Below are 45652 nucleotides of genomic sequence, written 5' to 3'. Positions count from 1 at the left end.
CCCGGTCGCTCCGCCCCTGGTGGCCGGTTTAAATTACTGTGTACATCCCCACCACACTCCCGGCTAAACGCCACCGACCGCACTGTCACCGGGGCCCGCTCCACGAGAGCGTGGGGAGCACGACCAGGAACGACCACCGGGTGGAAAGGCAGACCATGCATGACGAAACGCTGCTCGTCGAGGACCTGATGCTGATGCTCCTCGACGACGAGACGGGCGCCGTGGCCGGAGCCGGCACCCTTCACTACCCGCTGGGCGGCGCGCTCCTCGCCGAACTCGCGCTCCGCGGCAGGGTCGAGACCGACGCGGGCCGGGCGGGGCTGAACGGTCCCAAGGTTCTCGCGGTGGGGGACGGTCCGCTCCCGGACCCCCTGCTCGGGTCCGCGTACGAGAAGGTCGCCGAGCGTCCGCGGGGCGTCGAGACGATCCTCCTCGACATCGGCGGCGGCCTCTGGAAACCGATGACCGACCGGCTGGTCGAGCGCGGTTTCATCCGTCGCGAGAGCAGGCGGAGGCTGGGCGTGTTCCGCACGACCAGGCTGCCGGTCGACGACGCGCGGCACGAGGCCGAACTCCGGCAGCGGATATGCGCCGTACTGGAGGACGGCGAGAGCCCCGACGCCCGTACGGCGGCGGTGATCGCGCTGCTCTCCGCGAGCGGGACCCTGCCGAGCCTCCACCCGGCCCCGAAGTGGTCGACCAAGGTGTACGAGCGCGCGAAGGAGCTGGAGAAAGCCAGTTGGGTGGCGACGGCCGTGGGCACCGCGGTGACGCGGACCACCACGGCGAACACCGTGGCGAGCAGCGTGGTCACCGCCTCCGTGATCACCTGACGCACCCCTCTCGCCGGCCCCGGCCGGCCGGGAACCGTCAGGGGGCGCCCGCAGCCCGGTCGGCGGGGGCCGGCGGGTCATTCCTCCAGGGCCGAGGCGATGCGGTCGAGGTCGGCGAGGAGCGCCGCGACGCGCTGGGGCGGGATCGCCCGGACCATGCGCTGTTCGACGGCGTAGACGGCGGCCTGAACCGCGGCCAGGCGTGCGCGGCCTTCCTCGGTGAGGCGGGCGGGACGGGCACGGCCGTGGTCGGCGGTCGCGGGGCGGGTGATCAGTCCCGCGTCCTGCAGGCCCCGCAGAACGACGTTTCCGGACTGCCGGGTGACGAAGGTCGCGCGGGCGAGGTCCGCGTTGGACATGCCGGGACGCAGGGCCAGGAGTTCGAGAGTGGAGTACTGCGGCACGGTCAGCCCGTGCTCACGCAGGACCCTGTCCATGGCTCCGCGCAGGGCGGCCTGGGCGCGTTTGAGCAGGTATCCCACGTGCTGGGTGACGTCCTGCGCGGGGTGGGGCGGCTCGGGCGACGGGTTCTTCGGCATGTCAGCATTTTGACATAAGCAACCCTCAGTCATAACCTTCCCCATGTCAAAGTACTGACATCAAGGATCGAGGGAAAGCCATGTCTGTCACCGTCGACGGCCCCGACTTCATCGCCCTGCAGGTGCGCGACCTGAACGCCGCAGCGGCCTTCTGCGAACAGCACCTGGGACTGCGCCGGGCGGCGGTCTCACCGCCCCACGCGGTCGTGTTCGACACGAAGCCGACCCCCTTCGCCCTCCGCGAACCCCTCCCGGGCGTCGACCTCGCCGACACCACACGGCCCGGCCTGGGCGTGGCGCTCTGGTTCGAGACCTCCGACGCCCACCAGCTCCACGACCAGCTCACCGCCGCCGGGATCACCATCCTCAGCCCGATGCGGGACAGCCCCTTCGGGCCGGTGTTCTCCTTCGAGGGCCCCGAAGGGTACGCGCTCACCGCGCACGGAGGCCGTCGGCCGCAGTGAGTTGTCAGTGCTCCCTGGCAGGATCACCGGCATGACTCAGACACGGACACCGTTGCTCCTCACCGACATCGAACAAGCCGTACGCGGCAGTTGGAGCGCCGAGACGTGCACTCCCGAGTTCCGGTCGCGCTGGACCGAGGAGAACCCGGCCCGGGACCAGTGCGGGGTGACCGCCATGGTCCTCAACGACCTGCTGGGAGGCGAGCTGATCCGGGGGGAGGTCCACGTCGACGGCAAGCGTGTGGACTACCACTGGTGGAACCGCCTCGGCATGGGCTTCGAGATCGACCTCACGCGCGAGCAGTTCGGCCCCGAGGAGATCGTCACCGGCGGCGATGTCGTCGCCCGTCCGCCCCAGGCCGAGTGGCGCAGGCTCCACGAGGAGTACGAGCTGCTCCGCGACCGCGTGCTGGAGAAGCTCAACCGGCGCCAGGCGACGGGATCTTCGGCGTCATGACTTCCGGCCCACTCCGGCGTAGAGCGGGACGGGGTCCTGGCCGTTCGGGGTGACCGGCCCACCGGTCTCCGGGCGCCAGTCGGTGGCCGGGACGATGCCGGGTTCGACCAGGGTCAGTCCGTCGAAGAACCGCACGACCTCCGCGTGGGACCGGACCTGGGCGGGCGTTCCGCCGTTGCGGTAGATACCGACGATCTCGGCCCAGGTGGCCGGGTCGAAGTCGCCGGTCACATGAGAGAGGACGAGACAGCTTCCGGGCGGCAGCTCGTCGACGAGTTTCGCGACGATACCGGTGGGGTTGTACTCGTCGGAGACGAAGTGCAGGAGCGCGACGAGCGACAGGGCGACGGGCTTGCCGAAGTCCAGCGTGGCCTTGGCCTGTTCGATGATCTTCTCGGCGTCCCGGACGTCCGCGAGGATGAACTCCGTACTGCCTTGGGGGGTGCTGCGCAGGAGGGCCTCGCCGTGGCGGAGCACGATGGGGTCGCTGTCGACGTAGACGATGCGGGCGTCGGGGGCCGTCCGCTGGACGATCTGGTGGAGGTTGGGTTCACTGGGGATGCCGGTGCCTATGTCGAGGAACTGCCGGATCCCCTGGTCGGTCAGCCACCGGGCGGCGCGGTGCATGAAGGCCCGGTTGATCTGTGCGCCTTCCTTGATGGCGGGAAAGCGGGCGATGACCTGTTCCGCGGCGGTCCGGTCGACTTCGTAGTTGTCCTTTCCGCCCAGGTAGTAGTCGTACATCCGGGCCGAGTGCGGCTTGCCGGTATCGATCTTGGTCTTGTCCGTGGTCATCTGTCTCTCCGCTGACTGCCGTGACGGTTGAGGCGAGATGCAGTGTGCCATGGCGCACGGGCAAGAAAGAACGCGCTTTCCGGCGTGGTGACTTGCACCGTCCCTGCCGTCAAGTGGGTTGGTTACACAGCGGAGTTGGCCGGTGGCGGGACCCTGCTCCCCTGTGCCGTGACGGTACTTCCCCGCATTCCCGGAGCGGGGACGGCGCACCGGAACGCGCGGTCCGCGGGCGCGCCGCACCGCCCTCTCAGATCCCCGGGTCGCAGCACCCGTCCCGCCTCATCAGGCGTCCCGCAGCGAGCCATTCGCCGTCGCCGCCTGCGGGGGCGCGGCGCGCCGGCGTCTCGTACGCGGCCACCAGGTCCTCGGTCGCGTACGGCACGCCGCCTCTGAGCACCGCGACCGTCCGCACCAGCGTGTCGAAATCCGCGAACGGGTCACCGTCCACCACTGTCAGATCGGCGATCCTGCCCCGCTCCACCGTGCCGAGATCCCGGTCGAGGCCGAAGAGCCGGGCGGGCAGCACGGTCGCGGTGCGCAGTGCCGCCGCCGGTGACAGCCCGCCCCGGTGCAGCGCCCGAAGGCCCAGGTGCAGGGAGAGACCGACCGGGACGAGCGGCGCGTCCGTACCGAGCGCGACCAGACCGCCCGCGGCCAGCACCCGGCGGTAGACGTCGGTCTCCGCGCGCAGGGTCGCCAGCTGAGCCGCGGTCGGCGGCGCGCTCGCCGACTGCCGTACGGCCGCGACGTCCCACGGGGGCATCACGGCGGTGACGCGGGGGTCGTCGGCGAGCCCGGGATCCGCACCGAGCAGCGGTACGGCGGTGAACGGGGTGGCGATGAGGCCGAAGCCGATCCCCCGCGTGCCGTAGATCTCCACCACGTCCTCGTGGGCGCGGCCGGACGCGGTCACCGCGTGTCCGGACTCCCCTCGCTGGGTGGCCTGCAGATGGGTCGTCAGATCCTGCCCCAACTGGACGCCGGGCGAGAGCAGATGGCTGCCCGTACGCACACCGAGCCGCTCGTGCGCGAACCGTGCGGCTTCCTCCATCACCCAACCAGGCGCCCGCACATAGGTCTTGACGAAGTCCCAGTCGAGCGCGGCACCTCGCTCCAGGGAGCGCCGCAGCCCTTCGCCGGTGCGGTGGGCGCGCCCCATGCTGTAGGCGACCCGGGCGCCGTCGAGGAGTTCGCCGGTGGTCAGCAGCCGGGGTCCGGCGAGCTGTCCGGCGGCCACCGCCTCGCGGATACGGGCCTGTTCGTAGGCGAACCCGCCGAGGGACACGGCGGTGGTGATCCCGTACGTCAGCTGGCCGACGGTCTGGCGCCCGCCGTAGGTGCTCTGCCACGGGTGGGTGTGGGTGTCCCACAGGCCGGGGACGACCGTACGCGCCGAGGCGTCGATCCGCCGCAGAGCGCCGGGGCGCGCGGCGCGGTGCGGTTCGACCGCCGCGATCCGGCCCGCGCGTACGACGATGTCGACGTCGTCCCGTACCGCGTCACCGGTGCCGTCCCACAGCCGCCCGGCGTGCACCACGGTGTCGGCGGGGGTGGGCGTGCGCCGGTCCAGCGGTACCCGGACCGTGCGGGCGCCCGTGCCGTCGGTGCCGATGAGCCTCAGCCTCGATCCCGACAGGTACAGCAGCGTGCCCGAGTCGCCGGACCAGGAGGGGTGGTCGGCCGGTTCGTCGGTCAGGGTGCGGAGCTCTCCCCTCGGGGTGCCGTCGGGCGCCACGGGCAGCAGGCACAGCGCCGACTCCACGATCACCGCCATCCAGCGGCCGTCGGGCGACCAGACGGGCCCGGAGTCGTACCGGTCGGCGACGGAGACATGGGGCGCGACGGCGTGCAGCCGGTCGGCGCCGGTCGTGGCGTCCACGACCCTGATGAGGTTGTACCCCTCCCTGAAGCGCAGGTTGAGGCGGTTGCGGTCGCAGAGGGCGAGGTAGCGCCCGTCGGGTGACCAGCTCGGCCGGCCGGGCAGTCCGCCGCCGCCGAGCGGATCCACGAGGACACGTTCCGTACCGGTCGTCAGGTCGCGCACCACGAGCCGGCCGGCCATGTCGAGACAGGCGAGTCTCCCGCCGTCCGGTGAGAGCGCCGGATGCACCCGGCCGCCCGTCGCGAGCGTGCTCTCCTCGCCGGTGGCCAGATCTCGCCGGTACACGCCGAGGAGTCCGTCGCGGTCGTCGGCGTACAGCAGCGAGCGCCCGTCGCGTGCCCACGCCGGTCCGAGTGGATAGCGGGTGGCGGACGGCCGGTTCAGCCGCTCGGGCGGCCGGGCGCCCGAGGTGTCCGCCAGCCAGAGGGTGTTGAGGGCGCCGAAGGCCACCCGTCTCCCGTCGGGTGAGAGCGCCGGCAGGTGGATGCCCCGCACCGGGCGCACCCGCGCCTCCCCCAGGTCGTACTCCTTGACGCGGTAGTGCGGCCGGTCCACGGGGAGTACGCCCGCGAAGGGGATGGTCTCCGGCTTCGCCGGCTCTCCGGGGCGTACGAGGGTGAAGTGGCCGTCCACGGTGAGCAGCAGCTCTCCCCGGGCCGTCCAGCGCGGGGGTACGGCCGCGATGTCCCCGGCGACCGGCACGGGCCGGCCGTCGACGACGAGCGTGCAGGAGCCGCCCGGCGCCGCCGTGGTCCGCAGATAGGCGAGGCGGCGGCCGTCCGGAGCCAGGGCCGGCGTCATGACCTGCGCCGCCTCGGTCTCGGTGTGCTCCGTCACGACCGGGCCCGCGCCCCCGGCGGGGACGGCGGCGACGGTACGGGCCTCCAGGCCGGTCCCGGTGGAGGTGGTGACGGCCCGCGCCCGAACGAAAAGGATCCGCTTCCCGTCCGGCGACCAGGTGGGGTCGAAGTCCTCCCAGGCGCCGTCCTGAAGGGGGCCGTCCTGTCCGGCGAGCCCGGTGACCCGGATGATGTGGCCGGTCCGCAGGTCGAGGACGTGGATACGGTACGGGCTGCCCGCCACCGGGTCCCCGGCGCGCTCCGAGGCGTAGGCGATCCGGGTGCCGTCCGGCGACCAGGCCGGTCCCCGGTCGTCCCAGGGCCCTTCGGTCCGCTGCCGTACGTCCGATCCGTCGGGCCGCATGGTCCACAGGTGGTAGCCGCCGCCCTGATAGGCGCAGAACGCGAGGAGCGTGCCGTCCGGGGAGTGCACGGGCCGGTTGGGTTCGAGGCCCGCCGGGGTGAGCGGCACGGCCTTGCCGCCGGTGCGCGGCAGCGACCACAGGACGTTCTGGATCTCGGCGACGATCCGGTCCCCGGCGGGTGAGAGGGTCGCCGAGCCGTTGGTGGCCGCCGTGAACGACAGCGAGAGCCCGGCGCGCGGCCGTGCCGCCGCCGGGGCGGCCTCAGCGGTGCCGGCCCCGACGGCGGCGGCCGCTCCGGCGGCGCCCGCGGCGGCCAGCAGCCGGCGGCGGGAGAGCGGGAGGGCGGCGGAGATGCTGCGTTCGCGGTCCGGATCCATGACCCAGCACGCTCGCGCACCTCACGGCCCAGGGGCAACACCGCCATTCACGCCAAACGGGTGCGGCCCGAGGCAACGGGTACGGCCCGAGGCTACGACCTGATGGCGGAGCCGCACTCCGCGTCGCCGGCCTCCCGCATGCGCGCGTCCATCGACGTGCTCCGGTCGTACGGGTCGACCTCCGGGCCGTCCGGATCCGAGGCCGCGCGTTCGCCGCCGAACTCGGGGGTGAAGTAGCCGGTGAAGGTGGAGCAGCCGCCGTTGGTGGTGTCCACCTTGTAGGAGACGAGGGAGAACGTCCCCGGCTCGATGACCACCTTCTCCGGATCGTCCCAGCTCATCACGATCTCGCGGCGCGCGATGGTGCGTACGACCTCGTCGCTTCCCGCGGCGGCGCGTACGACCGGGTAGACGTAGGTGACATCGGTCGTCACCTCGACCGCGCCCGCGTCACCCTCCCGGTAGGTGATCCGGCCTTGTGTCTTGACCACGTCACCGACGAGCCGCACCTCCGACTCCGCGAAGCGGCTGAACAGCAGCAGCGGGTCGTCGTCCTCGCTGGGCGTGCCGAACGCGGCCGTCAGATAGTCCTGGACATCCCGCTGACGCGGATTGATCAACGCGATCGCCTCGCGGGGCCGTTCCCCGCGCAGCACGCCGGGGTCCAGGCTGGACGCGGCGAGGAAGTCCCGGCTCCGGTCGAGGGCCCGCGCGACCTCCTCCTTGTTCATCCAGCCGGTCGCCCGCGCCGTGGGCAGGCTGATCCCGGCCGTCCCGTCGTCCCACCGCTCGGCGGGCGACCCCTTGAAGGGTTCCTCCACGGTGGGGCGCAGGGCGCCCGCCTCCCCGCTTCCGCCGTCTCCGCCGTTTCCGCCGCCGAACCAGCCGGTCACCCGCCCCGGGTCCAGCGCGACGAGCAGCAGGGCGACGGCGGCCAGCAGTCCGACCACGTACCAGACCTTCCTGCCGCGTCGTCGCGGGGCCGGCCGGTACGTCCGCCAGCCCTCCGGCCGGCCGGGCTCCTCCTGGAGCCTCCGCGCCACCATCCGGGCGCGTGCCGACGGCTCCTCGGGGGCGCCCTGGGTCCCGGCCTCGGCCTCCCGCAGGAAGCGCTCCCACTCCTCGTCCGGTATGGACGTCCCGTCCTTGCCCATGCTGCGCTCCCGCCCCCTCGCCCGCGCCCGGTCGGCGGTCGACATCCGTACATCATCACACAGCTCAACGGCGTCATCACGAGCTCCGACCGCCACCTGACCGGCCGCGGACACCCTTTCGAACTCCCCCTGAAAAGCGGAGGGTTGGGGTGACGCGGTTCAGGCGGACACCGAGCCCCTCGCCCGGTCGGCCCCGTCGGCCCCGTCGGCCCCGTCGGCCAGGAGCTTCGCGGCCAGCGTCGCCCCGTCGGTACGAATCGTGCCGGCCACGGCCCTCGCCCGCGCGCGGGTCCCGGGGGCCAGCGCCGAACCGAGCGCGGCCGACAGGGAGTCGACCGTCGGTGTCGGGCCGTCATGTGCCGTACCGATGCCCAACTCGGCCACGCGGGCGGCCCAGTACGGCTGGTCGACCATCTGCGGGACCACCACCTGGGGCGTCCCCGCCAGGGCCGCCGCCGTCGTGGTACCCGCGCCTCCGTGGTGCACGACGGCGGCCACCCTGCCGAACAGGGTCCGCAGATCGACCTCGCCGACGGCGAAACAGTCGCTCCGGTCGCCGGTCACGGCCAGCCCCGCCCAGCCGCGGAAGACCAGTACGCGGCGGCCCTGGGCGCGGACCGCCTCGACGGCCACCCGGGCGATGTCCTCCGGGGCGCGCATGCTGCCGAAGCCCACGTACACCGGAGGCGCGCCGGCGTTCAGGAACGTCTCCAACTCGGCCGGCAGAGGGCGCTCGTCCGGCAGGATCCACGCGCCCGTCTGCACCACGCCGAGATCCGCCGGCTCCCGCCATGGGGCCAGGACCGGATCGGCCGCCAGCCAGGGGCGGCCGGTGAAGACATGGTCGCGGATCCTGTCCACGGGCGGCAGCCCGACGGCCGCCCGGTGCGTGTTGAGCGGCACGCCGAACAGTTCGTCGATGCCCTGGGCGTCCAGGTCCCACAACTCCCGGCTGCCGGCCGTCTCCGGTGGCAGCGGCCAGCCCGGCCGCGGGTGCGGCGGGTGGTGCGGCGACGGCAGGGTGGTCGGCTGGTAGCTCACGTACACGTAGCGGATGCCCAGTTTCTCGGTCACCGACCGCGCGGCCACCTGCGCCAGGCCGGCCGCCACCAGCACGTCGCATCCCTCCGCCGCCGCGGCGACCGTGTCGAACTGCGCGGCGACCAGATCGAGTCGGCGCCGGTACAGGTCGTCCGCCGACGGTGGCGCCGCCCCGTGCATCGTCGGGCGCACCGGTGGACCGATCGGCACCAGCGGCACGCCGGCGCGGTCCAGCAGCTCCGCGAACTCCTCGTCCGGTGGCGCGCACATCCGCACCTCCGCGCCGAGTGCCCGCAGCCGCACCGCGAGTGCCACCAAGGGCTGGACGTCCCCGCGCGACCCGTACGTCGACAACAGCACACGCATTTCGCGACTCCCTGTCCGTGCGTTCCGACGGTACCGGAGGGCACGCGCCTTCCGCCCCGGCGCGTGCCCTCCGGCCTCGGTGGGTGATTCTGCGGCGCCGCCCCGGTCTTGCCGCAAGTCCCCCGGTACGGGGTAGGTTGCGGGCGGCGAGGAGCGGCGGATCTCCGTCCCCTCCGCAGGCTCCGGCGGTGTCCCGGCAGCGTTCCGAAACCGTCGGCCGAGCACTTAAACATCGCGCGGGCAAGATCATCGCATCGAGTTAACACCGACGGCTTTTCTGGGCCAACTGGGCGCACCGGCCGTTACTGTTCCCAGGGATCTGGACGGGTTCCCGGTCATTTGCCCCTCTTTTTCCTCTTTCCCGGTGACGCGTCCGTACGCCTGCCACCGCCCCTACGAAGGAGAGCTCGCCCGATGAGTGTTGATACCAGCCCGGAAGCGCCGCTGGAGTCGCCTCGGCAGTCCAGCCTCAGCACGGCGGCTGCCCGCAACCTCGCCACCACGACCAAGTCCGCCCCGCAGATGCAGGAGATCACCTCCCGCTGGCTGCTGCGGACGCTCCCCTGGGTGGAGACCAAGGGCGGCACCTACCGGGTGAACCGCCGGCTGAGCTACACCGTGGGCGACGGGCGCGTGGAGTTCGTTCAGGACGGCGCGGGGGTCCGGGTGATCCCCCGGGAACTCGGCGAACTGGCCCTGCTGCGCGGCTTCGAGGACGTGGAGGTGCTGACCGCGCTCGCCGACCGGTGCGTCCAGCGCGACTTCCGTGCCGGTGAGACGCTGGTCGAGCGCGGTACGCCCGCCGAGCAGATCCATCTGATCGCCCACGGCCGCATCAACCAGACCACCGTCGGCAAGTACGGTGACGAGGTCGCCGTGGCCGTACTCGCCGACGGCGACCGGTTCGGCGAGAACTCCCTGCTGGACGGGGACGCCCGGTGGGACTACACCGCCACGGCGGAGACCGCGGGCACCCTGCTCACCCTGTCGCGCGCCGACTTCGCCGCCCTGCTGTCCTCGGCGCCGAGCCTCCAGGCGCACATCCAGCAGTTCAGCTCACTCCCCCAGCAGCGGCAGAACCGTCACGGCGAGGCCGAGATCGCCATGTCGGCCGGCCACACCGGCGAGCCCGAGCTGCCCGGCGCGTTCGTCGACTACGAACTGAGGCCGCGGGAGTACGAACTCTCCGTCGCGCAGACCATTCTGCGGGTCCACACCAGGGTCGCCGACCTCTACAACGGCCCGATGAACCAGACCGAGGAACAGCTCAGGCTCACCATCGAGGCGCTGCGCGAGCGCCAGGAGCACGAGCTGATCAACAACCGGGAGTTCGGCCTGCTCCACAACGCCGACTTCAAGCAGCGCATCCAGACCCACTCCGGCCCGCCCACCCCGGACGACCTCGACGAACTGCTCTGCCGGCGCCGCGGCTCCAAGTTCTTCCTCGCCCACCCCAGGACGATCGCGGCGATCGGACGTGAGTTCAACCGCCGCGGGCTCTACCCGACCCACGTCGACCTCGGCGGGCAGCAGGTCCCGGCCTGGCGCGGGGTACCGATCCTGCCCTGCGGCAAGATCCCCATCACCAAGGAGAAGACCAGCTCGATCCTCGTCATGCGCACCGGCGAGGACAACCAGGGCGTCATCGGTCTGCGCCAGACCGGTCTGCCGGAGGAGTACGAGCCGGGGCTGTCGGTGCGCTTCATGGGCATCGACGAGAAGTCGATCATCTCCTACCTCGTCAGCACCTACTACTCCGCCGCCATCCTCGTGCCGGACGCGCTCGGTGTGCTGGAGAACGTCCAGATCGCCCACCGCCACGACTGAGTCCGGTCCCGGCACACCCTGCCCCGGGGGCGGACACCCGCCGGTCGCGCCCCGGGGGCCGCCCCGCCACGCGGCTCCGCAGGACCGGCCCCCGGGCCACCGAGCATGCCCGCACTCCGGGACATCCCCGGGGCCCGGGACACCCACCCACACCCACCATGGAGCCATGGATGCCCGACCCTGAGCTCTCCCCTCCGCAGTCGAGCCTGCCCACGGCCGCCGCGCACGTCGGGGCGTACGTCCTCGCCGACGCCGCCGCCCGTGCCCGTGACATCGAGGCGGTCTTCGGCCCGCCGCCCCCGCTGCCCGCCCCTTCCCCGCCGGCTCCGCCCCCCGTGGACCTCTCCGCCGCCGCCGCCGTCGCCGCCGCCTCCGCCTCCGGCACCGAGGTACGGAGACCGGCCGCCGGTCTGGAACGGATCCTGCGTGGCCCCAGCGGCCTGGGCACGGCGAGCCTCCATCCGGCCCGGCGGGAGGAACCGTCCCCACCACCGGAGTCCCCACCACCGGATTCGGCGGTGGAAGGCACCCCGGTGCCGGGCCTCTACCACCACTCGGTGCGGGAGCCCGACCCCGTACGGGTGGAAGAGGTCAGCGGCAGGATCAAGGCCTGGGCACTGGACGAGGTCGACCTGTACCCGGACGACTGGGAGGACCAGTTCGACGGATTCTCCGTGGGGCGCTACATGGTCGCCTGCCATCCGGACGCTCCCACCGTCGACCACCTGATGCTCGCCACGCGCCTGATGGTCGCCGAGAACGCGGTGGACGACTGCTACTGCGAGGACCACGGGGGCTCGCCGGTCGGCCTGGGCGAACGCCTGCTGCTGGCGCACACCGCCCTCGACCCCCTCCACACCACGGAGGAGTACCACTCACGGTGGGCGGAGTCGCTCCGATCGGACGCGCCCCGGCGCGCGTACCGCTCCGCCATGGAGTACTTCGTCCAGACGTCCACCGCCTCCCAGGCGGACCGGTTCCGGCACGACATGGCCCGTCTGCACATGGGGTATCTCGCCGAGGCGGCCTGGGCCCAGGCGGACCACATCCCGGAGGTGTGGGAGTACCTGGCGATGCGCCAGTTCAACAACTTCCGCCCCTGCCCCACCATCACCGACACGGTCGGCGGTTACGAACTGCCGGCGGATCTGCACGCCCAGCCCGCCATGCAGCGGGTCATCGCGCTCGCCTCGAACGCCACCACCATCGTGAACGACCTGTACTCGTACACGAAGGAACTCGCCTCCCCCGGCCGGCACCTGAACCTGCCCGTGGTGATCGCCGAACGCGAGAACGTCTCCGAACGCGAGGCCTACCTGAAGGCGGTCGAGGTCCACAACGACCTCATGCGCGACTTCGAGGCCGAGGCCGCGGCCCTGGCCGCCGCCTGCCCCGTCCCGAGCGCGCAGCGTTTTCTGCGCGGCGTCGCTGTCTGGGTCGACGGCAACCACTACTGGCACCAGACCAACACCTACCGCTACAGCCTGCCCGACTTCTGGTAAGAAGAATGGATTCACCTGTGACCAGCACCCAACTCAGCACCGTCGCCGCCGCCACCGGCACCTCCGTGTTCATCCCCTCCCCGGCGACGCCCTACCAGGGGGACATCGCCCGCTACTGGGACCACGAGGCCCGGCCCGTGAACCTGCGTCTCGGTGATGTCGACGGTCTCTACCACCACCACTACGGCATCGGCGACGTCGACCACGACTCCCTCGGCGACACCGAGGACAGCACCTACGAGAAGAAGCTGATCGCCGAACTCCACCGCCTGGAGTCCGCGCAGGCCGAATTCCTCCTGGACCACCTCGGCCCCGTCGAGCGCGGCGACACCCTCGTGGACGCCGGCTGCGGCCGCGGCGGCTCGATGGTCATGGCCCACCAGCGCTTCGGGTGCGCGGTCGAGGGCGTCACGCTCTCGGCCAAGCAGGCCGACTTCGCCAACCAGCGCGCCCGTGAACTCGGCGTCGAGGACCACGTCCGCGCCCGCGTCTGCAACATGCTCGGCATGCCCTTCGAGACCGGGCAGGCGGCCGCCTCGTGGAACAACGAGTCGAGCATGTACGTCGACCTGCACGACCTCTTCGGCGAGCACTCCCGCGTCCTCGCGGTCGGTGGCCGCTACGTGACGATCACCGGCTGCTGGAACCCGCGCTACGGCCAGCCCTCGAAGTGGGTGTCCCAGATCAACGCGCACTTCGAGTGCAACATCCACTCCCGCCGGGAGTACCTGCGGGCCATGGCCGACAACCGCCTCGTGCCGCAGGCCGTCGTCGACCTCACTCCCGCGACCCTGCCCTACTGGGAGCTGCGGGCCACGTCCTCGCTCGTCACCGGCATCGAGGAAGCCTTCATCAACTCCTACAAGGACGGCTCCTTCCAGTACGTCCTGATCGCGGCCGACCGCGTCTGATCTCGTACGCGTGCGGCCGGCGCCGGCCTTCACCACCTGACCGGGGTCGTGGAGGCCGGCGTCGGCATGCCTCCGGAGCCCGGCGTACCGCTACGGGCCCCCCGCGCCGCTGCTGTCCGGCTCGGCCTTCGGCAGCCACACCCGCATGGTCGACGGGCCGCGGTTCGCCCAGGAGTGGTACGGCACCAGGACGATCCCCGGGGCCCGCTCGGCGGGGGCCGCGGCTTCGCCGAGGGGGCGGTACGGCCAGGGGGCCTCGGACTGCAGCCCCGCCACGGCGAGTTCGCCGGGCACGACGACGGTGCCGTCCGGTCCGTCCTCCGGGTCGGCCGTCGGATCCACCCGTACGGCGTCGGCCTCCTGTCCGCCGGGCAGGTCGACGGACTCCGCGCAGTACACCAGCGGCCCGCGCTGGACGGCCACCGTGCCGCGCACCGCGTCGACGCGCGGGTCGGCCCCGATCCAGCGGGGCGCCACGGGCAGTTCGAGCCGTATCTCGTCACCGGCCCGGAAGGCCCGGGTGACCGCGGCCGTGCCGGGCGCGACGGGACGGCGCGCTCCGTCCACGTCGACCAGCCACGCGGTGGCGCCCGCCGCCCAGGCGGGGACGCGCAGCGAGAGCGTCCACGGGCGGTCCGCGGAGCGGGTGATCCGGACGGTCACCCGGCCGCCGTACGGGTAGTCGGTACGGACCCGCAGCGCGACGGCGTGGCCGCCGGGGAGGGTGGTGGCGATCTCGGCATCGGCGTACTGGTGCAGTTGGACACCCCGGTCGTCCGCCGTCGCCAGGTAGGCGGGCAGCAGGGCCAGCGTCCGCGCCACGTTGGTCGGGCAGCAGGACACCGCGAACCAGGGCGCCCGCAGGCTCGACTCGGCGCGTGGGCTCTGGGCGTTCGCCGGCGGCACGGTGCCCCGGGACCGCCGGTGCAGGGTGTTCGCGTAGAAGAAGGTCCGGCCGTCCTCGGAGGGGGAGGTCGCGACCACGTTGAACAGGGTCCGCTCGGCGAGGTCGGCGTAGCGCGGGTCACCGGTGGCGAGCAGCAGCCGCCAGCCGAGCATCACGGAGGCGACGCCCGCGCAGGTCTCCGCGTAGGCGCGGTCGGGCGGCAGGACGAAGTCGTCACCGAAGGACTCGTCCCGGTGGTGCGACCCCATGCCGCCGGTCAGATAGGTGCGCCGGGCGACCGTGGCCTCCCACTGCCGGGCGACCGCGGCGAGCAGGGCGTCGTCCCCGGTCTCCACGGCCACGTCGACGGCGCCGGCCGCCAGGTACAGGGCGCGCACGGCGTGCCCGCGCAGCACGGTGGCGTCGCGGACGGGCACGTCGTCCTGGAAGTAGGCGCGGCCGAACTCGATGTCGGCGAGCGTGCCGTGGCCGCGCCGGTCGACGAAGAGCGCCGCCTGGTCGAGGTAGCGCTGCTCGCCCGTGGCCCTGGCCAGTTCGACCAGGGCCGTCTCGATCTCGGGGTGTCCGCAGACGCCTTCGATGCCGCCCGGGCCGAAAGTGGCGCAGACGTGGTCGGCGGCCCGCCGGGCGGTCTTCGCCAGCTCGCCCTCGCCCCTGGCCCGCAGCTGGGCCACGCCCGCCTGGATCAGGTGCCCGTAGCAGTACAGCTCGTGGCCCCATTCGAGATCGCTGTAGCGGGGCCGCTGTCCGGGGCGGCCGAAGGCGGTGCCCAGATAGCCGTCCGGTTCCTGGGCGGCGGCGATGGTCCCGGTGAGCGCGGCGATCTCGGCGTCGAGCGCGGGGCCGTCGCCCTGCCCGGCCTGCCAGGCCATGGCTTCGAGGAGCTTGTAGACGTCGGAGTCGGCGAACTCCCGGCCGCGCCGGTCCCGGTGGATCCTGCCCTCGACGGCGGCCCGGAAGTTGCCGGTCCAGCCGACGCGTTCCATCCAGTCCCGGCAGTGGCCGAGTGTGGCGGTCGCGTTGGTCTCCCGGCGCCGGGCCCAGAAGCCCCCGGTGATCCTGACCTCGTCGAGGCCGAGCGGCCGCAGCCGGCCCCGGGTCGGCGCCACCGGCAGGACGAGCGACCGCGCCATGTTCTCCCTCACCAGTTCATGCCTTCGGTACGTCCTTTCGGTGGTCCGGTGGTTCCGGTCGTCGCGTGATGTGCGCCTGCCCTGGCGCCTCAGCCCTTGAGCGCGCCCGACATGAAGCCCCGTACGTAATGCCGTTGGAGCAGCAGGAAGAGGAGGAGGCAGGGCACGGCGAGGACCACCACGCCCGCCTCGGTGGCCCCGTAGTCGACGGCGCCCATGCTCTGCTGCCGCAGGTTCGCGACGGCCAGCGGCAGGGGCGCCCGCTCACTGTCCGAGATGAGGATCAGCGGTGCGATGAAGTCGTTCCAGGCCGCGAGGAAGGCGAAGAGCCCCACGGTGATCAGCCCGGGGCGCACCGCGGGCAGGAGGATCCGGCGCAGCGCGCCCGCCGTACCGCAGCCGTCGACGAGCGCCGACTCCTCCAGTTCGCGCGGCACCGCCTCGAAGGAGATCCGCATCATGAAGGTGGCGAAGGGCAGTTGGAACATGGCGAGCACCAGGCTCAGCCCGATCAGCGAGTTCTGCAGGTGGAGTCTGCCGAGCAGGACGTAGAGAGGGATGAGGAGGGTGGCGTACGGGACCATGAGGATGGCCAGCGTCAGCAGGAAGAGCAGGTTCCGGCCCGGGAAGTCGAAGCGGGCGAAGGCGTAGCCGCCCAGCAGCGACACCCCGAGGGTCAGGGCGACGGTCAGCGCCGAGACGACGGTGCTGTTGAGGAGGTAGCGCCACAGGCCCGCGTCGTAGTCGAGCAGGGTGCGGTAGTTGCCGAGGCCGTAGCCGGACTCCTGCGCGGTGCCCGGCTGGGCGCTGACCGACGCCCAGGCGTTCCACAGCAGAGGAAAGAGGAAGATGACGGCCAGTCCTCCGGCGACGACGTAGTACGGCGTCCGGCCGAGGGCGCGGGTGAGCACGGGGGTGTCCCTTCTCCGGGCGGTGCGTTGACGGACGGCGCTGTTCCGGACGGCGCGGGTCATGATGCGTCGGTGCGGCGCAGGCCGCGGAACTGGGCGACGTTGAGCAGGAGCAGGGCGGCCAGCACGATGATCGAGAGAGCCGCCGCGGTGCCGAGGTCCAGTCGCTGGAACGCCTCACGGTAGATCAACTGCACAACGGTGACGGTGCTGTTGTCGGGGCCGCCCTTGGTGAGGACGAAGAACTGGTCGAAGGCGAGCACTGATCCGGTCACGCACAGCAGCAGGGACAGCGCGAGGGACGGCCGGAGCAGCGGGAGGGTGATGGACCGGAAGATCTGGCCGCGGCTCGCGCCGTCCGTCCGTGCCGCCTCGTACACCTCGTGAGGGATGCGCTGGAGGCCCACGAGGAGGATCAGCATGTAGAAGCCGGCGAACTTCCAGACGACGAGGAAGACCGTCGACAGCAGGGCGGAGGTCGGTGTGCCGAGGAAGGACACCGGGTCGTCGGTGAGGCCGAGCCGCTCCGGAAGGCGGCTGAGGGGGCCGGTGGTGGGGCTGTACAGGCCCCAGAACAGCAGGGAGGCGGAGGCCAGTCCGAGGGCGCCGGGCAGGAAGTAGACCGTACGGAGGAAACCGGTGCCGGGGCGGGACTGCTGCACCAGCAGGGCGAGGAGGAGCGCCAGCCCGAGGAGGGCCACCGTGACGATCACGGTGTAGAGGAGGGTGAAGCGGACGGCGGGCCAGAAGAGGGTGCTGCCGGTGACGTCGGTGTAGTTCTCGGGGGTGTTGGCGCCCTGGTCTCCCGCGAGCAGGGGCCAGTCGCTGAGTGACATCTGCCCGACGAGGAGCAGGGGCAGCAGGAAGAAGACCCCGACGAAGAGGGCCGTGGGGGCCGCGTAGCCGAGCCCCTGGACGGTGCGCGAGCGCCATCGGGGCGCGGCGCCGGCGGCTCGGTGGGCCGGGCGCCGCGGTGGGGTCCGGGGCGCGGCTGCCACTGGGTCGGGCGGCGCCTTCACCTGCATGGTGCTCCTCTGCCGGGCGACGTGGGAGGGGGCGTGCGGGGTCCGGCGCACGGCGGGCCGGGCCCGCAGGCCAGGGGGCGAGCGGGGTGGTCAGTCCCTCAGCGAGGCGGTGATCGCCTTGTTGTCCTTCTCCACGGACGCCCCGTCGCCGAAGACGGCGTCGCGCATCAGGCTCAGCCAGGGCCCGTTGGGGTCGTTGAAGGTCTGGCCGAACTTCAGGGCGTACGGGGTGCGGCCGTCCGCCACGAGCTGGTTGATCAGCACCAGGCGCGGGTCCGCGTCGGAGTGTTTGTTGGACGCCAGATCGGTGCGCGCCACCACGTCCTTGTGCGCGGCGACCACATCGACCTGTGCCTCGTCGCCCAGCGACCAGGCGAGGAAGTTCCAGGCCTGGTCGGCCGAGCGGCTCGTGGCGGAGACGCCGATGGCGTCACCGCCGACGAAGGTGGACCGGCCCCCGTCGGGTCCGGGGATGGGCGCGACGCCGAGGTCCAGGTTCTCGGGCATCAGCCCGAGGGTGGTCGACGGCATGGGCATCACTCCGACCTTGCCCTTGGGGAAGACCCCGGTCCAGGTCGCGCCCGTCTCGTCGCGCGCGCCGGGCGCCACGACGCCGTCGCGTACCCATCCCCGGTAGGTCTCGTAGACCTTCCGCGCGGTGCCGGAGTCGAGTTTCGCCTCGGTGCCCTCCTTGTCCAGCACTTCCTCTCCGCCGGCCCAGATGGACGGCCACCAGGTGAAGACACCGCAGCCGCCGCAGTTGCCGCCGAAGAAGGTGCCGTCGACACCGCCGCCCAGTGCGTCCACGGCCCGGGCCTGCCGGTCCCATTCGGCCAGGGTGGCGGGCGGTTTCGCGGGGTCGAGCTTCGCCCGGCGGTAGAGCTCCTTGTTGTAGAAGAGCACCGACAGGTCGAGGGTGTGCGGCACGACGTACTTCCTGCCCTCGTACGTACCGGCCTTGATGTGCGACTGCGCCAGGCGGTCGGCGAAGGGCAGGGCGTCGATGCGTTCGGTGAGGTCGGCGAAGAGCCGGCTGGAGGTGTAGTTCGGGACGAACACCACGTCGGAGGCGAAGAGGTCGGGGAGGTCGCGGGACCCGGCGGCCGCACCGACCTTGGCCTGGTAGTCGTCGGTGGGGACGACGGTGAGTTCGATCTTGTTCTTGTGGTGTGCGTTGTACGCCTTCACCAGGGCCTCGCTCTGCGGCCGGGTCGCCGCGCGCGTCCACATCGTGAGTGTGGTGCCGTCGTCGACGCCCCGGGCCCGCGCCGCCGCCCCGCCTTGTCCGCCGCCCGAACCGCCGTCCCCCGCACCGCCCTCCCCCGAACCGCATGCCGCGAGCAGACCGGCGGCGGCGAGCAGGGCGACGCCACCGGTGACGAGGCTGCGTAAGCGGGCGCGTAAGAGGTCGCGCGGTCCGGCCGTACTCCCCATGACGATCCCCCTTGGGTGGCGGCCCGGCCCGTGGGCAGGCCGCCGGTCGGGACGACGGATGTGGTGGCACTGAACACGACAGAAATGAACCGAAAAGGCTTTCAGCAAGCTAGAACCCGGTGCACCGCCCGTCAATCCCCCTGCACGGAACGGCTGTCCGGCCGCCGCCGAAAGCCGCGGATACGCCCTGGACCCACCCGGGCCGAAAGCTTCTCGCGTACGGTTTCCTCCACGCGACGCGAAAACAGGAGAACTGCCATGTCACAGGCCACCGGCCCCGCTCGTTCGCACCCGGCCCGGCTCAGCGATGTCGCCCGGCTGGCAGGCGTGTCCGTCGCCACCGCGTCCAAGGCGCTCAACGGCCGCAGTCAGGTGCGCGCCGAGACGCGGCAGCGGGTGATCGAGGCGGCGGAGCGGCTGTCGTTCCGGCCCAACCAGCTGGCCCGGGGGCTGCTCGCCGGGCGGACGGGCACCGTCGGCCTGCTCACCAGCGACCTGGAGGGCCGGTTCAGCATCCCGATCCTCATGGGCGCCGAGGACGCCTTCGGGGCGGGCGAGGTCGCGGTCTTCCTCTGTGACGCCCGTGGCGACGCGATCCGGGAGCAGCACCATGTCCGCGCGCTGCTCGGGCGCCGGGTCGACGGCCTCATCGTGGTGGGCAGCAGGACCGACCCCCGTCCCTCGCTCGGCCGTGAGCTGCCCGTCCCCGTCGTCCACGCGTACGCGCCCTCGGACGATCCGGCGGACCTGTCCATCGTGCCCGACAACGTCGACGCCGGCCGGATCGCGGTGGAGCATCTGCTCGCCTGCGGCCGTACCCGGATCGCGCACATCACCGGCGACCCCGGGTACCTCGCGGCGCGGGACCGGGCCGAGGGGGCCGGAGCCGCGCTCGCCGGCGCCGGCCTCGCCCTGGTGGGCGAGGCACGGTACGGGGCCTGGTCGGAGGGGTGGGGGCGGGCGGCCACCGCGCTGCTCCTCGACCGGCACCCCGACGTGGACGCCGTGCTGTGCGGCAGCGACCAGATCGCCCGCGGCGTCATGGACGTGCTGCGCGAGCGCGGCCTGCGGGTGCCGGAGGACGTGGCGGTCATGGGCTTCGACAACTGGCAGGTCCTGACAGCCTCCTCGCGTCCGCCGCTGACCAGCGTCGACATGAACCTCGAACAGGTCGGCCGCGCCGCGGCGCACGCCCTGTTCACCGCGATCTCCGGGGCCCGGCGCTCGGGGATCGAGGCCCTGCCCTGCCGCGTGGTGATCAGGGGGTCGACGGCGCCGCTGTCCTGAACGGCGCGGTTCGCCGTACCGGTACTCCGCAGCCTCCCTTGACACGCCATCAGCTCGCTCCTACGTTGCGAAAACCTTTCAGGTCCGTTTCCGCACTCCTCGGGTCAGGAACGCCGGCGCCATCGCGAGCACACGCCTGTTGTCAACTGGACACGGAGCATCCGATGAGAAGACCGCACGTCCACCGGGCACGACGCCTGCGCACGAGGGGTTTCCTCGTGGCACTGGTGCTCAGTGTCTGTTCCGTCGTCACCGCGCCCCCTGCCGTCGCGGCGCAGACGATCGGGTTCCCCACCTTCAACGGGCCCGCGATCCCGGCCCCGCCCGTCGCCCACACGCCGGGCGACATGATGCGGGCCATGTACGACGCGGAGAGCTCGGGCACCGACTTCTGGATGGACCGGCTGCTGGCCCGCTCCGGCGACGACCCGGCCGGTCCCTGGCTGATGAGCCGCGGGCGCGCGCTCTTCATGAAGACCCACAACCCCGCCGTGCTCGGCTTCGGGGGCAACGTCGCGTACTGGGAGGGCATCAGCAACCAGAACGCCTACAGCGTCGCGATCACCCCCGGCACCTTCACCGAACAGGTCTCCCAGCGCCGGCAGACGCCCAGCCACTGGAAGAGTGTGCACACCAGCGGCTCGGTCACGGTCGACCAGACGAAGTTCATCACCGACAACAACGTCGCCGTGACCAACCTGTCGATCAGGAACAACGGCAGCGCCGCCACCACACTGCAGTTACGGGCGGTCTCCCCGTACGCCACCACGGGCACCGGCGGTGAGCTGACCGGGCAGGTCAACGCCTACAACAACCTCACCACGATCCGGCCGCGGCTCACCGGCGACGGTTTCACCGCCTCCGGCGGCGGCCTGAACCGCTCCGTGACGATCGCGGCCGGGGCCACCGTCACCGCCAAGGTGGTGATGGGCTTCGTCACCGACGAGATCCCCGAGTCGCTCACCGAGTACACCACCTACGCGGGCTACTCCAACGCCACCGCGTTCGCCACCCACGTCAGGGCGTACAACCTGTGGTGGGCGCAGAACGTGCCCTACATCGACGTGCCGGAGCCCGCGATCAAGAAGAACATCTACTACCGCTGGTGGCTGATGCGCTTCAACAATCTGGACGCGGACATCCCGGGGCAGACCTTCCAGTTCCCCACGTCGACCGAAGGCGTCCTCGGCTACAACAACGCGATCGCGCTCACCCAGCCCATGCACATCGACGATCTCAAGTACCTGCGCAACCCGGCCTACGCGTACGGGGACTGGCTCAGCGCCGGCCAGACGTCCAAGGGCGGCCGCTTCCTCGACAACCCGGGCGACCCGGAGAACTGGTCCAACAGCTACACCCAGTACATCGCCGAGGCGGCGTGGAAGAGCTACCAGATCCACGGCGGCCAGCCCGCGATCGCCGGCAGCCTCGCCCGGTACGCGGAGGGCGACGTCAAGGGACAGCTCGCCTACTACGACCACGACAACAACAAGCTCATCGAGTACGACTGGGGCGCCCTGACCGGCAACGACGCCGACGCGGTGTCCTTCCACTGGAAGCCCGGCAACATGGACCGCGCGGAGTCCGCCTACCAGTACAGCGGCGCGCTCGCCGCCGCGCAGGCGTACGAGGCGACGGGCAACACCGCCAAGGCCACCGAGCTGCGCACGCTGGCGGGACAGATCAAGGACGCCATCGTCAACGTGCTGTGGAACCCGAACCGGCAGCTGTTCGAGCACCGGCTCAAGTCGACCAACGAGTGGGTGCCGTGGAAGGAGATCAACAACTACTACCCGTTCTCGGTCGGCGCCGTCCCCAACACCGCGGCGTACCGGCAGGCCCTGCGCCTCTACGACGACCCGGCCCAGTACCCCGTCTTCCCCTTCTACACGGCCAACCAGGTGGACAAGAAGGCCGCGGCGGACGCCGGCAGCCCGGGCTCCAACAACTTCTCGACCATCAACTCCACCGTGCAGTTCCGGCTGTACTCCTCCGTGCTGCGCAACTACCCCAACTCCTGGATGAACGCGACCGACTACAAGAAGCTGCTCTACTGGAACACCTGGGCGCAGTACGTCGGCGGCAACACCCAGTGGCCCGACGCCAACGAGTTCTGGGCCGACTGGAACGGCACCGGGATCGACTACCGCTCCTGGATCCACCACAACATCCTCGGCAGCAGCAACTGGACCGTGATCGAGGACGTGGCCGGACTGCGGCCGCGCAACGACGCCAAGGTCGAGCTCTCCCCGATCAACATCGGCTGGAGCCACTTCACCGTCAACAACCTCCGCTACCGGGGCGCCGACCTGTCCGTCGTCTGGGACGACCCGGCCGACGGTGTGGTGCGCTACCCCGGCATCCCGGAGGGTTACTCGATCTTCGTCAACGGCAACCGGGTCGCCACCGTCAGCTCCCTGGTGCCCCTCACCTGGGACCCGGCCACCGGTGACGTCACCACGAGCGGCACGGTCACCCACCACACAGCCGTCCCCGGGCTCAAGGCCCCCAACCAGGTGGTGCAGAACAGTCCCCGGATGGTCGACATGCTCGCCAAGGCCGGCGTCGACCTGACCGCGGATCTGCCCAACCTGGCCTCCGGGGCGAGCGTCTCCGCCTCGTACACCGGGTCCGGAAGCAATGTCTCCGGCGCGGTCGACGGGTATCCCACCAACGAGCCGTTCTGGGGCGCCGGCTCCTCCCCCAACAGCCAGGACTGGTACGAGCTGAACTTCGGCGCCGCGCGCACCCTCGACGAGGTACGCCTGTACTTCAAGGACAGCCGCCCGGCGAGCACCGTCTACCGGGCCCCGTCCGCCTACACCGTCCAGTACTACGACGGCAGTTCCTGGGTGACGGTGCCCGGCCAGACCAGGAGCCCGGCCGTGCCGCGGGCCAACTACAACCTGGTGCGGTTCCCGGCGATCAGCGCCCAGCGCGTACGGGTCCTGGCCACCCACGCCTCCGGGGCCAGAACGGGCCTCACCGAGGTCAAGGTCCACAACAGGGGCGGGGTCCAGCCACCGGCCAACCTGGCGGCGTCCGCGACGGCGTCGGCCTCGTACACCTCCCCGTGGGAGAGCGTCGCCGCCGTCAACGACGGGATCGATCCGCCGTCGTCCGACGACGGTGTGAACCCGCGCTGGGGAACCTGGCCGGAGACCGGGGAGCAGTGGGCCGAGCTGACCTGGCCGTCGGCCAGAAGCGTCAACAAGGCCGAGGTGTACTTCTTCGACGACGACCAGGGCATCGACATGCCCGCCTCGTGGAAGCTGCAGTACTGGAACGGCGGCGCCTACGCCGACGTGCCCGGTGCGAGCGGCTATCCCCTGGCCAAGAACCAGTACAACACCGTCACGTTCACCGCCACCGACACCACACGATTACGCGTGGTGCTCACCGCCAACGGCACGAACTCCGTCGGACTCCTCGAAGCAAAGGTGTACGGGCCCTGACCGACCGATGAAGGATGTGCACCAGTGACCCGCTCCAGATGTCTCTCCGTGCTTGTGGCCGTACTCACCGGGGTGGTCGCCTTCCTGGTGGCGCCACCCGTCTCCGCCGCCACCGCCGCCACCGCCTTCACCTCGACGGGGGTGAACCAGAACGGCGGCAACTGCCTGGACCTGCCGGGCGGTTCGACCGCCGACGGTACGCAGTTGCGCGCGTTCACCTGCGGTGCCGGAGCCGGCCAGAACTTCGGCTTCACCCCGGTCGCCGGGACGGCCGACACGTACACGATCAGCACGCCGTCCGGCCGGTGCGCCGATGTCTCCGGCGCGTCCACCGCCGACAACGGCGCGGTCATCCAGTGGTCCTGCCACGGCGCGACGAACCAGCAGTGGCGCCTCGTGCCGGTGGCGGTGGGCGGCACCGACCGGACCTTCAACCTGGTCTCCGTCAGCTCGGGCAAGTGTGTCACCCCGAGCGGCGGCGCGTCGGCCTCCGGCACCAGCCTCGTGCAGTTGCCGTGCGCCGCCGCGAACGGCAGGGTGTGGCGGCTGCCCGGCTTCCCCGGGGGCGGTACGGGCACGCGTACCTTCACCAACCCGCTCGCCCAGCGCGGGCCCGACCCCTGGCTCACGTACTACGACGGCTCCTACTACCTCGCCACCACGACCTGGAACTCGACCGTCACCATGCGCAAGGCGAGCACCCTGGCGGGTCTCGCCACCGCCACCGAGCAGGTGGTCTTCAACCTCACGCGGCCGGGCGGCGCCGGCACCATGTGGGCGCCGGAGTTCCATCTGCTCGACGGCCCCAGCGGAAAGCGGTGGTACTTCTACTACACGGCCGGGCGGGAGCCGTACGACCTCGGCACCCAGCGGATCCATGTGCTGGAGAGCGCCGGGCTCGACCCGATGGGGCCCTACAGCTTCAAGGCCGACCTGCTCGACCCGACCCAGGACAACACCTGGGAGCTGGACCCGGGCATCCTGCAACTCGACGGCAAGCTCTACCTCCTGGGCACCTTCTACAACGGCTCCCAGCCGATGTTCATCCGGCCGCTGTCGAACCCCTGGACGGCGAGCGGCACCCGCCGGGTGCTCTCCACGCCGACCTACGGCTGGGAGACGGTGGGCGGCGCGGTCAACGAGGGCGCCGAGGTACTCCAGCGGGGCGGCAGAACGTTCATCGTCTACTCCGCCAGTCACTGTTCCACGCCCGACTACAAGCTGGGCATGCTGACCTACAACGGTGGTGACCCGCTCAACTCGTCCTCCTGGGTCAAATCACCGAACCCGGTCTTCCAGCGGTCCAACGCCAACGGTGTGTACGGCCCCGGTCACAACGGCTTCTTCAAGTCGCCCGACGGAACCGAGGACTGGATGGTGTACCACGCCAACAGCTCCGCTGGCGGAGGCTGTGACATGAACCGCTCCACCAGGGCGCAGAAGTTCACGTGGAACGCAGACGGCACACCCAACTTCGGCACCCCGGTCGCCCTGGGAGTCACCCTGCCGGCGCCGTCCGGGGAATAGCGGGACCGTCACGGCTCCCCGTGGCGTGCCTTCTCTTCCTGCCTTCCTGCCGGCTCGCGTCCTGGGACGGCCACCGCCGCGGGCGGTGACCGCCGTCTCAGGACGCCGAGTTCGGCCGGGGGCCGCGGGCCCGTGACTCCCCGCGCCCCGGTCCGCTCCGCGGGCTCCGGCGCCGACCCGCGCGGCGGCGCAGCCGCCTGCGCTCCGTCTCGTCCGTACCGCCCCACACCCCGGTGGTGCGCTCGGCGCTCAGCGCCCATGCGAGGCACTCGCCCTCCACCGGGCAGGCGTGGCACACCTGCTTGGCGCGTTCCGCCTGCTCGACGGCGGGTCCCTTCTCCCCCACGGGGAAGAACAGCTCCGGGTCGGCGTCGGCGCAGGCCGCGTGCCGCAGCCATGCCCAGGTGTCCCCGTCCTCCGCGATGTCCTGTTGTGCCGTGATCGGCAGCGCGCTCATGGGTTCCTCTCTCCTCCGCTCCGATTCCTGGACACCGGTTCGAGTACCCCGTGGCTCGCCGCGAAACAGGGTCAGACCATGACCCTTTCCGTCAGCAGCCGCACCGCCGCGGCCACCGACTCCGCGTCGATCCCCGCGGAACGCAGCTGCTCCCCCGGCGTCGCCGATCCGGGCTGGTTCCCCACCGCCAGGCGGACGAGGCGCCTCGGCGCGGGGCGGCCGTCCGAGAACACCTCGGCCACCGCGTCCCCGATCCCGCCCTCCGGGTGATGGTCCTCCACCGTGATCAGACAGCCCGTGTCGTCCGCCGCCGCCTGGAGCGCCGCCTCGTCCACGGGCTTGACCGAGTAGAGGTCGATGACACGGACGGGGATGCCCTCACGGGCGAGGGCGTCCGCCGCCGCGAGGCACTCGTGGACGGTGGTGCCGGCGCCGATCAGTGTCACGCGGTCCCCGTCGGAACGGCGCAGCGTCCTGCTGCCGCCGATGGGGAACTGCTCGTCGGGTCCGTAGACGACCGGTGTCTTTCCCCGGAGCGTGCGCAGATAGCGGACCCCGGACAGTCCGTACGTGGCCTCCACCAGCCGTGCCGTCTGGTTGGCGTCGCAGGGGTGGAGCACCGTGGTGCCGTGCACGGCGCGGAACATGGCGAGGTCTTCCAGGCCCATCTGGGAGGGGCCGTCCTGTCCGATCGCGACGCCGGCGTGGGAGCCCACGACGGTGAGCGAGGCCCGGCCGACGGCCGCCATGCGGAGGAAGTCGTGCGCACGGGTGAGGAAGGCGGCGAAGGTGGAGACGTACGGCGCGAGACCCAGTGCCTGCATGCCGACGGCCGCCCCCACGAGCTGCTGTTCGGCGATGTAGCACTCGAAGAACCGCTCGGGGTGCTCCTTGGCGAAGAACTCCACGCGGGTGGAGTCGCTCACCTCGCCGTCGAGGGCGACGACGTCCTCGCGGGCCGTTCCGAGGGCGGCGAGCGCCCTGCCGTACGCGTCCCGGGTGGCGACCTCGTCGCCCACGTCGTAGCGCGGCAGTTGGACGGGTCCGGTCCGCTGCGCGGTGCGGACGGCCGTGTCCGGCGCGGCGGGCCGGGCCACCTGCACCCGGATGGAGCGGCGTCCGCCCAGCTCCTCGATCGCGCTCCTGGCGTCCGGCAGCGGCTTGCCGTGCATGCCCTCGCGGTCCTCGACCGAGTGCACGCCGCGCCCCTTGCGGGTGCCCGCGATGATGGCGGTCGGCTGGCGCGGGGTGGACTTCGCCTCGTTGAAGGCGGCGTCCACGGCGTCCATGTCGTGGCCGTCGATCTCGACGGTGTGCCAGCCGAACGCGCGCAGCCTGCGGCCGTACGCGTCCAGGTCCCGCTGGTGGCGGGTGGGTCCCCGCTGTCCCAGCCGGTTGACGTCGATGACCAGGGTGACGGAGTCGAGGTGCTGGTCCCCGGCGTGTTCGACGGCCTCCCACACGGAGCCCTCGGCCATCTCGCTGTCGCCGGAGAGTACCCACACGTGGTAGGGGGTATGGCCGAGCCGCTGTCCGGCGAGTGCCATGCCGACACCGACGGGCAGCCCCTGGCCCAGGGAGCCGGTGGCGACATCGACCCACGGGAGCCTCGGGGTGGGGTGGCCTTCGAGCCGGCTCCCGAGGGTCCGGTAGGTGAGGAACTCCTCCTCGTCGATCGCGCCCGCCGCCAGGTACATGGAGTAGAGCAGCGGCGACGCGTGTCCCTTGGAGAAGATCAGCCGGTCGTTGCCCGGATGGCCGGGGTGGTCGAAGTCGTAGCGCAGGTGGTTGGCGAGCAGGGCCGCCATGAGATCCGCGGCGGACATCGAGGAGGTGGGGTGTCCGGAGCCCGCCGCATCGGCGACGCGCACCGAGTCGACCCTCAACTGCTGGGCCAGTTCGGTGAGTTGTTCGCTGTTCATGTCGCTCCTTCCGTAGCATGCCGGAAGGCCCTCCCGATCGTGGCGCTCGCGTCCGGCTCCGGAGGGCGAAAAATCGGGTCGTACCGGTCGTAAGGTCACGTGCCCGGAGGCAGCTCCGACAAACACCGCTCGCCCGCCCCCGGTGCGCGGCTCCCGCTGTGACGTGGTGTTTCACCTGCCATTTGACACCGAAACGAGAAATGGGAGGGTGGATCCGACGGATGAACCGCCCACGGGCGGCTGTCCCTGCGGCACCGCCTTGGCGACCCCGTTCTTCCCGCCGGCCCGGCCCCGGCACGGGGGAAGGAGCGGGGGACGGTACGAGCCGAGGAGGATCGCGTGAGTGACAGGAACGAGACCACCGGTGACGAGGCCTCCCAGCCGGACGGCGCCGAGGTCGGCGAGGACCAGGGCATTCCGGACGCCGAGGACACACTGGTCGACCGGGGTTCCGATCCCTACGACGAGGGCTGGCCACCGCCCGGACGGGGACGGCATCGGGGACCTGCCGCACGGGGAGGGCGAGCGCGTGGACCCGGAGGCCGGCGACGACCGCTCGGGCCGGCTGGTGACGCCGGACGGGGGCACCCGCGAGGACGCCGAGAAGGACATGATCGCCGACGCCGAGCGGGAGTGAGACGCGGTCCACCCCGCCCCACCCCGCCATGCCTGTACATCGATGTACATCCCGTTCCGTCGCGGCCCACACCCCGGGGGCCCGGGTCCCGCCGTGCGGGTCCGGGCCCCCGGGGACTCCCGGCTACCGCGGGTCGCGCTCCTCGATGGCGGCCGGACGGATCTGCGCGGCGCGGATCCGCTCGACGTCCAGCTTGGCGCCGCGGTCGAAGCGGTAGACGCCGTTGCGTTCCTGGAAGACGTCGGTGAGCTGGGTGTAGCAGTAGCCGAACATGGCGGGGTCGTCGAGCAGGACGCCCGTGAGCCCGGCGAACCGCGCGTGGAACTCCTCCTCGTCGCGCACCCGTTCGCCGTACCCCCAGGACTCCGTCCGGTCCTCGCCGGACTGGGCGGCGGCAGCGGCCGGGTCCCACCAGATCCCGCCGAACTCGCTGACGAAGTAGGGCTGGCCGCGGTACGGCACGGAGTAGGGGACGCCGTTCTCGTAGGCGTTGACGAACGGTTCGTCCTTGGCCAGGCCGGACATCTGGCGCTGGAAGGCGGCCGGGTCCTGTTCGTAGCTGTGGGAGTCGTAGATGTCGGTCTCGGTGACACGGTGCGCGTATCCGGACGCGTCGACGACCGGCCTGGTCGTGTCCATGGCCTTGGTGGCCAGGTACATCGCCCGGGTCACGGCGTCGAGTTGGGTGATGCGGTCGTGCAGTTTCTGGTACGTCTCGTTCAGCGGGCACCATCCGATGATCGAGGGGTGCGAGTAGTCGCGTTCCAGCGCTTCGAGCCACTGGGCGGTGTACGAGGCGTCCGGCCGCTGGTTGTCGCCCGACGAGCCGCCGGTCTCGCAGCCCCAGTCGCCGAACTCCCCCCAGACCAGGTAGCCGAGGCGGTCCGCGTGGTGGAGGAAGCGCTCCTCGAAGACCTTCTGGTGCAGGCGCGCGCCGTTGAAGCCGGCCGCCATGGCGATCTCGATGTCATGGATCAGGGCCTCGTCGGTCGGCGCGGTCATCAGACCGTCCGGGTACCAGCCCTGGTCGAGCACGAGGCGCTGGAAGACGGGACGGCCGTTGAGGGTGACGGCCTTGCCCTGGATGCCGACGGCACGGAGTCCGGCGTAGCTGTCCGCGCTGTCGGTCACCCGACCGGACGCGTCGAGGAGTTCGATGCGCAGGTCGTACAGGTGCGGGTCCTGCGGGCCCCACTCGCGCCGGCGCTCCTCGGGGACCGGGAGGTGGAGGCGCGGCGCGAGGTCGAGATCGGCGCGGACCTCCGCGCGGCAGACCTCGCCGGCGGCGTCGGAGAGCACGGCGCGCACCCGGTACCCGGGGCGGTTGCCGGAGAGGGGCAGTTCCAGGTGGAACGCCGATCCCGCCAGATCGGGCGTGATGCGGGGGCGACGCAGATGGAGGTCGGGGACGGGCTCCAGCCACACGGTCTGCCAGATGCCGGTGACCCGGGTGTAGTTGCAGTCGTGGTTGGCGTACTGGACGGCCTGCTTGCCGCGTGCCTGCGGACCGTGCCTCGGGTCGCGGGCGCGGACGGTGAGGGTGACCTCGTCTCCGGGACCGGCCACGTCACCGAGGTCGGCGGTGAACGGGGTGAACCCGCCTCGGTGGCGGGCCACTTCGGTGCCGTTGGCCCACACGGTGGTGTCGTGGTCGACGGCGCCGAAGTGCAGCAGCACCCGGCGTCCGGCCCACTCGGAGGGCAGGGTGAGCACCCGCCGGTACCAGACGGCCTCCAGGAAGTCGGTGTCCCCGATGCCGGACAGCTCCGACTCCGGCGGGAAGGGGACGAGGATCTCACCGGTCAGGGCGCGGTCCAGGAGGCCCCGCTCCCGACCGCTGTCCCCCCGGTCGGTCTCGAACTGCCAGGTGCCGTTGAGGTTGAGCCAGTCGTCGCGGACGAACTGCGGTCGCGGGTACTCCGGACGCGGTACGGGGGAAGTGGGCACACGTGCTCCAGTCGGTGTGAGGGCGGGCGGCGCGGTGACCGGACCCACGGATGTACATCGTTGTAAACATGTCCCGCGGAGTCGCCCTTGACGCATCGGGACGGGGAGGGAGCGGCGCCCCCGAATCCCCGGGCCGGGAACGGTGGCCGGGGCCGAAACCGGGATCGGGAACCGCTGCCGGGAAACGGGGTCAGGCGCCGCCGAGACCCGTGGTGGCCACCGATCGGACGATGCGCCGCTGGAAAAGGAGGAACATGACGATCAGGGGTAGCGAGGCGAGCAGCGCGGAGGCCATGGAGTGGGAGTACACGATACCGAAGGTGTCCTTGACCGTGGCCAGCCCCACCGGCAGGGTCATGAGGCCGGGGTCGTTGGTCACGATGAACGGCCACATGAAGTTGTTCCAGGCGCCGATGAAGACGAAGATCGCGACGGCGGCCACGATGGGCCGGGAGAGCGGCAGCACGACCGAGAAGAAGACCCGGGCCTCGGACGCGCCGTCGATCCGGGCGGCGTCCTCCAGTTCCCGGGGCAGGGCCTCGAAGAACCGTTTGAGGATGAACACCATCATCGGCGCCACCACCTGGGGCAGCACGATCGCCGCGTACGTGTCCACCAGGTCGAACAGGAGCATCTGCTCGAAGAGGGGGACGATGAGCAGCTGCGGCGGCACCATGATGGCGGCGACGGTGACGGCCAGCAGGACCCGCCGTCCGCGGAACGTGCCGCGGGCGAATCCGTACGCGGCGAGCGTGGAGACGGCCACGGTGATCAGCGTGACCAGACCGGCCACGAGAAAGCTGTTGAAGGCCCAGGTCAGTACGTTCCCGCGAGCCAGGATCTGCCGGTAGGACTCCAGGGTGAGGGCGCCCTTGAACGGGGACAGGCCCGGCGTCGACACGTCCTGTTCGCTCTGGAGGGAGGTGGCGACCGCCCACAGGAGCGGCAGCAGCCAGACGGCCGCCAGCACGGCCAGCGCGGTTCCGGCCAGTGCCCGCGGCAGCCGCCCCGGGCCGAGGAGCATCGGCGAGCCGCCGGCCTCGCGGGGCGCGCGGCGGCGCGGGCGCACGGGAGTTGCGGTAGCGGACACGGTCAGTCCTCCTGGCGGAAGAAGCGGAGCTGCGCGAGGGAGATGACGATCACCAGCGCGAAGAAGACATAGGAGACGGCCGAGGCGTAGCCCAGCCGGTAGCCGCTGAACCCGACGTCGTAGACGTACTCCAGGATGGGGCGGGTGGAGCCGTTCGGGCCGCCCTTGGTGAGGATGTAGATCTGGTCGAAGACCTTGAGCGAGGCCAGGACCTGGAGCATGCCCACCATCACGGTGGTCCGGCGCAGTTGGGGCAGAGTGATGGACCACAGCCGGCGCCAGGCGCCCGCGCCGTCGAGCGCGGCGGCCTCGTCGAGGGTCTCCGGCAGTCCCTGGAGGGCGGCCAGATAGAGCAGGAAGTTGAAGCCGACCGTCCACCAGACGGTCAGGGCGGCGATGGACCACATGGCGACCGCCTCGTCGGACAGCCAGCCGACGGGCTCCAGGCCGAGGGCGCCGAGCAGTTGGTTGGCGAAGCCGATGTCCGGCTGGTAGAGCCAGGTCCAGATGAGGGTCACCACGGTGACGGGCAGGAGGTACGGGGCGAAGAACGCCAGGCGCCACGCCCACTGTCCGGCCAGCCCGCTGTGCACCAGCAGCGCCATCGCGAGGGCGACCAGCACCAGGGGGACGCACGAGATGAGGGTGAAGAAGACCGTGTTGCCCAGGCTGCTCCAGACGTCCGGGTCACCGAACGCCTCGGCGTAGTTGGCGAATCCGACGAAGGACGTGTCGCGCAGCGCGAGCGAGCTGTCGGTGAGGCTCATCCACAGGCCATGGACGACGGGCCAGACCAGGAAGAGGCCGAAGAGCACCAGGAAGGGGAGGACGAAGAGCAGGCCGTTGTTCCGGCCGGTGGCCCCCTTGTCGCGGAGACGGAAGCGGAGGCGGAGGCGGCCGCGCGGGGCGGTGGACGGGGGCGGCGTGCCGGTGGGCACGGCGGCACCGGTGGGTGCGGTGGTGGTCACGTCTGTAGCTCCTTGTGCTGCGGTCAGGCCACCGGGTTGGGCTGCCGGAGCAGCGTGTCCGCCTCGCGGACCATCTGCCGTACGGCCTTCTCGGCCGAGGTGTTGCCGAGCAGCGCCGACTGGAGCGGCTGGCACATGCGGTTCTGGAAGTTCGAGGCGGCTCCGGCGAACCAGTTCGGCGGATCGAGCACCGCCACCTTTCCCGCTTCCGCGTACGACGACTGGGGTGTGAGGGCCGCGTATGCGGGGCGGGCGAGTACGGGCTGGTACGCGGGGATGTGCCCGGCGCTCGCCCAGGTGAGGCTCTGCTTGACCATCTGCGCCACGTACCGGTGCGCCTGGCGCCGCCGCGCGGGGTCGGGGTCGGCCTGGCGCGGCAGGACGAAGCTGTGGGAGTCGGTGTAGACGGCGGGCCGCTCGAAGACCTGCGGGAAGGGAGCGGCGCCCAGCGGTATCCCGGACTTCCGCAGGGTCGGCAGCTCCCACTCGCCGAGCATGGCCATACCGCCGCGGCGGTCGAGGAACGCGGCCATCGCACCGTAGTAGTCGAGGTTGTTGGGGTTGGTCCTGCCGTCGAAGAGCCGCTGCATGAACGTCACGACCCGGACGGCGGCGTCCACGTCGATCTCGGGCGGGCCGCCCTCGGGCAGGGTGAACTCGGCGCCCGTCTGGGCGTAGAAGGCCGCGAACTGCCGCCAGCACTGCGCGGTGTCGGTGACATGGCCGAAGAGAATGCCCGAACCGCCGGTGGCCTCGGCGAGCGCCTTCCCCGCGTCCAGCAGCGCCTCGGGGGAACCCATCGGGGCGAGTTCGCCCGAGGGGTCGAGAAGTCCGGCCCGGTCGGCCGCGTCGCGGTCGTAGAAGACGATGAAGGGGTGGATGTCCAGCGGGACCGCGTAGACGGTTCCCTCGTGCTGTGTGCGCTTCCAGACGGCCGGGGTGAAGTCGGCCTCGCCGCAGCCGAATTCGGCGAGCAGATCCAGGTCGAAGGGGTCCAGCAGGCCGCCCGGGGCGTATCCGGCCAGCCGCGAGAGGTGGAGCACGGCCACGTCGGAGGCGCGTCCTCCGGCGGCCGACATGGCGAGCTTGGTGTAGTAGGACGGCCCCCAGTCCAGGATGGTGCGGTCGACGGTGAAGCCATCGCGGGCGGCGGAGACGGCCTTGATCATGTCGTCCATCAGCATGCCGTCCCCGCCCTGGAAGAGGTCCCAGACGCGCAGGGCCGAGGCGTCCGCCGAGGCGGCGGGTGAGGCGCAGCCGGTCAGCGCGGCGGAGCCGAGCAGCGCGGTGCCGGCCCGGGCCATGCCGTAGCGCAGGAGCCCACGGCGGCTCGGGCCGCCCGGCGGCGGGGGCGTGAACGCGGGCCGGGGCCCCGGGGCGGGTGGGGAAGAAGAAGTCATCGCGGACCTTTCGACAGCCGGTCGGCTGCGCCGTTGACGGCGGCCACCGGTGCGGTGCCACGTTTTTACATCGATGTACAACGGCTGTAAAGAGCTGTGGCACTGCCCGTTGCCCGACGGGCCCGCCGGACCAAGCCGGGGCTCCCACCAGGGTCCGCGCGCCCTTCCCGACCGGTACGGCATAGACTCGGCGGTGCCCGAGAGCAGGGGGAAGACGCGGTGGCACGACCCAGGATCAAGGACGTCGCACGGCACGCGGGCGTGTCGGAGAAGACCGTCTCGAACGTCATCAACGACTACGTCCATGTGTCGGACCGGACCCGGCGCGTGGTCCGTGAGGCCATCGACCAGCTCGGCTACCGGGTGAACCTGGCGGGCCGCCATCTGCGCACCGGACGCAGCGGGATCATCGCCCTGGTCGTGCCGGAACTGGACGTCCCGTACTTCGCCGAACTGGCCCGGCATGTCATCCGCGCGGCCGAGCAGTCCTCGCTGACCGTGCTGGTCCACCAGTCCGGCGGGGACCGGGGCCACGAGCTGGCGGCGCTCGCGGGGTTCGGCTCCGACTTCGTCGACGGCGTCATCCTCAGCCCGCTCGCCCTGACCTCCGACGATCTGCGCGAACACGCGGGGTCCCCGCCGACGGTCCTGCTGGGAGAGCTGCTGGAGGAGGGGGCCGACCATGTGGCGATCGACAACGAACGGGCCGCGCGCGAGGCCACCGAGCACCTGATCGCCCGCGGGCGACGCGAGATCCTCGTCATCGGGGGCCGCGACAGCCCGGGGCTGGGCACGGCGGAGGCGCGCACGCGCGGGTACCGGGCGGCCCTGTCGGCGGCGGGTCTCGCCTACGACCCGGCGGCGCTGCTCCCCGTGGCGGCCTTCCGGATGCCGGACGGGGCCGAGGCGGCAGCCCGGGCACTGAGCGGCGGCGGGCACCCCGACGCGCTGCTGTGCCTCAACGACCAGCTCGCCCTGGGAGCGTTGCGGACGCTGCACGAGCACGGTGTACGGGTGCCCGAGGACATCGCCGTGATCGGCTTCGACGACGTGGAGGGCGGGCGGTACAGCGTACCGACCCTGAGCACCGTGGCCCCCGACAAGGGAGCGGTGGCCACGGCCGCCGTGCATCTGCTGCGGCACCGCATCGACGAGGCGAGCCGCCCGCGGGACCCGGCGGACGCGCCGTCGCAGGCCCCTCTGTCGCCGCAGGACCGCGTCGTGGCGCACCGCCTCGTCCTGCGCGAGAGCACCGAGGGCGCGGCGCACCGCTGATTGGTGCACCACTGATCCGTGCCCCACTGATCCGCGCCCCCTGTATCAGCGCGACCGCTGTGACGCCCCGGAGCACACCGTCCACGGGACGGTGTCCGCTTCAGTCCACCCGTTCGGACATGGTCTCGCCGATCCGCTGGGCCAGTTCACGGAAGCGCTGGCCCGACTGGCTTCGGTAGCGCGGGTTCCAGGCCACGGCCAGGCCGAGCGGGGGCTGCGGTCCCGCCGTGTCCAGCTCGCGGAACTCCACCCCCTGGCGGCGGCCTCGGGCCGCGCTGGAGGGGACCAAGGCCACCCCCATCGCGTTCTCCACCAGAAACAGCACCGTCTCCACCTGCACCGCTTCCTGCGCGACGCGGGGAGTGACGCCGGCCTCCTGGAAGAGCATCGTGCACAGCGCGTGCAGCCCCGGGATGGCGTGCGCGGTGTAGTCGATGAACGGCTCGTCGGCCAGGTCCCGCAGGGTGATGCGTTTCTGCCGGGTGAAGCGGTGCCCGGCCGGCAGCGCCACCACGAAACGGTCCGCCTCGACCGTGACGTACTGCAGATCGCTGCGCCGGATCATCGGAACCCGAACAATGCAGATGTCCAGGACGTGCCGCTCCAGGAAGTCCACCAGCGCGGTGTTCGTCTCCTCGGTGAACTGCACGGTGACGCCCGGGTACATCTCCCGGAAGACGGGCAGCAGCCGCGGCAGCAGCCGGTTCTTCGCCGAGCCGACGAAGCCCACGCGCAGCACTCCGGTGGCGCCCGCCGCGGTCGACCCGGCGACCCGGGCCAGCTCCGCGCAGTGGAAGAGGGCCGCCCGGGCGTGCTCCAGCGCGGCTTTCCCCGCCGCCGTCAGCTCGACGCTGTGCGTGGTGCGTTCGAAGAGGCGCGCGTTCACCTCCTCCTCCAGTTTGCGGATCGAGACCGACAGCGGGGGCTGGGTCATGTGGAGCCGCTCCGCGGCCGTCCGGAAGTTAAGGGTTTCGGCCACCTCCAGGAAGTGCCTGAGCTGCCGTAGCTCCACGCTGATACCTCCCGTGTATCAAGAGTTGGCAATCACTCCTTGCTCATTGTATGGCCGCAGCCGCGTCCGCAGAGTGGCTCGGACCACACTCATGCTGACCGAGCATCAAGGGAGCCGCCCATGTCAGCCGTGCCACCGCCGTCCGTTCCCACGGGTTTCGAGCAGGCGTTCCGGCCGCGTTCCGTCGCCGTGATCGGCGCCTCGGACGATGCGAGCCGCATCTCGGGACGGGCCCTGCACTATCTGCTGCGCAGCGGCTACGGTGGCGCGATCTATCCGGTCAACAACAAGCGGGACACCGTCCAGGGGGTCCGGGCCTACCCGTCGCTCGACGCGGTCCCCGACGTCCCGGACATCGCGCTGATCGGTCTCCCCTCCCATCTGCTGAAGCAGGCGGTGACCGACTGCGTGGCCAAGGGGGTCGCCGCCGCCGTCGTCTACGCGGCCGGATTCGCGGAGACCGGCGAGGCGGGCCAGGCCCTCCAGGACGAGCTGGCCGAGCTGGCCCGCGCCGGTGGCCTGCGCCTCTTCGGCCCGAACTGCCTGGGGCTGCTGCACGCCGAGAGCGGCTTCGTCGGCACCTTCAGCAGCGCCTTCGACGCGGAGGTGCCCACCGGCGGCAATGTGGCGGTGGTCAGCCAGAGCGGCGCGTACGGCGGCCACCTGGCCTATCTGTGCCGCAACCGCGGCATCGGTGTCGGCTACTGGGTGTCCACCGGCAACGAGGCCGGCACCGATGTCGCCGAGTGCGTCCACTGGCTCGCCCTCCAGGACGACGTGTCGGTGATCCTCGCCTACGCCGAGGGGGTCCGGGACGCCGGCCGGCTGCGTACCGCGCTCGCCGTCGCCCACGAGCGGCGCAAGCCCGTCATCTTCATGAAGGTCGGCTCCTCCAGCACGGGCGCGGCGGCCGCCGCCTCGCACACCGCTTCCATGGTCGGCAGCGACGACGTCTACGACGCACTCTTCCGCCAGTACGGCGTCCACCGGGCCCGCACCACCCAGGAGCAGGTCGACCTCGCCTACGTGTGCAGCCGCGGCGTCCTGCCGGCCGGCCGGCGGCTGGGGGTCGTCAGCGTCTCCGGCGGCTTCGGCGTGCAGCTGTGCGACGCGGCCGAGCGCCACGGGCTGGACGTGGCCGGTCTGCCCGAGGAGGCCCGGGCCCGGCTGCGCGAGATCAACCCGATGGGCAGCGACGACAACCCCTGCGACACCACGGCCGGCTGGCTCAACGACATGTCGCTGATCACGGACACCTACCGGCTGATGTACTCCGAGGGCGACTACGACGCCGTGGTCGGTTCCTTCACGATGCTCCCCGACTCGCCCACCTACGGCGAGGCCATCAAGGAGGCCATCGGCAAGGGAACCGCCGCATACCTGGACCGGCCGACCGTGCTGTGCATGGAGGCGCGGTCCGAGGTGGTGCGCTCCTACGAGGCCGCGGGCTTCCTCGTCTACGACGACTCCGAGCGCGCGGTGGCGGCCCTGGCGGGGGCGGCCCGGCTGCGGGAAGGCTTCGAACGGCCGCTGTCCGCGGAGTGCCCCGCTTCCTCCGTCCCCCGCCTGGACCTCCCCGACGGTCCGCTCTCCGAGGCGACCGCCCGGAACCTGCTCGCCCCGGCGGGCATCGCCTTCCCGTTCTCCCGGGTGACCGGTTCGCCGCGGGAGGCCGCCGAGGCGGCGCGCGAGGCGGGCTTCCCGGTCGTCATGAAGATCGTCTCGCCCGACATCCCGCACAAGACCGAGATCGGCGGGGTCCTGCTGGGCGTCGCGGACGCCGACGCGGCGGACGCCGCGTACACCACGCTCGTCGAACGCGTCCGCGCCGCCCGACCCGACGCCCGTGTCGAGGGCGTCTCCGTCGCGGCGACCGCGCCGGACGGTCCCCATCTCATCGTCGGCACCCGCAGCGACCCGGTCTTCGGCCCCGTGGTGATGGTCGGAACCGGCGGGGTGCAGGCCGAGCTCTTCCACGACGTCGCCGTCCGGGTCGGTGCCGTGGACCACGCCGAGGCGCTGCGGATGCTCGCCGAGATCCGCGGCCACGCCCTGCTCACCGGTTTCCGCGGCGCGCCCGTCGCCGACTCGGGGGCCGTCGCCGACCTCCTGGTCACGGTCTCCGCGCTGGCCGTCGCCCACGCCGGCCGGATCGACTCGCTGGAGCTGAACCCCGTGGTCGTCCGTGCGGACGGCCTCGGCGCCCTGGCGCTGGACGCCCTCGTCGTCACCCACGGGACAGGGCGGTGACCATGGACCCGTACGCACTGCTGCGCCGCGAGTTCGCCCCGGTCCGGCACCGCTACACCGCCCGTGACACCGCCCTCCACGCGCTCGGGCTCGGGCTCGGCGGTGACCCTCTGGACGCGCGGCAGCTCGCCTACGTACTGCCCGAGCGGTGCGCGGCCTTCCCGACCCTGCCCAACGTCCTCGGCTACAGCGGTTTCTGGGCCCGCGAGCCCGGTACCGGCATCGACTGGCGGCGCCTGCTCCACGTCGAGCAGTCCCTCACCCTGCACGAACGGCTGCCCGCCGACGGCGATGTCACCGGGTACACGCGCGTGACCGGCGTCGTCGACAAGGGCGAAGCCAAGGGCGCCCTGCTGTACCAGGAACGCCGCCTCACCGACAGCGCCGACGGCCGGCTGCTCGCCGAGGTCGGCCAGGTGAGCCTGCTGCGCGGCGACGGCGGCTGCGGCAGCACCATGGCCGCCCCGCCCGCCCCGCACCGCGTTCCCGAACGGGCGCCGGACCACGTCCAGGACCTGCCCACACTGCCGCAGGCCGCCCTGCTGTACCGGCTCAGCGGCGACCACAACCCCGTGCACAGCGACCCCGCCACGGCCCGCGGCGCCGGCTTCGACCGGCCCCTGCTGCACGGGCTGTGCACCTTCGGCGTCGCCGTGCACGCCCTGCTCGCCGGTCCGCTGGCGTGGGACGCCGCGCGCCTGCACCGGCTGCGGGTCCGCTTCACCGCCCCCGTGTACCCGGGGGAGACACTGCGCACCGAGTCCTGGACCGACGACGGCACCGTCTCCTTCCGCACCCATGTCATCGAACGGGCGACGGTCGTCCTGGACGCCGGCCGCGCCGATCTCCGCTGAACCACCCGCACCTCAGGAGCCGCACCATGGATCTGGAACTCGCCGGCCGCACGGCCGTCATCACGGGCTCGGCCCGCGGCCTCGGCGCCGCGACCGCGCTGCGGCTGGCCCGGGAGGGCGCCGCCGTCGTCGTCACCGACATCGACGAGGAGGGCGCCCGCGCCACCGCCGCGGCCATCACCGCGCTGGGCCACCGCGCCGTCGCCGTCCGCGCCGACATCACCTCGGGCCCTGACGTCGACACCCTGGTGGCCGCCGCGAACGACGCGTTCGGGCCCGTGCACATCCTCGTCAACAACGCGGGATTCCCGCGCGACACCTTCCTCACCCGGATGACCGACGCGGAGTGGGACTCCGTCATCGAGGTCATCCTCAAGGGCTCGTTCCTCGTCACCCGCGCCGTCATGCCGCAGCTCATCGAGGGCCGCTGGGGCCGCGTCGTCAACATCTCCTCCCGCAGCCACTTCGGCACCGCGGGCCAGGCGAACTACTCCACCGCCAAGGCCGGCATCCTCGGCTTCACCCGCGCGCTCGCCGCCGAACAGGGCCGTTACGGCATCACCGTCAACGCGGTGGCCCCCGGCTTCATGGAGACGGAGGCGGTGCTCGCCCTCGACGCGTACGAACGGCTCCGCGACCGCGCCGTGGCCGCCCAGCCTCTGCGCCGCCCCGGGCGCCCCGAGGACATCGCGGACGCCGTCGCCTTCCTTGCCTCGGAGCGCGCCTCCTTCATCACCGGCGAGACCCTGCACGTCACCGGCGGCCGCTACGGCTGAGCCGGCCGGCGCGCGGGGCCGGGACGCGCCCGGTCCCGCCACCGGGGCCTCCCGTCCGCTCCCCCGCACCGGTGCCCGTCCCCTCCCGCGCGGCCCGCCGGGAGACCACCACCGTCCGTTCCCCCACGCTTGCCGAAGATGTCAATGGAGATGTCCCATGAGCGTTCCCTCCCCATCCGCCGAAAAAGCCGCGCGTCCCGGTGACACGGCCGCCGCCCGCCGCACCAAGGTCCGCTACCTGATCGTGACGCTGCTGTTCCTGGTCTCGACCCTCAACAACGCCGACCGGGCGATCCTGTCGATCACCGGCTCGGAGATGCAGGGCGACATCGGGATGAGCGATGTCACCCTCGGCTACCTCTTCTCCGCCTTCTCCTGGGCGTACATGCTCGCCCAGCTGCCCGGTGGCTGGATCGTGGACCGCTGGGGAGCCCGGCGGGTGTACGCGGGCAGCATCTTCCTGTGGTCGCTGACCACGCTGCTCCAGGGCTTCGTCCCGCTGTTCGGTCTCGGCTCGATGCTGATCGCGCTGTTCATCCTGCGGATCGCGGTCGGCATCGCCGAGGGGCCCGCGTACCCCACCAACGGGCGCGTGGTGGCGACCTGGTTCCCCGCCTCCGAACGGGCCACCGCCTCGGCCGTCTTCAACGCCGCGCAGTACGCCGCGCCCGTCATGTTCACCCCGTTCATGGCCTGGCTGACCCACAGCTGGGGCTGGCCCTCGGCCTACTTCGTCATGGGCGGCATCGGCATCGCCCTGAGCATCCTGTGGTGGGCCGCCTACCGCCAGCCCCGCGACCACGCCCGCGTCTCCGAGGGCGAACTCGCCCACCTCGTGGAAGGCGGCGCCCTGGTCGACATCGAACAGGCCACCCCCGTGGGCTCCTCGCACGGCCTGACCACCTGGTCCGTGGTCCGCCAGCTCCTCAGCAGCCGGATGATGATCGGCATCTACCTCGGCCAGTTCTTCATCACCACGATCGTCTACTTCTTCCTCACCTGGTTCCCCATCTACCTGCTCAAGGGGCTGGGAATGCCGCTGCTGGAAGCCGGCTTCACCGCCGCCATCCCCGCGCTCTTCGGATTCGTCGGCGGCATACTCGGCGGCCTTCTCTCCGACTCGCTGCTGCGCCGCGGCATGTCGGTGACGGCGGCCCGCAAGATCCCGATCGTGTCCGGTCTGACCCTGTCCGTCTGCATCGTCGCCTGTGCCTGGACCGACAGCCGGACGGTCATCATCGTCCTGATGGCGGTCGCCTTCTTCGGCAAGGGACTCGGCAGCCTGGGCTGGACCACCGTGTCCGACACCTCCCCCAAGGAGGCGGCGGGCCTGTCCGGCGGACTGTTCAACACCTTCGCCAATCTCGCCGGCATCACCACCCCCATCATCATCGGCTACGTGGTCGACATCACCGGGTCCTTCGACGGCGCGCTCCTCTTCGTCGGCCTCTCCGGGCTGGGCGCCGCGCTCTCCTTCCTGCTGATCACCGGCCGTATCGAACGCATCGAGCTGAAGGGAACCACCGCATGACACCGCCGCCCGACCCCGGCGACCGGGAGGGCAGGAGCGAGGAGGCCGAGGACACCCCGGACCCCGGGTCCCACGCCGCCCTCGCCGCCCTGCTGGACCGGCCCGCCGCCGACGCGGCCGCCCCGCTGCCCCCGCTCCTGCACTGGCTCTGCTTCCGCCCCCGCGTACCGCGCGGCGAGCTGGGCCCCGACGGTCACCCCCGCACGGGCGGCTTCCTGCCCCCCGTCGAACTGCCGCGCCGGATGTGGGGCGGCGGGGAGCTCGCCTTCGCCGCACCGCTGCGGACCGGCGTCCCCGTCCACCGCACCTCGGTCATCGCCCGGGTGAGGCGCCGCGAGGGCCGCAGCGGGCCGCTGGTCCTCGTCACCGTCGACCACACGCTGCGCCAGAACGGCGCGAGCGTCCTCACCGAACGACAGGACCTCGTCTACCGGGCCGCGCCGACCGCCGCCGCGGACGCGCCCGGGGACGCGGCCGGGGCGGAGGAGGAACAGCCGCCGGGGCGGTGGCGGCGTTCCCTCGTACCCGACCCGGTGCTGCTCTTCCAGTACTCGGCGCTGACCTTCAACAGCCACCGCATCCACTACGACCGCCCGTACGCCCGCGAGGAGGAGGGGTATCCCGGTCTCGTCGTGCACGCGCCGCTCACCGCGACCCTGCTGCTCGACCACTACCTGCGCCACCGGCCGGCCGCCCCCGTCACCGGTTTCCGGTTCCGCGCGGTCCGCCCCGCCTTCGACGGGCACGCACTCGTTCTGCACGCCACCCCCGTCCCCGGCGGCGCGCGGCGGCGCGCCCCCCACGACCGCGGGCGGACCGTGATGAGCGCGGAGGTGGACGCCGTATGACCGGCAGTACTCCGTGGCGGTCCCTGCTCTTCGTCCCCGCCGACAACGAACGGCTCCTCTCCGGCGCACACCGGCGCGGCGCCCACGCGCTCGTCCTCGACCTGGAGGACTCGGTGTCCGAGGCCGGGAAGGAAGCGGCGCGGCAGAAGCTGCCCGGGCATCTGGTACGGCTGGCCGCGCTGGACCAGCGGGTGACGGTACGGGTCAACTCCGGCGCGGCGGAGCGCGAACGGGACCTGCGCGCGGCCGTCGGCCCCGGCCTGCGGGCGGTTGTCCTGCCCAAGGCCGAGGACCCGGCCGAAGTCGCCGACGCCGCCGCCGTCCTGACCGCGCTGGAGCGGGAACGCGGCCTGCCCGAGGGCTCGGTGGGGATCGTGCCGCTGATCGAGTCGCCCGCCGCGCTGTTCGCGCTGCCCGCGCTGGCCGCCGTGCCCCGCGTCCGCGGGCTGGCCCTGGGCAGCGAGGACTTCTCCCTGTGCCTCGGGGTGGCCCCGACGCCGGCGGTGCTCACCGAGCCGTGCCGCTGGATCGCGCTCGCCGCCGCGGCGGCCGGCGTCGCCTCCTACGCGCTGCCCGTCTCGCTGGCCACCCTGGACGGCGGCGAGGAGCTGACCCGTGCGGCCCGCCAGGCCAGGGAACTCGGCGTCACCGGCGCGCTCTGCGTGCACCCCGCGCAGGTCGCCGCCGTCAACGCGGCCTGGCTGCCGTCCGTACCGGAGGTGAGCGGCGCCCGCCGGATCGCGGACGCCTGGCGGGCGCGGGAGCGGGGCGCGGGCGCGATCCGGGTGGACGGCCTGATGGTCGACGCTCCCGTGGCCCGCCGCGCCCTGGACCTGCTGGCCGAGGCCGGCGACGGCGGAGCGGAGGGAACCCGGTGAGCGCGGACGTACGGCTCAGTGTGCGGGACGGGGTGGCGCTGCTCGTCCTGGACAATCCTCCGCTGCATGTGTGGAACGCCGGCATGACCCGTGGCCTGAGCCGGGCCCTGGACGCCGTGGAGGCCGACCCCGAGGCGCGTGTCGTCGTCCTCACCGGCGACGGCGACCGCGCGTTCTGCGCCGGTTCCGACATCGCCGAGTTCGCGGGGATGCGGGCGCCCGGTGAGGCGGTGGCCCGCAAACTCCGGCCGCAGCAGGAGCTGTTCGCGCGGCTCGCGGCCCTCCCCCGGCCCACGGTGGCCGCGCTCAACGGTCACACCCTGGGCGGTGGCCTGGAGATCGCGGTCTGCTGCGACCTGGTGGTCGCCGAGGAACACATCGCGATCGGCTCGCCGGAGATCAAGCTCGGTGTGTTCCCCGGCAGCGGCGGCACGTTCCGCGTCGCCCGCCGCATCGGCGCGGGCCGGGCCAAGGAGATGCAGCTGCTCGGCGAGCCGGTCACCGCGGCGACCGCCCTGGAGTGGGGGCTCGTCAACCGGGTCGTACCCCGCGGCGGATCCCGAGCGGCGGCCCTGGAGCTGGCGCGGACCCTGCTGGACCGGCCGCCCCGGGCCATGGCGCTGTGCAAGTCGGTGGTCGACGCCGCGCACGACCTCACGGAGGACGAGCTGATCGAACTGTCCCTGCGCGCGAGCGACGAGGCGTTCACCTCCGCCGAGAGCGCCGAGGGCACCGCCGCGTTCCTGGCCCGCCGGGCCCCCGCCTTCCGGGCCTTCCCCGGCCCGGTCCCCTCGACGAGTGAGAAGGAGAACCAGTCATGACCCGCGCGGCGATCGTCGCCCCCGTCCGTACCCCCATCGGCGCCTTCGGCGGTGCCCTGCGTCCGGTGCCGGTGGAGAAACTGGGAGCCGCCGTGGCGAGGGAGACGGTCGTCCGGGCCGGGATCGATCCCGGCCGTGTCGAGGACGTCGTCTTCGCCCAGTCCTACGCGAGCAGCGAGACGCCCTGCGTCGGCCGCTGGATCGCCCTGGAGGCCGGCTTCCCCGTCGAGGTGCCCGGCATGCAGCTCGACCGGCGCTGCGGCGGCGGGCTCCAGTCCGTCGCCACCGCCGCCATGATGGTGACCTCCGGGGCCGCCGACGTCGTCGTCGCCGGTGGCGTGGAGAGCATGAGCAACGTCGAGTACTACAGCACCGACATGCGCTGGGGCGGCCGCTTCGGCTCCACCGCGTTCCACGACCGGCTCGACCGGGGCCGCGAACGCGCCCAGCCCGAGCACCGGTTCGGCCGGATCTCCGGCATGATCGAGACGGCCGAGAACCTGGCCCGCGCCTACGGGATCACCCGCGAGGAGTCCGACGCCTACGCCGCGCGCAGCCACCGCAGGGCCGCCGCCGCCTGGGAGGCGGGCCGCTTCGCCCGCGAAGTCGTCCCCGTCACCGTCCCCCAGCGCAAGGGCGACCCGCTGACCGTCGACCGTGACGAGGGCGTACGGCCCGGCTCCACCGAGGAGAAACTGGCGCGGCTGCGCCCCGTCGAGCCGGGGGGCACCGTGACGGCCGGCAACGCCTGCCAGCAGAACGACGCCGCCGCGGCCTGCCTCGTGGTGTCCGAGGACCGGCTGGAGGAACTCGGTCTCACCCCGGTCGCCTTCCTCGGCGGCTGGTCCGCCGCCGGCTGCGAGCCCTCCCGTATGGGCATCGGCCCGGTGCCCGCCACCGCCCGGCTGCTGCGGAGGCTCGGCCTGACCCTCGACGACATGGACCTGATCGAGGTCAACGAGGCGTTCGCCTGCCAGGTCCTGGCGGTGCTGCGGGAGTGGGGCGTCGACGACGACTCCGAGCGGGTCAACGTGAACGGCTCCGGCATCTCCCTCGGCCACCCCGTCGGCGCCACCGGCGTCCGGATCATGACCACACTGCTGTACGAGATGGAGCGCCGCGGCGCCCGCTACGGCCTGGAGACCATGTGCGTCGGAGGAGGTCAGGGCATTGCCGCCGTCTTCGAACGCGCCTGAGCCGCGCCCCGGACCGCTGGCCGGGCTCCGGATCGTGGAGCTCCCGGCGTTCGTCGCCGCTCCCCTGGCCGGGATGACACTGGCCCAGCTCGGCGCCGAGGTGATCCGGATCGACCCGCTGCGGGGCGGCATGGACCAGCACCGCTGGCCGCGGACCGGGGACGGCGCGAGCCTGTACTGGGCGAGCCTCAACAAGGGCAAACGGTCGGTCGCCCTGCCGCTGGACACCCCCGAGGGGCAGCGGGCCGCGGCCGACATCATCTGCGCCGCGGGAGAGGGCGGCGGCATCGTCGTCACCAACCTCCCGGCGCGCGGCCTGCTCTCGTACGACCTGCTGTCGGCCCGCAGGCCCGATCTGATCATGATGCGGCTGCTGGGCAACCACGACGGCTCCCCCGCCGTCGACTACTCGGTGAACTGCGCCAGCGGTTTCCCGCACGCCACCGGCGCCACCGAGGCCCCGGTCAACCATGTCCTGCCGGCCTGGGACATCGCCGCCGGGCTCTATCTGACGACCGGTCTGCTCGCGGCCGAGCGGCGGCGGCAGGCCACGGGGGAAGGCCAGGAAGTCACCCTGGCACTCTCCGACGTCATGCTCGCCACGGTCGGCAACCTCGGCTACCTCGCCGATGTGCAGATCAACGGCGTCTCCCGGGAACCCGTCGGCAATGCCCTGTACGGGGCGTTCGGGCGGGACTTCGCCACCTCCGACGGGCGCTCGGTCATGGTCGTGGCCATCACGACCCGGCAGTTCGACGC

At 72.0% G+C, this 45652-nt stretch carries 35 protein-coding genes and 1 pseudogene (1 of these 36 only partly in view); 20 read left to right on the top strand and 16 right to left on the bottom strand.

Annotated elements, in window-relative coordinates:
- Window positions 1-155: 155 nt before the first annotated feature.
- On the top strand, window positions 156-833 hold the full coding sequence (locus tag ACFXKG_RS03740; protein WP_384831655.1) for a GPP34 family phosphoprotein: 678 nt from the start codon (window positions 156-158) through the stop codon (window positions 831-833).
- Window positions 834-910: 77 nt separating this feature from the next.
- On the opposite strand, the gene ACFXKG_RS03735 is transcribed toward ACFXKG_RS03740, so the two are convergent.
- On the bottom strand, window positions 911-1372 hold the full coding sequence (locus tag ACFXKG_RS03735; RefSeq protein ID WP_384831652.1) for a MarR family winged helix-turn-helix transcriptional regulator: 462 nt from the start codon (window positions 1370-1372) through the stop codon (window positions 911-913).
- Between the two features lie 80 nt (window positions 1373-1452).
- Here ACFXKG_RS03735 and ACFXKG_RS03730 point away from each other — a divergent pair, with 80 nt between their 5' ends.
- A complete protein-coding gene (locus ACFXKG_RS03730) occupies window positions 1453-1836 on the top strand; it encodes a VOC family protein (protein WP_384831649.1) in 384 nt (127 codons plus the stop codon).
- A gap of 31 nt (window positions 1837-1867) precedes the next feature.
- Window positions 1868-2293, top strand: coding sequence for a hypothetical protein (locus ACFXKG_RS03725; protein ID WP_384831646.1), 426 nt, complete (start codon window positions 1868-1870; stop codon window positions 2291-2293).
- On the opposite strand, the gene ACFXKG_RS03720 is transcribed toward ACFXKG_RS03725, so the two are convergent.
- The 4 genes from ACFXKG_RS03720 to ACFXKG_RS03705 form a co-directional block, all read right to left on the bottom strand.
- On the bottom strand, window positions 2288-3088 hold the full coding sequence (locus ACFXKG_RS03720; protein WP_384831643.1) for an SAM-dependent methyltransferase: 801 nt from the start codon (window positions 3086-3088) through the stop codon (window positions 2288-2290). The two genes, ACFXKG_RS03725 and ACFXKG_RS03720, sit on opposite strands and share 6 nt — an antisense overlap.
- A 247-nt stretch (window positions 3089-3335) precedes the next feature.
- Window positions 3336-6551, bottom strand: coding sequence for an amidohydrolase family protein (locus ACFXKG_RS03715; RefSeq protein WP_384831640.1), 3216 nt, complete (start codon window positions 6549-6551; stop codon window positions 3336-3338).
- A gap of 92 nt (window positions 6552-6643) precedes the next feature.
- Window positions 6644-7705: a hypothetical protein gene (locus ACFXKG_RS03710; protein WP_384831811.1), complete on the bottom strand. Its 1062-nt coding sequence runs from the start codon at window positions 7703-7705 to the stop codon at window positions 6644-6646.
- A gap of 159 nt (window positions 7706-7864) precedes the next feature.
- On the bottom strand, window positions 7865-9112 hold the full coding sequence (locus tag ACFXKG_RS03705; RefSeq protein ID WP_384831637.1) for a glycosyltransferase: 1248 nt from the start codon (window positions 9110-9112) through the stop codon (window positions 7865-7867).
- A gap of 414 nt (window positions 9113-9526) precedes the next feature.
- On the opposite strand from ACFXKG_RS03705, the gene ACFXKG_RS03700 reads away from it, so the two are divergent.
- The 3 genes from ACFXKG_RS03700 (at window position 9527) to ACFXKG_RS03690 (ending at window position 13352) form a co-directional block, all read left to right on the top strand.
- A complete protein-coding gene (locus ACFXKG_RS03700) occupies window positions 9527-10939 on the top strand; it encodes a family 2B encapsulin nanocompartment shell protein (RefSeq protein WP_384831635.1) in 1413 nt (470 codons plus the stop codon).
- Window positions 10940-11109: 170 nt separating this feature from the next.
- Complete coding sequence (locus ACFXKG_RS03695) at window positions 11110-12441, top strand: family 2 encapsulin nanocompartment cargo protein terpene cyclase (protein ID WP_384831633.1); 1332 nt, start codon at window positions 11110-11112, stop codon at window positions 12439-12441.
- A 5-nt stretch (window positions 12442-12446) separates the two neighbouring features.
- On the top strand, window positions 12447-13352 hold the full coding sequence (locus tag ACFXKG_RS03690; protein WP_384831630.1) for a geranyl diphosphate 2-C-methyltransferase: 906 nt from the start codon (window positions 12447-12449) through the stop codon (window positions 13350-13352).
- A 90-nt stretch (window positions 13353-13442) separates the two neighbouring features.
- On the opposite strand, the gene ACFXKG_RS03685 is transcribed toward ACFXKG_RS03690, so the two are convergent.
- From ACFXKG_RS03685 to ACFXKG_RS03670, 4 genes are all read right to left on the bottom strand, one after another.
- A complete protein-coding gene (locus tag ACFXKG_RS03685; RefSeq protein ID WP_384831807.1) occupies window positions 13443-15392 on the bottom strand; it encodes a glycoside hydrolase family 127 protein in 1950 nt (649 codons plus the stop codon).
- 89 nt (window positions 15393-15481) lie between these two features.
- Entirely contained in the window at window positions 15482-16303 is an 822-nt protein-coding gene (locus tag ACFXKG_RS03680) for a carbohydrate ABC transporter permease (protein ID WP_365818728.1), read from the bottom strand.
- 59 nt (window positions 16304-16362) lie between these two features.
- Window positions 16363-17328 carry a carbohydrate ABC transporter permease gene (locus ACFXKG_RS03675; RefSeq protein WP_384831627.1) on the bottom strand — a complete coding sequence of 322 codons (966 nt, stop codon included), beginning with the start codon at window positions 17326-17328 and terminating at the stop codon, window positions 16363-16365.
- Window positions 17329-17418: 90 nt separating this feature from the next.
- Entirely contained in the window at window positions 17419-18762 is a 1344-nt protein-coding gene (locus ACFXKG_RS03670) for an ABC transporter substrate-binding protein (RefSeq protein WP_384831624.1), read from the bottom strand.
- A 258-nt stretch (window positions 18763-19020) separates the two neighbouring features.
- On the opposite strand from ACFXKG_RS03670, the gene ACFXKG_RS03665 reads away from it, so the two are divergent.
- From ACFXKG_RS03665 to ACFXKG_RS03655, 3 genes are all read left to right on the top strand, one after another.
- Window positions 19021-20049, top strand: a complete 1029-nt coding sequence (locus tag ACFXKG_RS03665; RefSeq protein ID WP_382889617.1) for a LacI family DNA-binding transcriptional regulator — start codon at window positions 19021-19023, stop codon at window positions 20047-20049.
- Window positions 20050-20213: 164 nt separating this feature from the next.
- Entirely contained in the window at window positions 20214-23504 is a 3291-nt protein-coding gene (locus tag ACFXKG_RS03660; protein WP_384831620.1) for a discoidin domain-containing protein, read from the top strand.
- Window positions 23505-23528: 24 nt separating this feature from the next.
- The gene (locus ACFXKG_RS03655; RefSeq protein ID WP_384831617.1) at window positions 23529-25031 is read left to right on the top strand and encodes a family 43 glycosylhydrolase; all 1503 of its coding nucleotides are present in this window, start codon (window positions 23529-23531) and stop codon (window positions 25029-25031) included.
- Window positions 25032-25128: 97 nt separating this feature from the next.
- On the opposite strand, the gene ACFXKG_RS03650 is transcribed toward ACFXKG_RS03655, so the two are convergent.
- Together ACFXKG_RS03650 and ACFXKG_RS03645 are read right to left on the bottom strand one after the other, a co-directional pair.
- On the bottom strand, window positions 25129-25488 hold the full coding sequence (locus ACFXKG_RS03650) for a WhiB family transcriptional regulator (RefSeq protein ID WP_384831613.1): 360 nt from the start codon (window positions 25486-25488) through the stop codon (window positions 25129-25131).
- A gap of 71 nt (window positions 25489-25559) precedes the next feature.
- On the bottom strand, window positions 25560-27410 hold the full coding sequence (locus tag ACFXKG_RS03645; RefSeq protein WP_384831610.1) for a transketolase: 1851 nt from the start codon (window positions 27408-27410) through the stop codon (window positions 25560-25562).
- Between the two features lie 481 nt (window positions 27411-27891).
- Between ACFXKG_RS03645 and ACFXKG_RS03640 the strand changes: the two are divergent.
- Window positions 27892-28047 (top strand): annotated as a pseudogene (locus ACFXKG_RS03640) (DUF5709 domain-containing protein); the annotation flags it as partial.
- Between the two features lie 123 nt (window positions 28048-28170).
- Here the strand turns inward: ACFXKG_RS03640 and ACFXKG_RS03635 are convergent.
- The 4 genes from ACFXKG_RS03635 to ACFXKG_RS03620 form a co-directional block, all read right to left on the bottom strand.
- Window positions 28171-29994 carry a glycoside hydrolase family 2 protein gene (locus ACFXKG_RS03635; protein ID WP_384831607.1) on the bottom strand — a complete coding sequence of 608 codons (1824 nt, stop codon included), beginning with the start codon at window positions 29992-29994 and terminating at the stop codon, window positions 28171-28173.
- Between the two features lie 190 nt (window positions 29995-30184).
- Entirely contained in the window at window positions 30185-31084 is a 900-nt protein-coding gene (locus ACFXKG_RS03630) for a carbohydrate ABC transporter permease (RefSeq protein WP_384831605.1), read from the bottom strand.
- Window positions 31085-31086: 2 nt separating this feature from the next.
- On the bottom strand, window positions 31087-32052 hold the full coding sequence (locus ACFXKG_RS03625; protein WP_384831602.1) for a carbohydrate ABC transporter permease: 966 nt from the start codon (window positions 32050-32052) through the stop codon (window positions 31087-31089).
- A gap of 23 nt (window positions 32053-32075) precedes the next feature.
- Complete coding sequence (locus tag ACFXKG_RS03620; RefSeq protein WP_384831599.1) at window positions 32076-33452, bottom strand: extracellular solute-binding protein; 1377 nt, start codon at window positions 33450-33452, stop codon at window positions 32076-32078.
- Between the two features lie 219 nt (window positions 33453-33671).
- Between ACFXKG_RS03620 and ACFXKG_RS03615 the strand changes: the two genes are divergently transcribed.
- Window positions 33672-34727, top strand: a complete 1056-nt coding sequence (locus ACFXKG_RS03615) for a LacI family DNA-binding transcriptional regulator (protein ID WP_384831596.1) — start codon at window positions 33672-33674, stop codon at window positions 34725-34727.
- Between the two features lie 100 nt (window positions 34728-34827).
- Here the strand turns inward: ACFXKG_RS03615 and ACFXKG_RS03610 are convergent, their stop codons facing one another.
- The gene (locus tag ACFXKG_RS03610) at window positions 34828-35739 is read right to left on the bottom strand and encodes a LysR family transcriptional regulator (RefSeq protein ID WP_384831593.1); all 912 of its coding nucleotides are present in this window, start codon (window positions 35737-35739) and stop codon (window positions 34828-34830) included.
- Window positions 35740-35859: 120 nt separating this feature from the next.
- On the opposite strand from ACFXKG_RS03610, the gene ACFXKG_RS03605 reads away from it, so the two are divergent.
- The 9 genes from ACFXKG_RS03605 to ACFXKG_RS03565 all read left to right on the top strand — a co-directional run.
- Entirely contained in the window at window positions 35860-37989 is a 2130-nt protein-coding gene (locus ACFXKG_RS03605) for an acetate--CoA ligase family protein (RefSeq protein WP_384831590.1), read from the top strand.
- A 2-nt stretch (window positions 37990-37991) separates the two neighbouring features.
- Window positions 37992-38843 (top strand): MaoC/PaaZ C-terminal domain-containing protein, encoded by an 852-nt coding sequence (locus ACFXKG_RS03600; RefSeq protein WP_384831804.1) that lies wholly within the window; start codon window positions 37992-37994, stop codon window positions 38841-38843.
- A 26-nt stretch (window positions 38844-38869) separates the two neighbouring features.
- Complete coding sequence (fabG, locus tag ACFXKG_RS03595; RefSeq protein WP_384831587.1) at window positions 38870-39619, top strand: 3-oxoacyl-ACP reductase FabG; 750 nt, start codon at window positions 38870-38872, stop codon at window positions 39617-39619.
- A 157-nt stretch (window positions 39620-39776) separates the two neighbouring features.
- Complete coding sequence (locus tag ACFXKG_RS03590; protein WP_384831584.1) at window positions 39777-41150, top strand: MFS transporter; 1374 nt, start codon at window positions 39777-39779, stop codon at window positions 41148-41150.
- Entirely contained in the window at window positions 41147-41998 is an 852-nt protein-coding gene (locus ACFXKG_RS03585) for a MaoC family dehydratase N-terminal domain-containing protein (protein ID WP_384831582.1), read from the top strand. The genes ACFXKG_RS03590 and ACFXKG_RS03585 overlap by 4 nt, the downstream gene beginning before the upstream one ends.
- Window positions 41995-42876 carry an HpcH/HpaI aldolase/citrate lyase family protein gene (locus ACFXKG_RS03580; RefSeq protein ID WP_384831579.1) on the top strand — a complete coding sequence of 294 codons (882 nt, stop codon included), beginning with the start codon at window positions 41995-41997 and terminating at the stop codon, window positions 42874-42876. Before ACFXKG_RS03585 ends, ACFXKG_RS03580 begins: the two co-directional genes overlap by 4 nt.
- Window positions 42873-43697, top strand: coding sequence for an enoyl-CoA hydratase/isomerase family protein (locus ACFXKG_RS03575; protein WP_384831576.1), 825 nt, complete (start codon window positions 42873-42875; stop codon window positions 43695-43697). Before ACFXKG_RS03580 ends, ACFXKG_RS03575 begins: the two co-directional genes overlap by 4 nt.
- Window positions 43694-44893 (top strand): acetyl-CoA C-acetyltransferase, encoded by a 1200-nt coding sequence (locus ACFXKG_RS03570; protein ID WP_384831573.1) that lies wholly within the window; start codon window positions 43694-43696, stop codon window positions 44891-44893. The genes ACFXKG_RS03575 and ACFXKG_RS03570 overlap by 4 nt, the downstream gene beginning before the upstream one ends.
- Window positions 44868-45652 carry the 5' portion of a CoA transferase gene (locus tag ACFXKG_RS03565; protein WP_384831570.1) on the top strand. Its footprint extends 406 nt past the window's final position, so 785 of the gene's 1191 nt are visible here — the first part of the coding sequence; the start codon lies at window positions 44868-44870; the stop codon falls past the right edge of the window. The genes ACFXKG_RS03570 and ACFXKG_RS03565 overlap by 26 nt, the downstream gene beginning before the upstream one ends.

This window comes from Streptomyces sp. NPDC059255, assembly GCF_042752355.1.
GTDB lineage: Bacteria > Actinomycetota > Actinomycetes > Streptomycetales > Streptomycetaceae > Streptomyces.
This window is presented reverse-complemented; position numbering and strand designations above follow the sequence as displayed.

What these genes read in the sequence shown, in the direction of transcription:
- ACFXKG_RS03740 (WP_384831655.1), top strand. Translation starts at nt 156, where the DNA reads ATGCATGACGAAACGCTGCTCGTCGAGGACCTGATGCTGATGCTCCTC.
- ACFXKG_RS03735 (WP_384831652.1), bottom strand. Translation starts at nt 1,372, where the DNA reads ATGCCGAAGAACCCGTCGCCCGAGCCGCCCCACCCCGCGCAGGACGTC.
- ACFXKG_RS03730 (WP_384831649.1), top strand. Translation starts at nt 1,453, where the DNA reads ATGTCTGTCACCGTCGACGGCCCCGACTTCATCGCCCTGCAGGTGCGC.
- ACFXKG_RS03725 (WP_384831646.1), top strand. Translation starts at nt 1,868, where the DNA reads ATGACTCAGACACGGACACCGTTGCTCCTCACCGACATCGAACAAGCC.
- ACFXKG_RS03720 (WP_384831643.1), bottom strand. Translation starts at nt 3,088, where the DNA reads ATGACCACGGACAAGACCAAGATCGATACCGGCAAGCCGCACTCGGCC.
- ACFXKG_RS03715 (WP_384831640.1), bottom strand. Translation starts at nt 6,551, where the DNA reads ATGGATCCGGACCGCGAACGCAGCATCTCCGCCGCCCTCCCGCTCTCC.
- ACFXKG_RS03710 (WP_384831811.1), bottom strand. Translation starts at nt 7,705, where the DNA reads ATGGGCAAGGACGGGACGTCCATACCGGACGAGGAGTGGGAGCGCTTC.
- ACFXKG_RS03705 (WP_384831637.1), bottom strand. Translation starts at nt 9,112, where the DNA reads ATGCGTGTGCTGTTGTCGACGTACGGGTCGCGCGGGGACGTCCAGCCC.
- ACFXKG_RS03700 (WP_384831635.1), top strand. Translation starts at nt 9,527, where the DNA reads ATGAGTGTTGATACCAGCCCGGAAGCGCCGCTGGAGTCGCCTCGGCAG.
- ACFXKG_RS03695 (WP_384831633.1), top strand. Translation starts at nt 11,110, where the DNA reads ATGCCCGACCCTGAGCTCTCCCCTCCGCAGTCGAGCCTGCCCACGGCC.
- ACFXKG_RS03690 (WP_384831630.1), top strand. Translation starts at nt 12,447, where the DNA reads ATGGATTCACCTGTGACCAGCACCCAACTCAGCACCGTCGCCGCCGCC.
- ACFXKG_RS03685 (WP_384831807.1), bottom strand. Translation starts at nt 15,392, where the DNA reads ATGGCGCGGTCGCTCGTCCTGCCGGTGGCGCCGACCCGGGGCCGGCTG.
- ACFXKG_RS03675 (WP_384831627.1), bottom strand. Translation starts at nt 17,328, where the DNA reads ATGCAGGTGAAGGCGCCGCCCGACCCAGTGGCAGCCGCGCCCCGGACC.
- ACFXKG_RS03670 (WP_384831624.1), bottom strand. Translation starts at nt 18,762, where the DNA reads ATGGGGAGTACGGCCGGACCGCGCGACCTCTTACGCGCCCGCTTACGC.
- ACFXKG_RS03665 (WP_382889617.1), top strand. Translation starts at nt 19,021, where the DNA reads ATGTCACAGGCCACCGGCCCCGCTCGTTCGCACCCGGCCCGGCTCAGC.
- ACFXKG_RS03660 (WP_384831620.1), top strand. Translation starts at nt 20,214, where the DNA reads ATGAGAAGACCGCACGTCCACCGGGCACGACGCCTGCGCACGAGGGGT.
- ACFXKG_RS03650 (WP_384831613.1), bottom strand. Translation starts at nt 25,488, where the DNA reads ATGAGCGCGCTGCCGATCACGGCACAACAGGACATCGCGGAGGACGGG.
- ACFXKG_RS03645 (WP_384831610.1), bottom strand. Translation starts at nt 27,410, where the DNA reads ATGAACAGCGAACAACTCACCGAACTGGCCCAGCAGTTGAGGGTCGAC.
- ACFXKG_RS03620 (WP_384831599.1), bottom strand. Translation starts at nt 33,452, where the DNA reads ATGACTTCTTCTTCCCCACCCGCCCCGGGGCCCCGGCCCGCGTTCACG.
- ACFXKG_RS03605 (WP_384831590.1), top strand. Translation starts at nt 35,860, where the DNA reads ATGTCAGCCGTGCCACCGCCGTCCGTTCCCACGGGTTTCGAGCAGGCG.
- ACFXKG_RS03600 (WP_384831804.1), top strand. Translation starts at nt 37,992, where the DNA reads ATGGACCCGTACGCACTGCTGCGCCGCGAGTTCGCCCCGGTCCGGCAC.
- fabG (WP_384831587.1), top strand. Translation starts at nt 38,870, where the DNA reads ATGGATCTGGAACTCGCCGGCCGCACGGCCGTCATCACGGGCTCGGCC.
- ACFXKG_RS03590 (WP_384831584.1), top strand. Translation starts at nt 39,777, where the DNA reads ATGAGCGTTCCCTCCCCATCCGCCGAAAAAGCCGCGCGTCCCGGTGAC.
- ACFXKG_RS03585 (WP_384831582.1), top strand. Translation starts at nt 41,147, where the DNA reads ATGACACCGCCGCCCGACCCCGGCGACCGGGAGGGCAGGAGCGAGGAG.
- ACFXKG_RS03580 (WP_384831579.1), top strand. Translation starts at nt 41,995, where the DNA reads ATGACCGGCAGTACTCCGTGGCGGTCCCTGCTCTTCGTCCCCGCCGAC.
- ACFXKG_RS03570 (WP_384831573.1), top strand. Translation starts at nt 43,694, where the DNA reads ATGACCCGCGCGGCGATCGTCGCCCCCGTCCGTACCCCCATCGGCGCC.